Genomic DNA, 57093 nt, shown 5'->3' on the forward strand with positions numbered 1-57093 from the left:
AATCCTCACCCCTGCAACATTCTTAAATAAGTGGATAAGAAATCCTAAGAAATCAGGAGCATTTTAAAGATATACTGGCTTTACAGAGGGAGGAAATACACGTAGACTCCTGCGGGACAGCGAAGACGACTGAGACCCCGCAGGGAGCGTTCTTTGCGAGTGAGGAGGCTCAGCGCGAGCCCGCGGAAAGCGTAGTGTATTTCCGCAGCGGTCATCCATCCGTTATGTCGCAGTTCCTCTCAAATGTGAAGCTTATTAAGCCACAAAGTATGCGAAAAGAGCCTTTCTAAAACTATTATTTGGAGTGAGGGAAATGGAAACGAGTAATGTAGTTAAGGAAAGAGGGATGGAGGAGTCTTTAAAAAGGATATTAAAAGATTATGGCCACCTTTCAACCGAACCGTTTGTTCAAAAGTCGTTGACTAACTTTAAGGAAAACAATTCTTTAGACGATAGTAAGCTACAGGAAACGCTTATTTTGAATGCTCTGGAGAGAATATCTGCTGATGAGCCGGACTGGACATATGTCGCAGCGGCGCTTTATTTGGAGAAGCTTTACACCGAAGTTGGAATGTATCGAGGCTTTGATCCTGAAGAGCGGTACGGATCATTCGAATTTCTCTTGCAGGAATTAACTAAAAAAGGTATTTACAATAAAGCGTTACTTGAGCAATATTCTTCTGAAGAAATTATGATGCTAGGAAAAGAGATCAACCCTGATAAGGATCGGCTGTTTACATATATCGGAATACGTACCCTTGCTGACCGGTATCTTGCAAAGTTACACTCTGGTGCCATATGGGAGCTTCCACAGGAGAGATTTATGGTTATCGCTATGACGTTAATGATGGAAGAGCCAGTGGAAAAGCGGCTTCAACTCGTAAAAGAAGCTTACTGGGCAATGTCTTTACTTTACATGACTGTTGCAACGCCTACTCTTGCTAATGCCGGGAAATCCCACGGACAGTTAAGTTCATGCTTTATCGATACTGTTGACGACAGCCTGCGGAGTATTTATGACAGCAATACAGATGTAGCAACTGTTTCCAAGTCGGGCGGTGGCCTCGGAATATATTTAGGGAAAATCCGTTCAAGGGGGTCGGACATCAAGGGATTCAAAGGAAATTCCTCCGGTGTTCTTCCGTGGATGAAACAGCTCAACAATACAGCTGTAAGTGTTGATCAGCTCGGGCAAAGGCAGGGAGCGATCGCAGTATATCTGGATGTCTGGCATAAAGATATATATGAGTTTTTAGATTCAAAGCTCAATAACGGTGATGAGCGATTCAGAACACATGATTTATTTACCGGTGTTTGTATTCCAGACTTGTTCATGGAAGTGATGGAGCAAAGAGGTGAATGGTATTTATTTGACCCGCATGAAGTTCGAAAGGTGATGGGATATTCACTGGAAGATTTTTATGACGAACAAAAAGGTAGCGGCAGCTTTAGAAAAAGGTACTGGGAATGTGTCAATCATCCGGAATTGTCGATGAAGGAAGTCCCGGCGATCGAAATAATGAAGCGGATCATGAAATCACAGCTAGAAACTGGCACACCTTACATGTTTTACAGGGACACGGTCAACAGGTTGAACCCAAACCGGCATGAAGGAATGATCTATTGTTCTAACCTTTGTACAGAAATCTGCCAGAACATGAGTCCGACTATGGTAATAGAAGAAACAACTGCAGATGGAAAAATAATCATTACTAAAGATCCGGGAGATTTTGTTGTATGCAATCTTTCCAGTATTAATTTAGGACGAGCGATCACGGATAACGTATTGGAAAGGCTTATCCCAATTCAAGTAAGGATGCTTGATAATGTCATCGATATAAATACGATCGAGGTGTTGCAGGCAGGGTTGACGAATAAAAAGTATCGGGCGATAGGCCTGGGAACATTCGGCTGGCATCATCTCCTTGCCTTAAAACGAATTAACTGGGAAAGCGAAGAAGCCGTTACGTATGCCGATGAACTTTACGAGAAAATCAATTATTTAACGATAAAAGCGAGCAAAGATCTAGCCAGAGAAAAAGGCGAATATTCCAGGTGGAAAGGATCTGACTGGGAAAGCGGTGAGTACTTTAACTTAAGAGGATATGAAAGCGACAATTGGATTGAGCTCCAGAATGAGGTTCAAAGGTACGGAATCAGAAACGGATATTTACTTGCCGTTGCACCGAATAGTTCAACAAGTCTGATCGCAGGTTCCACAGCTTCCATCGACCCGATCTTCCGTAAGGAGTACTCAGAAGAAAAAAAGAACTATAAAATTCCCGTGACTGCCCCGGGGCTTTCACCGGAAACGACCTGGTTTTACAAATCAGCGTATCATGTTGACCAGATATGGAGCATAAAGCAAAACGCTGAACGGCAGCGCCATGTGGACCAATCGATCTCCTTTAATATGTATGTCAAAAACACAATAAAAGCTAAAGAACTGCTTCACATCCACCTTGTTGCCTGGAAAGAAGGCTTGAAAACAACATATTATACTCGCAGTACTTCTATTGAAATCGAGGAATGTGAAAGCTGTGCAAGCTAAGACAGGAGAGAGGGGAGAAATGAGAATGTCACAGTTAACGAAAAGAAAGATTTATGACTATAAAGCGCCTAACCTATCAACCGGCGTTATCAACGGGAAGAGTTCAAATGTTTTAAATTGGGATGATGTACGGTTTAACTGGGCCTACCCGATGTATAAAAATATGCTGGCAAACTTCTGGACTCCATTTGAAATAAATATGTCGAACGATATTAAACAGTGGGACACCCTGTCAAAGGAGGAGCAGGAAACGTTTAAAAAAATCATCGGATTGCTCGCTTTTTTGGATAGCATTCAAACGGATTATTCTGCAAGAGTTTCTGAATACTTGACTGATTCCAGCCTTAGTGCCTTGATGCAAGTGCTGTCCTTCCAGGAAGTGGTTCACAATCAGTCCTATAGTTATGTTTTATCTTCACTTGTAAATAAACAGGAACAGGACTCGATTTTTGAATACTGGAAAAACGATGAAATTCTTAAAGAGCGTAATGAGTTTATCGCCAAGGGATATGAGAGGTTTATTCAGGAGCAAACGCCACAGACATTCTTTGAATCAATCGTATTTGATATCATTTTAGAAGGTTTGTTCTTTTATGCCGGGTTTGCATTTTTTTATAACCTTGCCCGTAATCAGAAGATGGTTTCGACTTCGACAATGATTAATTATATTAACCGCGATGAGCAGCTGCACGTTAATTTGTTTACAAATATATTGAAAGAAGTTTTGAAAGAAAATCCTGAACTCGATACGACTGAAAACCGCCAGTTTATTACGAAGACATTCCGTAAAGCGGCAGAACTTGAGATCAAGTGGGGAAATAATATTATAGGCAGTAGATTTACTGGAATAACGATGGATGAATTAGAAGCGTATATAAAATTTATGGCGAACAAGCGTGTAAACGCCCTCGGAATCGAAAGGCCTTTTGAAGGTTACCGGGAGAATCCGATGAGATGGATAAAAGCCTATGCTGATGTTAACGCTGGAAAAAGCGATTTTTTTGAGCAAAAGTCAAGGCAGTACACAAAGGTATCAGACGAGAACGGGTTTGATGAACTGTAAAGTCTTATCGATTAGAGAGCCTTTTCCTCTGAAAGAAAAGATATAAATGAGAAAACGGCGGGACGATGCCCGCCGTTTTTCTATAAAGGTAAATCTCGCTTCTTAAATATGATGATCGCTGCTGTGAAGAGCAATACACCGGCTGCAACGAGTGCGAGTGATACCGGCAGTATGTCAACACCCCCCCTTGCGATTTCAACAGGTTCGAATACAGAGAACAGGGAAAGATTACGCATCCATTCAAAGTCTTCACTCAGTTTGCCGGCCATATCCAGTCCGAAAAACAACAGGGTGAGAATCGCAGAAAGTCCGAGTGCTCTTCTTTCATCATTAAATAGGGAAGAGAACAAGAATGAATAACCGCTAATGACAAAGAAAACCAGAATGCCAACGATGTTCATTTTAATAAACGCAGACTGTTCAAACATTTCTTCAATCATTAGATCTGCTCCGATAATACCTGTAAGGGTCGTGAACAACCCGATGATGAGTAATCCCGTGCACAGGACTAATGCCTGAGTCAGCGCTATTTTCGTCCTGGAATTCGGTGTAGATAGCAAGTATGCGAGGGAACCTCTGTCCACAAGCCTTGCGATCAGTTGAGTAGCTGTCATGATCGAAAAGATAGCCAGGATCACTATATACAACAGGCCGTAATATTCACCTGCGATAAAATCGCTTAACTCTTGAAAGCCCCCTTCCATACCGAAGGCAGCTAGAAACTCTTTCGGAAGAGATTCCATTAATTCGTTTAAGCCTGGCGCATTCGCGATAGAAGGGAAAATGCTGATGATCAGCACTAGATAAAACGCAGAACCTATCCCATAGCTAAAAAACGATTTTGCATGGACCTTAAACATTTGGCGATAGAGTGCCAGATTCATCTTCCTTACCTCCTCTATCATAAAAATTCAAGAATATTTCTTCAAGATTTTGTTCTCTTGCTGAAAGGTTGCGAACGTTGAACTCAGCAAGTGTTTTAATAAATTCATTGTAATCACCCTGTACAGCTATCTCTGCCTGGAGATCCGAATACCTTAAAACGTCCAGGCCGGAGTTTAATAGTTGTTTTAACTCTTCTTCATTGCTAAGTGTTATTTCAAACAGTCTTCTTTGCTTTTGCTGCAAATCATGGATATCTTCTACTGCGACAATCTTTCCGTTTTTTATTATAGCTGCCCTGTCGCAGGTTTTCTCGATCTCCGTAAAGCTATGGGAAGACATTAAAAAGGTTTTCCCTTTATTTTTTTCTTCGAGTACAAGGTCTACGAAGATTCGTTGCATTAACGGATCTAATCCTGAAGTTGGTTCATCTAAAATAACCACGTCCGGGTCATGCATAAAAGCGGCTACGATCCCGACCTTCTGTTTCATGCCTTTTGACATTTTCCGAATCGGAGTTTTTACGTCGAATTGAAAACGTTCGATAAGTTCATCGCGATAGGTGGTATCTTTCATTCCTCTCATTCCAGCCAGAAGCTGTAAAAACTCGAGGCCGGTCATGCCCTCCAGAAATGCGATTTCTCCTGGCAAATATCCAACTTTCTTTTGAATAGCGGCTGATTCCTTCCATGTATCAAGTCTGGAAATTTCACTTGAGCCTTTTGTAGGTTTCATGAATCCCATTAAATGCCGGATGGTAGTTGATTTTCCTGCACCGTTAGGTCCCAGGAAGCCAAAAACCTCGCCTTTTTGTACATCAAAGGTAATATCAAAGATTCCCTTTCCGTTTGAGAAGACCTTGGTAAGACCGTTAAGTTTGATCATGGTATCCCCCCTGACTCCTTTAGTCAAAAAGATGAAATATTTATTTGTTTATATTTCAATTTTAGTTTACAACAGTATTACCTGTAAATCAATATATTTTTGAACTATTTTATTTGATATATTTCATCAAATTGGATAAAATTAAGATGGGTGATGTTATGAACGGATTCGAACGATTAAAGCAAAAGAAAAAAATGAATATATTACAGGCTGCTTTCGATCTTTTTAATGAAAAAGGGATCAAGCAGGTTAAAATCAGCGATATTGCTAAGAAAGCGGATGTTTCCCAGGTAACCATATACAATCATTTTACAAATAAAGAAGAGTTGATCAGGGAAGTAATCAAAGACTATACGCATAAAAAGTTTGAAGAATATAGTTCACTTCTTGAAAGTGATGAGCCTTTTCATGAAGTGATTGAAAAATTTATTCTGGATAAGGTGGAAGCGTTAGATACCTTAAATAAAGATTTGCTTACAGAGGTCTTGGACCGAGATGAGGAGCTTAAGGTTTTTGTGGACCATTTCTATAAGCATTATTCCATGCCCCTGTTTGTTTCATTCATCCAAAAAGCACAGGAAAATGGAGATGTTGACCCGACACTTTCACTGGAAGCAATCATGCTTTACCTTGATATGGTAAAAAAGCAAATCGAGTCGCTTCCGGCAGATTATTTTACCGATTCCAGGCAGTCAAAGTTTAGAAATGATATCATGCAGTTATTTTTCTATGGTGTATCGGGCCGAAAGCAGCAATAATGATTGTTGCTTTTTTGTTTTTTTAAAAGGCTCTTTTCAAATAGATTGTTACTTTTGCGCAAAAGGGATAAACTGCGACGCAATTGCAGCATTGATTTTCGCTCCGGGCAGTTCGCTTTCCGCGGGAAACGCTTCAGCTTCCTCGTCAGCAAAAACCGCCTGTCTAGTTCCGGCTCACAAAGACTAGTGGATTTCCCTCACCTCCTTGCGATAAGGCAACATCGACTCTCTTTCGTTCGGCGTTGTTTCTTATCTCCATGCGGTTCAGTCCAATCCATACGTCTCTTGGCGTTCGCCTCTACCTTCCAACACTGCGGAATTTTCAGCTTTTGCTTTTCCCGCAAGGCAAGGAAGGCTACGGAAGCGTTACATCGCACGAAGGAAATGTGAATACATTTTCGAGGAGTCGTCTGCCCTCTGCTCCAATCAATTGGAATGAAAACTACAAAGCTCAATCCCAGCGAAGGAAATATACGTAGACTCCTGCGGGACAGCGAAGACGTTGAGACCCCACAGTGAGCGTTCTTTGTGAGCGAGGAGGCTCAGCGCGAGCCCGCGGAAAGCGTAGTGTATTTCCGTAGCGGTCATCCATACGTTATAGAACAGTTCATCACAAATGGAAGTTTATTATGCAACAAAGTATACGAAAAGAGCCTTGAAAAGTAACTCTTTTAGAGAATAGGTTAAGAAGGGTTTAAGGCTCCATCTTATGGGGAACAATCCAATTGTTAACAAAACTAATTGAAATATTCAAATAAATTTAACAATTTGTTCATTAAAAACATTGTCGAAAGAGGTATAATAAAGTAGAACATCAGTTAGAAAGTTGGTGAAACATATGAGGAAGAGAAAGTCACTTACATTTAAACAACTAGTAGATAAAAATAAAGCAGACCTATTGAAGGATAAGAAAGAGCTAGAGAAGATTGAAAAACGCATTGAAAGAAAGCATGCATAATAAATAGTGAGAAGCCTCTGGGATTTTTAGTTCCGGGGGCTTTTTATTTGGGATATTACTCATCAAGGCATTTTTGCTCTCCCCAGGCGGCATGTTGCAGGGAGCTGATAGGATTTTGGTCATTAGAAGGAAGGTAAGTATGCTATAATGATTGAAATTTATACGGTGATAGGGGAGATAGATGTTGGGAGAGTTGGTTTTTGTCAATGTAGGTAAGCCGCTTTTGACGGAGTATAAAGGTAAAGAGTTAAGAACAGGAATTTATAAACAGCCGGTTCATCATGAGGTGTTTGTTGGGGTAGACAATATTGATGAAGATATGCAGGCAGACCTTGTGAACCACGGAGGTGCTGATAAAGCAGTTTGTGTTTATCCATATGAGCATTATGAATATTGGGCTAAGATGTTACATAAGGATCTTAATCCCGGTGCATTTGGGGAGAACTTCACTGTTAAAGGCCTCCTTGAGGACGGGGTATGTATCGGGGACAGATTCGAAATAGGGGAAGCGCTATTTGAAGTTAGCCTGCCAAGACAGCCATGTTTTAAATTGGCTAAAAAGTTTGGAGTGGAGCATATGCCGCAACTGGTGACAAACACCGGATTCAGCGGTTACTATTTGAGAGTCTTGCAAGAGGGAAAGATAAAGGCAGGCACAGCGATTAAATTGGTTGAGCGCAAGCATAGCGATATTACTGTGTCTTTTGTGAATAATATAAAATATCATGATCGAAACAATATCGAGGGAATTAAAAAGATTTTAGCAGTAGACGAGTTATCAGAAGGATGGAGAAAATCTTTTGAAAAGAGGCTTTTAAAGAACTAGAACTGCAAGGGCTAATCCTTCTTCATTTTGTAGTAAATCGATCCGAGCAGAATAATCGTTAAAAAAGAAACGATATATTGAACGATTTTAAAGGGATCCATAGGAGCTCCTCCTTACATTAAAATAGAATGAGCAGTGCAGGGCGCACCGTTCATTCTATTTTTTGCGTTTTTATTAAGACACTTTTTCTTTAAAGCTTTTACCGGGCTTAAATGCTGGTGTTTTGGAAGCTGCAATTAAAATTTCTTCCCCTGTTTGTGGATTTCTGCCTTTTCTTGCAGAGCGTTCCCTAACTTCAAAGTTTCCAAATCCGATAAGTTGAACCTTTTCTCCTTCTGCGAGCGCTTCAGTAATAGTATCCATCAGGCAATCTATTACTTTAGAGGTATCCTTTTTAGAGAGTTCAGCTCTTTGTGCTACCTGTGTGATTAATTCCGTTTTATTCATTTGTTAAAACTCCTTTCCTATTATACAAGTAAAATTTCGTATTAAAGTTATTTCCAGTGTTTTTGGTTTTTATACATAAATTCTTTTAGAAGGTATGAAACAGTCATCACCAAAGAAAGTGATAGAGCGTTTCTGCTGCTACTAAACAGAGGGGGGATATCTGATTCAGGATGCTTGCTTTCCGCAGGACGGGCGTAGAGCATATTCGTCGTAAAGCATCCGGGAACTGGATTTCTTTCAATTGAGGTCACCAGTTCCGTTATTTGTGACAAAAGGTCATTTTTAAAAAATTAAAGGACACCTTTATGCTAGCACTAAGATGACCTCATTTTTTCCAAAAGCAGTGTTTTTTCACAAATAGAGGATTCAATGACCTATAAATCTAAATTCCGGACTTTCAGGCATGTGTATCATTTTTTTTATAAAAAAGGAGGCTTACTCAATTTTCATTGTTCCTCTTCCAAACTGCGGCTGGAGAAGAGAATGTTGAGTAGGCCTCTTTCTAATAATTTGACAGCTGTTGATACTCTTTTTCGAGATCGGTTAATGTACACTCATAAAGGTGGCTATCCGACTTTTTATAGACGCCTGCAGCGATCAGATGGTTAATATAAAATCGCCTTTTTTTCTCAAGCGCCTGCCTTAGTTGACCGGGTTGCATGAACTCACCTCCTCAGGAAAGTTAAGTTAATTTCCATTTTACCCAGCTAATGTATGATTTATATCCACTGATTCTAGAAAGTTATAGAGATTTTTTGAACCAAGTAGGAAAATTTTTGCTCAACAAGGAAATGGGCTTTGAACCGAGAATTTAATCTAAGAATACAAGGTTAAGGTATCCAGCTAATCATGCATTCCCTTTATGCATCCCAAAAAAACGGGAGGAGACATTTTATGAAAAAGAATTGCCTGTTTTGCAAGAAGGAATTTGAAGTAAAGCCTGGCGACCCTCAGTATCGTAAATTGCTGGCTAACAAAGCCAAAAGTTATGTTTGTAAAAGGTGTAACCAATCTTTGCAAACCGAAGCATCTGCTGCAACTGGTCTTCACCCGGATCAAATCGACGAACATGATAAATTCTTAAAGTAACGGAGCTGAACAAATTGGATACCTCATTGACAAAAGAAGAGATACTATCACATATTGAAGCCCACCACTGGGACCATGAAGCAGAGCTTATCCCTCCATATATTGATTTTGTAAACAATGAAAAAGTGATTATGATTAAAAATCCTTATTCTTCAAGCATTAATGCTAATAAAGTGGTAAAGTTCGATGCGGAACAAAGAACAGATCAAGAGATTGACCATGTTCTTGCTTTCTTTGGAGAATCGCCTTTCTCATGGTGGGTGGGTCCTTCTTCAAAACCAGCTGATCTTGTTGAAAGACTGGAAAAGAAAGGATTTAAAATGATAGACCGCTATATCGGGTTAGCTTATCCGATAGATCGATGGATAGAAAAGCATCGAGATTCTCCCTTTGAATTTAAAGAAGCGCTGAGTGAAAAAGATGTTCAACATCATGTAAACGTTAGTGCAGAGGTCTGGGGATATGACAGTGCTTCAGCTAAGACGGCATTTGAACAAAGATGTGAGTACATAGAGGCTCCATTCCGGAGAGGAGGGTTCATGGTCGCCCTTGATAATGGCAAAGGTATCGCCCACTCAAATTATCGATATAGTGAAGATGGAACCGTATTATACCTGAATGGTTCAGCTGTGCTGCCCTCGTATCGAAACAAAGGGATTTACTCACAGCTGGTCTTTCAAAGGCTGAACGAAGCGAAAGTAAGAGGGTGTAAGCTAGTGACCTGCCAGGCGAGAGAAGGCACATCAGAACCTATCTTGCGTAAGATCGGTTTTAATGAGTACGGCGTTTATATTCAAATGGCACGGGTATAAAGTGATACAAGAATAAGTTCAAAAGATCTTCATAGAATGGTGAGGGTCTTTTTTATATGCCAACACTAAATATTTTTAGAAAAACTCATGTGTTGACATATATGCCAGAACCTATATAATAGAACTATATTAAAAATACCTAATGGGGTATTTATTTTTATGTATAGCAATACCCTGTTATGTATAAGAAGATGAAGGGAGAGGTACTAGATGAGTGAAAAAAGAGTGGAAGATATCAATCCAGAAACAGTAGAGAAGCGTCTTCAGGATAACGAACAATTCCAGCTGATCGATGTCAGAGAAACAAATGAGTATGAAGAAGGGCATATCCCTGGAATAAAGCTGATTCCGTTGAGTGATTTTGAAAACCGTTATCAAGAAATCGATCCGGCAAAGGAAGTTGTGATGGTATGCCGCAGTGGCGGAAGAAGCGGTAAAGCCAGCGATTTTCTTGCTGCTAACGGCTATGAAAACGTAAAAAATATGGTCGGTGGCATGCTTGCATGGAACGGAGAAGTTGAAAGAGGATAATCAGTTTGATTTAAAATTATAAATTTAAACGGAGGTTTTTAACATGGCAAAAAAAGTAGCGATTATCGCAGCGAACGGCGGATTGTTTGATGCGTATAAAGTGTTTAATATAGCAACTGCAGCTGCAGCGACTGATGCAGAGGTAGGGATTTTCTTCACGTTTGAAGGCTTAAACTTAATTCATAAAGAAGGACATAAACAACTTCCTATGCCAGAAGGGAAAGAGCACTTTGGTGAAGGGTTTAAAAAAGCGAATGTGCCGGCTATCCCAGAACTGGTTGAGATGGCAAAAGAAATGGGAGTAAAGATAATTGCCTGCCAGATGACAATGGATGTTATGAGTCTTGAAAAAGAAGACTTTATTGATGGAATAGATGTTGGCGGAGCTGCAACTTTCCTTGACTTTGCTTATGATGCCGATGTATCACTTACTTTTTAATCAGCCAGAATAAAGGAGGACAACAAGAGATGAACGCAGATAAATTGTTAGACGCTAAAGGGCTTGCATGCCCAATGCCGATTGTTAAAACAAAAAAAGCGATCGATGAGCTTGAGCCCGGGCAAATTCTAGAGGTCCAGGCAACAGATAAGGGTGCGAAAAGTGATTTGTCAGCATGGGCGAATTCCTCCGGCCATGAATTGGTAGATCACCAGGAAGAAGATGGAGTATATAAATTTTTTATTAAAAAAGGATAACAGAGAAGGGCACTTGATATGGTGCCCTCTTCTTTACCATAGACCATGAAAGCAGGTGTAACGTTATGGATTTGTTTACAGGAATAATACTTGGTGTTCTTGTGTTGTTTATTGTTTTGCGTATGATGCCTGCTAAGGGCGTAAAGAATATTAGGGCTAATGAACTGAATAATAAAATGAACCAGGAAAAGGTCACGGTTATCGATGTCAGAGAACCGAATGAATACAAAAGCGGCCATATTCCCAATGCTGTGAACGTTCCGTTGTCTAAGCTGAAAAACCAGATGAACAAAGTTCCTAAGGACAAGCCTGTACATCTTATTTGCAGAAGCGGCGGAAGAAGTATGCAGGCTGCAAGGGTACTAAAACAGAACGGATATGATAACCTTATTAATGTACAGGGCGGTATGACTGCCTGGAACGGAAAAGTTACGAAACGATAAAATGAGGAGGAATTCTTTTGGCTGGACATCGATTTAACCCCGAAAAGGCGGAAAAACTGCACTCCCCAGAAAGAACAAAGCTGCTGCCACCTGACCAGATTTTGAGTATGTTAGAGCTTGGACCATCCGACCATGTTGCAGACCTGGGAGCTGGAAGCGGCTTTTTTACCCTTCCGATTGCAAAACAGGTAACGACAGTTTATGCAGTGGATATTGAACCTAAGATGCTTGATGTGCTAAAAGGCCGTGCGGAAGAAGCTGAAGTGGATAATGTTGAATTCGTTATAAGCGATCTGGAGAATGTCCAATTGGATGACAATTCGGTTGATAAGGCGATCAATGCCTTTGTTGCCCATGAAATTCCTGATTTGCCTAAAGCGCTTAATGAGCTGAAAAGAATCCTAAAGCCTACTGGCCAGGCACTTTTGTTGGATTGGGCACCTGTTGAACATCCCGAGGCTGGACCTCCTGCACATGAGCGGATCCCGGTTGAGAAACTGCAAAACATTGTTGAAGAAAACGGTTTTCAGACAGAGGAACGTTCTATAAACCCCAATTATTATATTCTGGTTCTTAAACCGATAAACAGCTGATCCTTGTTACAGGATTGGCTTTTTTTATTTTCATGCGCCCAACTTTAACCTTGTTAGACCGAAAACAAAAAGGAAGGAGTTTAAATATTTCGAGTAGGCAAAAAAGTTTGAACATGTTAAGGTATTAAACAAAAAGGTGGAGAAATCGCGATGAGGACGAAGCAAGCAGAACTATTAGAAATACTAGAAAAGAACGGCAGGATGGACATAAAGACGATTGCTAAAATGATAGATATGAATGAAAAAGAGGCACAGGAAGTGATTGAAAAGCTGGAAAAGGAAAAGGTGATCAAAGGCTACTCAGCGATCGTTGATTGGGCAAAGGTAACGGAAGACAGAGGGGTAACCGCTATGATCGATGTGAAAGTCACTCCAAAACGAGGGGTTGGCTTTGATAATGTTGCGGAGAGAATTTATCGTTTTCCTGAGGTTAAAACGGTTTACTTAATGTCTGGTACCTATGACTTATCGATATTGATCGAGGGAAAAACGATGTCTGAAGTAGGCACTTTTGTCTCTGAAAAACTTTCCACGATTGACTCTGTGCTCTCTACAACAACTCACTTTATCTTAAAGAAATACAAACATGATGGTGTGATTTTTGATGGGAAAGATGATGACAAAAGGGTAGTGATTTCACCTTGAGCAGACTAGAACGTAAAACGTATTTATCAGAAAAAGTTGAACAGCTGGAGCCTTCGGGTATAAGGCGCTTTTTTGATTTAGCTTCTTCCATGGAAAATGTTATTTCCCTCGGTGTCGGGGAACCTGATTTTGTCACTCCGTGGAGCTTTATTGAAGCGAGTTACCATTCACTTGAACAGGGATATACTGCATACACCGCCAATGCTGGAATGATAGAGCTGCGTCATTCGATCAGCCAGTATCTGGAAGAAAGCTATAATGTAACTTATGACCCGGAAAATGAGATCATAGTGACGGTTGGCGCCAGTCAGGCGATCGACCTGGCCCTTAGGGCAATCGTCAATCCAGGTGAAGAAGTTATTGTTGTAGATCCGAGTTTTGTTTCTTACGCACCAGCGGTTTCTTTAAACGGGGGTGTTCCAATAAAGATCCAAACGACTGCCGAGTTTGATTTCAAGCTGCAGCCAGAACAAATTGAACAAGCGATTACCCCCAGGACAAAGGCTATCATCCTTTGCTCCCCTAACAATCCTACAGGGACGGTTTTGGAAGGAGAGGAATTAAATCAGATCGCAAGTGTTATAGAGAAACATGACTTAATCGTTTTATCAGATGAAATCTATGCTGAGCTTACATATGAGGAGGAGTATACATCCTTTGCTTCCGTCGAGAAGATGGAGGAAAGAACCATTCTGATTTCTGGTTTTTCAAAAGCTTTTGCAATGACAGGCTGGCGTTTGGGATTCGCTGCAGGTCCACCTGGAATTATGGAAGCAATGCTTAAAATCCATCAGTATACAATGATGTGTGCACCGACGATGGCACAGTTTGCTGCTTTGGAAGCATTAAAAAACGGAAAAAAGAATGTAAACGACATGAAAAAAAGCTATGAACAGCGGCGGAATTATGTTGTGAACGCACTGAATGAAATGGGGCTTACCTGTTCCTTGCCGGGAGGGGCGTTTTATGTATTTCCATCAATAAAAAGAACTGGTTTATCTTCCGGAGCGTTTGCAGAACAGTTATTACAGCAAGAGCGGGTCGCAGTGGTTCCTGGCGATGTTTTTGGGGAGAGTGGAGAAGGCCATATTCGCTGCTCATATGCTACTTCCATTAAACAGCTTGAAGAGGCCATGTTGCGTATCAACCGTTTTGTCGAAAGTATTTAAGAATAGTATATAAATGTTAAAGTTGTTGATATTTTAACTAAAGGATGAATGAGATGATCGAGTTAAAATCTTTTACACGGAGTGATTACCCGAAATTGATAGACTGGGTCAATGAAGAGTCACCCAGGTTCATGTTGCAATGGGGAGGAGGGGCATTTGACTTTCCTCTTGATGAAAAACAGTTGGATGATTATATGAAGCCAGCTGAAACCGAAAATCCTGGAAGAATGATATTTAAAGCATATGATACTGACCGTGATGAAACAGTTGGCCATATAGAATTAAATCATATTGATAGAAAAAACCAATCGGCGGTTATTTCCAGGGTCCTGGTAGGACAGAGCCGGTCTAGAAATAAAGGGATAGGCTCCGCCATGATTTCTGAAATAGTAAAGATCGGCTTTGAAGAGTTGCAGCTGCATCGAATCGAACTTAGAGTTTATGACTTTAACGAAAGAGCGATCGCGTGTTATGAGAAGGCAGGCTTTAAAAAGGAAGGCTTGCTTAGTGAATCAAAAAGATTCAAAGATGAATACTGGAACACATATGTGATGGCCATTCTCCGTTCTGAATGGGTATCAAGCAAGCAGTAGGGAGGGGGGCAGCCTTTGCTGACTTATGAAACAATTAAGCTACCGCAGGATAATGAGGTAATTACCAGGTTTAGAAAGGATTCGTTTATCGTAAGCTTTGGAAATGCCGATGATCTAAAAATAGAAGAGTATATCCGCTGGGTAGAACAAAAAGCATCTGAATATCCTGATGGCTTTGTGTTAGTTAAAAAAAATGGCGAAACGGTCGGGCAGCTGGAGTTACAGGCGATCGAATACGAGGAAAAACGAATAGGTTATGTGAACTTATTTTACCTGAAACCAGAATACAGGGGGGCAGGTTTTGGTAGCTATTTGATGGAATATGCCAGAAGGTTCTTTCAAAGGGAGGGTGTTTCCGAGTTTCACCTTCGGGTTTCATCTACCAATGAACAGGCGGTACGGTATTATCAAAAACATGGAATGAAACAAATAAAGCAAGAATTTAATGGCAAAGTGATACGAATGGAAGGCACCGTATCTCCCAGATAAGGAGCGCCACAGTGATATATAGAAAGAAAACATACAAAATCAAGCCGGAAAAGCTTGAAACCTTTAATGGTTTTTTTCATGAATACTTGCTGCCTAACCAGTTGAAAAACGGTTCACGGTTAATCGGCCGCTGGGTAAATGAAAATCAAGATGAGATAACAGCGATATGGCAGTATGAAAGCTACGAAGCTTATAAAAAAATCGAAGAAAAAGTAAGACAAGATCCGATGAATGAGAAAGCCCAAAAGAGAAGAAAAGAAATTGGCGACCTGTACCTTGAGAGTAAACAGGATTTTCTGACAGAAACAGGAGAATACCGTGTGCCGAAGCATATCGTCACCGCTTTTGCATACATAACGAATGAAAAGGGGGAGACCCTTCTTGTGAAAACATTCTGGCGAGACGACACGTATGAGCTTCCAGGAGGCCAAGTGGAGGAAGGAGAGCCCCTTGATGTAGCTGTTGCACGGGAAGTAAAGGAAGAGACGGGGATAGAGGTGAAGATAGAGGGGGTTACAGGGGTATATTCTAACCTTTCAAGCCGCCTTGTCACCGTTGGATTTATCGGAAAAGCTGTAGGCGGAAAGGTTTGCACTTCTTCGGAGACAAAAGAAGTCATATTCATAAAGCTAAATGAGGAAAACATTGGTGACTATTTCACTCGCGAGCATTTTAAAGTACGTACAGTGGATGCTATGAATTGCAGGAAGGCCATTCCCTATGAATCTTATAAGAAAAACCCTTATCAACTCGTGACAAGGACAGAATAGAAAAAAGTGTGGTGGACTCGTTTTCCACCACACTTTTCTTTATTGATCCCGTACCATTTCCTGGTTTTGATTTTCACTTCTTTTTGATTTTATTTTCATTCTTCCTCCAGTAAGGACGCCTACTACAATAAAGGCCATGAAAATATACTCGATAAAGATATTATGATGGATAAAGTCTCCAACAAGCGGTTCATGCAGAATCATTTTTGAGGCAGTCCAGGCAAGAATTCCGGCACCGATATAAATGATGACCGGAAAGCGCTCCATCAGTTTAAGAATGATAGTACTTCCCCAGATCACGATCGGAACACTGATCAATAGCCCGATAACAACAAGCAAGAAGTGCCCTTCCGCTGCGCCGGCTACTGCGATCACATTATCAAGCCCCATCGCTGCGTCTGCAATAATAATCGTTTTGACCGCAGCCCACAGGTTTGGAGCAGATTCTACATCATGCTCTTCTTCCTCATTCTTTAACAGGCTGTATGCGATCCAAACAAGGACGATTCCCCCGATCAGTAACAATCCAGGGATTTTAAGGAGCCAGACGACAAGAAGTGTAGCAACAGAGCGGATAACAATCGCACCGAGTGCTCCAAGCCAGATTACTTTTTTCTGCTGTTCCTGCGGCAGATTCCTTGCGGCAAGGCCGATAAGTACGGCATTGTCACCTGCAAGGACTATATCGATCATTACAATGCTTAAGAGAGCAGTAAAAAACTCCATCGAAAATAAGTCCATTCTAAAAACACCCTTCCTCTTTTGAGTACACCATGTATGTCAGCCGGGTTACGTTTCAATAGCCAATAAAAAAAACCTGCCGAATGGCAAGGTCTATAGTCATGAGAGTATAGATAGGCCTTTACCATTTATAGGCAAAGGTCTTGCTAACAACTGAACAGTTGCCAATAAAGCCGGAGACGTTCATCTCGTAATGACGACTTTATTGTGACTAGCTACTCCCCTTTGGTATTCGATTCATTTTTTAGAACATCTATTATTATACAACTCTATAAAAAGCAATGCAAGGTTTATAGTTAGCGAGAAAAGCCTTGCTGAAAGTGTTTAAAGGCATTGTAAATTCTGTAAATTTTAAGTGAAGAGGAAGGGAATCAGACATCGTCCATGTAAGTTTAAAGTAAGATAGATGAGATTAAAAACCCTGAAAAGGAGCTGTTCTATTTTTGAAAACCTTTGTTTTAGACACAAACGTCCTATTGCATGATGCTCGCTCACTTTTTCAATTCGGCCAGAACCATATCATCATTCCAGCGATTGTATTAGAAGAAATCGATACAAAAAAGCGTTTAATGAATGAAACAGGACGAAATGCTCGCGAGTTCAGCAGGATATATAAAGAACTGAGAGAGAAAAACAAAGGGAAATTGGAAGAGCCGATCCCATTGGAAACAGGCGGGACATTTCGAGTTGAACTAAATCATCGATCATTTGAATTACTTCGAAATGAATTTAATGAAGAATCGAATGATAACCGTATTATCGCTGTATCGATCAACCTTAGCAGAGAGGTAGCCCATGAAGTAATTTTAGTTTCAAATGATATGCTGATGATCGCTAAAGCTGATGCGTTAAAAAAGTCGCTTCATTTAACAAACTTTAAGCCGGAATTGTATGAAAATGACCGACTGGTTGATAGTGTGGATGGTATTCATAAAGGTTATCATGAAGTTTTTACAGAACCCGAACTGATCGACCGGTTTTATCATGACAGGGAACTGCCGTTATTTAAGATAGAGTCCGGTTTGAAATCGGATTATTATTTACAGGATTTTATTGTAATGAAGGATAGTTTTGGAAGCAATCAGTCAGGCATAGGGAGGATATTGCGAAAGAACAATAAATTAATGTTAGTTGCATTGAAAAGTGAAAAGGTACATTGCTGGGGAATCATACCAAAGAATGTACAGCAAAAAATGCTTGCAGAGCTTTTGCTTGATGACTCCGTTCCGCTTGTTTGTGCCACAGGAAAAGCAGGTACTGGAAAGACGTTACTTGCCCTTGCCGCCGGATTGAGCAAGGCAGAAGATGAAAAGAAATACAGCAAACTCCTCGTGTCTAAACCGGTTGTTCCGTTTGGAAAAGACATCGGCTTCCTTCCCGGAGAAATGGAAGATAAGCTACGTCCATGGATGCAGCCGATCTATGATAATCTGGAATTTATCTTTGATGCCAGGACTGATGAAGAACTATACAATGTGGTAGCAGGGCTTCAGACGCTTAAAGTAGAGGCATTGACCTACATAAGAGGCAGGAGCATTCCAAATCAGTTCATGATTATTGATGAAGTGCAAAACCTGTCACCTCATGAAATCAAAACAATTCTGACAAGAGCAGGGGAAAAGACGAAGATTATCTTAATCGGAGATCCGGAACAGATCGACCATCCGTATCTGGATTCCGTTAATAACGGATTAACATATGCGGTTGAAAGACTGAAACAGGAGGAAGAAGTTGGAGTTATTCATTTAAACAGTACAGAACGTAGCGGTCTTGCAGAGAAAGCTGCACGCCTTTTATAGCAGAACATTTGGAGGGGGCTGACACTTAGCTTTTAAGTCAGCTCCTCTTTCTTATGTTCATACACTGTTCAAATTTGCTCACTATTTCACAAGCGTTTATAGCATATAATGAAGATGTAAACGAAATACCTTTAGGGGTATAAGAAAGCTGGAGGGATTGGAATGGCAAAGAAAGTTATTATCGTTGGCGGGGTTGCTGGCGGTGCTTCTGCAGCAGCAAGATTAAGAAGAGTAAATGAAGAAACTGAGATCATCATGTTTGAACGAGGGGAGTACATTTCTTTTGCAAACTGCGGATTGCCGTACTATATTGGCGGAGCGATCACGCAAAGAGAAAAATTACTTGTCCAATCTGTAAGCGGGATGAAAAATCGATTCAATATTGATATTCGCATTAAAACAGAAATCTTAGCGATAGACCCTGTCAAAAAGAAAATCACAGCAAGAAACTTAGTCACCGGTAAAACGTATGATGAATCTTATGATACCTTACTGTTAAGCCCTGGCGCTTCACCAATCAAGCCTCCGATCAAAGGTATTGAAGCAGCGGAGAATTTATATACATTAAGAAACATTCCTGACATGGATAAAATTAAAGCATTTGTCGACCAACGTTCTCCCAAACATGCTGTTGTTATTGGCGGGGGATTCATCGGACTGGAAATGGCGGAAAATTTAATTGATAGAGGCGTTGATGTGACCCTTGTAGAGATGAGCAATCAGGTTCTTGGACCTCTTGATTTTGAAATGGCAGCGGCCGTGCAAGAGCACCTTGTTCAAAAAGGCGTGAAGGTGATCCTGAATGATGGGGTGAGTTCTTTTGAAAATCAGGGTAAGACAGTAGTCTTAACAAGCGGGACAAAGATTGAAACAAACATGGTGCTGCTTGCGATTGGGGTAAAGCCGGAAAACAGGCTTGCAAAAGAAGCGGGATTGGAGATCGGACAAAGAGGCGGAATTGTTGTAAATGAATACCTGCAAACATCTGCTCCTGATGTTTACGCAATCGGTGATGCCGTTCAGGTTAGCCATTATATGAACGGAGAACCTGTCCAGATTCCACTTGCCTGGCCAGCCAACCGTCAGGGAAGAATCGTTGCCGATACAATCATGGGTAAAAAGACTGCTTATAAAGGCACTCTTGGAACAGCGATTGCAAAAATCTTTGATTTAACAGCAGCTTCTACCGGTTTGAATGAAAAGCAATTAATGCAAGCCGGAGTGGTCTATAAAACTGTCCATGTACATCCCTCTTCACATGCGGGGTATTACCCTGGAGCGAACGCAATCGCATTAAAGATGCTGTTTAGCCCGGATGACGGGAAGATTTACGGAGCACAGGCAGTTGGAAAAGATGGCGTAGATAAACGGATCGACGTCCTTGCCACTGCGATTAAAGGTAGCTTAACTATTTATGACCTGCCAGATCTCGAGCTTTCTTATGCTCCTCCGTATTCTTCTGCTAAAGATCCGGTGAACATGGCAGGTTATGCAGCGGTAAACATACTGGAGGGCAATGTAGAAACAATACAATGGCATGAAATGGAACAAATGATTACGAACAGAGAAGAAATAATTGATGTGAGGGAACCAGAAGAATATGAGATGGGGCATATTGAAACAGCAGTTAACATCCCGTTAAGCCAGCTTCGCGATAGAATGGGTGAAATAAAGAATAAAAAAGTCATCATTTATTGCCAGGCGGGACTCCGTGGATATATTGCGAGCAGAATTCTGGTTCAAAATGGATTTAAGCCAATCAACCTCGATGGAGGATATAAAACATATAGTACAGCTGTAATGCCCTTTAAAAGATGTACAAACGAAACGAGTGATAAGATCGTATTCGATGTGATCGTGGATGCCCGGGGATTAGCCTGCCCGCAGCCGCTCATCATGCTTCATAACGAAATCAAAAGTCTGGGTGAAGGGAAATCAATAAAAGTGCAGGTGACCGATAATGGCTTTCTGCGAGACATTGAAAAATGGTGTTCAAGCAAAGGGCATACGCTCCTTTCATACAAGGAAGAAAAAGAATGCATGGAAGCAGTGATCTGTAAAGGGAAAACGTTGACGCAGCCTGTATAGAAACATAAAAGCTTACTCAAAAAAGAGTGTGGTATCTCCAGCAAGGCATGGAGGAGAAGACATCCTACTAAGAGTAAGCTTTTTAGTGTTTTCGGGAATTTATTTTTGAATAAAATAAGCATCTTCTATCGTGAGGATGCATGCTACCGAGTGTTAAATGTAAACAAAGTGTTTCCGCTTTTAAGAAAGGCTCAACATACAGAAAATTTTTATAGGGGAAGTGGAACAGGAGAGTGGGTTATATGAGATCGGAGCGGTTTATTGGAACTTCAGAAAGAATTATTGGAGTTTCGTAAAAGCTTATTCTTGTTTCAAAATAGTTTATTCCTTTATCAGGAAAGATTTTTCTAGCTTCAATGAGGGTTATTCTGGTTTTAGAAAGATTTATTCTGCATTCAAAAAAATTTATTCTAGGTTCAAAAATTTTTATTCTATTTTCACAGAATTTTATTCTGGTTTCACGGCCGAGCAGTGGTTTTGGGAAAGTTGCTATGCCGACTGACAGATGAAATAACGTGAACAAAAGAAAAACGACTGATGCTTCCCGTCGTTCTTCTCCTTATATATGTATTATTCAACCGTTACAGCCGTGCCGTAAGCGACAATTTCTGAAGCGTTATTCATAACAGCTGATGTTTGGAGTCGAAAGGCGATGATTGCATTAGCCCCCTGTTGCTCAGCTTCTTTTACCATTCTCCCGATTGCAACCTGGCGAGCTTTGTCCATCATCTCGGTATACTCTCGGATCTCACCGCCGACAATGTTCTTCAATCCTGCAAGGATATCCTTTCCAATATTCTTTGCTTGGATGGTGTTTCCTTTAACAAGTCCTTTTAATTCCCTGATTTCTTTGCCTGGAACAAATTCAGTAGTTACGATAATCATTGTCATCTTCCTCCTTTTTCTCCTCTTTACGTTCTTTAACTAACAGTCCCAAAAGAATGACCAACCCGATTGCATAGCCGATAAACAGGACAACAGCAAGTGTTTTGTTGAAGAACAACAGCACGATGGCTAGCAGGTTGCAAACTACTGTAAGAGTAACAAGAATCGTTTTGATAAAACGGGCCTCCTTAATCAAGTTTAATGTACATTTTATTCTCTAAAAGGTCTGTTTTTCCTTTTTGAAAATAAGAAAAAACCCTTCCACTGAGGAAGGGGTGCAAAGCTTATTCTTTATAGCCTTTTCTGGAAAGATCTTCTCCGTCATGCGAGCGCAATTCTCCGTTTTCATTCACACTGTCGATCTGGCCGTCGATTGACCCTTCCGCCCAGGTATCAGAAACCTGCTCATGGGTGATAGCAAGACCCTGTGTCGTTTCATCTTTGCTCGTATAGTCTGCAGCATTATAATTATAGCTTTTGTCTGCGACCTTTTCTCCCTTGTTTTGGTTACGTTTATTCATGGTAACTTCCTCCTTTATATCAACCATATTTTTATCAATCTTATGGTTACCTTTCCTTGCTTTTAGCATACGAACAAACAAATAGGCTAAATTAAAAATAGAAACAAGAATATACGATGATAGGAAACTTTATAATATCAACCTTTTAAAATCCGGTAAGGTGGTATAGACAACTAGCTTGTAGGTTGGTAAGATAAAAGAAGAAGGTAAAACAAAGGATTATAAGGGTGTGAGAAGATGTCCTGTGTTATTTTAAAAGATATTCGTATGTATGTAGAAGACAGCTGGCAAACGACCAGCGCAAAGATAAAAGGTGGAAAAATTATTGCGATCGGTCCATTTGATGAGTTGGAAGAACCCGGGGCCAGCTCGATATCATTCGAGCAAAAGGTGAATGCTGTTCCCGGGATGATCGATGTACACATTCACGGGGCGTCAGGAGCAGATACGATGGACGCAACGACAAATGCTCTTGAAACGATTGCTCAAGCGCTTGCCGGGGAAGGAACAACAAGTTTCCTCGCAACAACCATCACGCAATCCAGGGAAAATATTGAGAAGGCGTTATCCAATGCCGCTGATTTTATAGAAAACCATAACAACAAAGGCGCAGAGGTGGTTGGCGTTCATTTGGAAGGGCCGTTTATTTCTGAAAAACGCGCTGGAGCCCAGCCTTTAAAAGATATTATCAATCCAGATATCGAGTTGTTCAAACAATGGCAACAGCTTGCAGGTGGTAACATCAGGCTTGTCACGATGGCGCCTGAAGAAACGAACGGATTGGAGCTTGCCGCTTATTTAAAAGAAACTGGAGTTGTCGCATCGATCGGCCATTCGGATGCAACCTTTGAGCAGGTTGAAGAAGCTGTTAAGGCCGGGGTGACCCATGCGACCCACCTGTTTAACGGCATGAAAGGGATGCACCACAGGGAGCCAGGAGTAGTCGGGGGCGTGATGCTCAATGATAAGGTTACCGCAGAAATCATTTCTGATGGAATCCATGTACGGCCTGAAATGATAAAGCTAACCTATCGCCAGAAAGGGAAAGACAGGCTGATTTTAATAACGGATGCAATGAGGGCAAAATGTCTTGGGCCGGGGAGCTACGACCTTGGAGGACAGGAAGTAACAGTTTCAGAGGATAAAGCAGTTTTAGAGGACGGAACACTGGCCGGCAGCATACTGAAAATGAAAGATGCCGCTAGCAATATGATGGAATTTACAGGTTGCGGCCTGGAGGATATTGTCCGAATGACAGCAGTGAACCCTGCGAAGCAACTGGGAATCTTTGACCGTAAAGGAAGCATAGCGGTTGGTAAAGATGCGGATATTGTTATTCTAAATGAAGACAATGATGTGCTGATGACGTTGTGTAAAGGAACGATTGCTTATGAGAAGGAGGAAGGCGAATGAGAGTTATTGAAGTCGACAATTATGATGAAATGAGCGAAAAGGCAGCGGAACTTATTTTAGAAAAGATAAAGGAAAATAAGCATGCCAATCTTGGACTTGCTACCGGCGGAACCCCTGTCGGCACGTATCGCTGCTTGATCAAGGATCATACTGAAAACAAAACTTCCTATAAAAATGTTCAAACCTTCAACCTTGATGAGTATATCGGAATCGATCCGGATAATCCGAACAGCTATCATTCTTACATGAAAGCAAACCTTTTTGACCATATCGATATTCCAGCTGCTCAAACGCATATTCCTAATGGCAATGCAGAGGACCTTGCGATCGAATGCCTTCGCTATGACAAAATGATAGAAGAAAAAGGCGGCATTGACCTTCAGTTGCTTGGAATCGGAACAAATGGACATATAGGCTTTAATGAACCGGGAACCCCTTTCGCATCGCATACGCATGTTGTAGAACTCGCGCAATCTACCCGGGAGGCCAATGCACGCTACTTTAACAGTTTAGATGAAGTACCCACACATGCGCTCACGATGGGCATTTCTTCGATTTTAGCCAGTAAGGGGATCGTGTTGCTTGCATCAGGTGAAATGAAGGCAGATGCAATATATGAGTTGTTATATGGTAAAATTGATGAAGAGATGCCGGCATCCGCGTTGCGCAAACATTCGAATGTAACATTGATCGCGGATAAAGATGCTCTGAAAAAAGTTAAAGGACAAAGGAGCGTAGCGTGTGGTCAATAAAAACTCTCCGTTACCGATTTATTATCAAATTGAAGAAGAAATCAAAAGGCAAATTGATAGTGGTGAACTCTCCCCTGGTGAGATGCTTCCCTCAGAGCGGGAGTTCGCTGAAAAATATGCGATAAGCAGAATGACCGTCAGGCAGGCGATCACAAACCTTGTAAATGAAGGATTGTTAGTTCGCCAAAAAGGAAGAGGAACATTTGTACAGCGGAAGAAAATTGAGCAGGAATTAAAAGGATTAACAAGTTTTTCAGAACAAATGAGATCAAGGGGAATGGAACCGAGCACAAAGCTAATCGAATTTAATGTTGTTCAAGCGAGTGAAAGGGTAGCCCGGGCTCTGCAGGTAAACATTGGTTCAGAAGTATATGAACTAAAGCGCCTTCGCCTCGCAGATCAAATGCCGATGGCCCTGGAGACTGCCTACCTTGTGCAGGAAAACTTTCCTTATTTAAATAAAGAAGTGGCAAAAGGATCCCTTTACGAATATGTCGAAAATACGATTGGCGTTTCGATCGATTACGCAACCCAAACAGTGGACGCTTCGATCGCTAATAAATTCGAAGCAGATGCACTGGAGATTTCTGAAGGCGATCCGGTCCTGGTGATCCACCGGCTCGCATATCTAAGCAATGAAAAACCGATGGAATTCGTAAAAACCATATACCGAGCCGACCGCTATACGTTTAGCGTCGATGTAAAAAGATAAGAAGAGGTTAACTCGATGGGGTTATCCTCTTTTTTAATGGGGTCTGACCCCGCAATTTTTGTGGATAACTTAGCAAGGCGGGGTCAGTTTTTAAAAATTTCTTTTGGCAGGGATGAAAGAATTGTGGAAAAGCCTCATATTCATGTAAGGAACGGGCTGTGCCCATTCAGACATCATGAATTATGGGGAGGTAGGTTGAAATGCTCGGATTTTTGCAACGGATTGGGCGCGCTTTGATGCTGCCGATTGCTGTGCTTCCTGCTGCTGCGTTATTGCTGCGTTTGGGTCAACCAGATTTACTTGATATACCTTTTGTGGCTGCTGCGGGGAACGCCATTTTCGCTAACCTGGCAATCTTATTTGCGATCGGTGTGGCGATCGGGCTTTCGAAAGATGGGAACGGGGCTGCGGGGCTAGCTGGAGCTGTGGGCTATTTTGTGTTAACGCAGGGTACACAGGCTGTTAATGAAGACATTAACATGGCGATCCTCGGAGGGATTTTATCTGGTATTGTCGGGGGATTGATGTATAACCGTTTTTCTGAAACAGAGCTTCCTGATTGGCTCGGCTTTTTCAGCGGGAAGCGGTTTGTGCCGATTGTAACAGCGGCGCTTATGGTAGTGCTTGCAGGTGTTTTCGGTTTTGTATGGCCGCCTATTCAGGATGGCATCAATTCGATCGGCCAATGGATCATCGATGCCGGAGCACTGGGTGTCGGGGTATTCGGCTTCCTTAACCGTTTGTTGATTCCAGTCGGGTTACATCATGTTTTAAATAGCTTAGTCTGGTTTGTTTTCGGAGAGTATAATGGGGCAACGGGTGACTTGAACCGTTTCTTTGCAGGCGATCCATCGGCTGGAATCTTTATGGCAGGATTTTTCCCGATCATGATGTTCGGACTCCCGGGCGCATGTCTCGCAATGATTGCTGCAGCGAAAAGAGTAAACAGAAAAGCGGTTACGGGAATGTTGATCGGTATTGCATTTACCTCTTTTTTAACAGGTATCACCGAGCCGGTTGAATTTGCCTTCATGTTCCTGTCCCCGCTTCTATACCTTGTGCATGCATTATTGACCGCTTCATCGATGATGGTTGCCTATGCTCTTGATATTCATCACGGATTTGGATTTTCAGCAGGAGCGATCGACTTTTTCCTCAACCTTGGACTATCGCAAAGACCGTGGCTCCTTTTTGCTGTGGGAATTGTATATGGCGCCACTTATTTTGTCGTCTTCTATTTCTTGATCAAGTTCTTTGACTTAAAAACACCTGGACGCGAAGACGATGACATGGTCGGAGAGGCTACTGTAGCAAATTATGATGAAACTGCCATGAGCTATATCGAAGCGCTCGGAGGAAAAGATAACATCGAAACGCTTGATAACTGTATAACCCGTTTAAGGCTGAAAGTAGCAGACATTTCGCACGTGGATGAAGACCGTTTAAAGAAAATCGGCGCAAGGGGTGTTATCAAGCTTAGTGACAGGGAACTTCAGGTAGTAGTAGGAACTAATGTGGAATTTATCGCGAACAAGATGAAAAAATATTTATAAAGAATACCTGAAGTTGAAAGTAAACCCATGAAAGTTAAAAGTAAAATACAGAATGTTATAGAAATTCTGCTAAAACACTTATAATAGGAATGAAGATGTTAAACTCCGGCATTTATCCGCCGGAGTTTACCTGCTCAAGTGGGATGGACAGGCTATTTAAAGGAACAATGAGGCAATAAACTAAAAAAAGAGGTGCTAAAGATGAAACGATTACTGGATTGCAATGCTTCAGATTTCAAGAAAATGAATGCTGCTCAGTTGAAACAGTCGATTGCTGCATCAGAAGGCCGTGTTATGCTATCAGAAGTCATCACCTCCGTTTCACCGCTTTACCCGCAAGTGACAAACGCTGAAATGGCAGGAGCGTTCGGGGCAGACCTTTTACTTTTTAATCTATTTGATGTGTTTCATCCAAAGGTGGAAGGGTTCAGTGACCAGGAAGATTATGAAGTGATACATAAGTTGAAAGAAATGACAGGAAGGCCGATAGGCTTAAACCTGGAACCTGTTGATCAAAGCGCCGATGCAATCGAAAGTTTGCTTGAATTGCCAGAGGGAAGAACAGCGTCCGAAGCTTCTTTTAAAAAGGTGAAGGAACTCGGGTTTGATTTTGTTTGCCTGACAGGGAATCCCAAGACGGGTGTTACAAATAAAGCGATCATTGAATCGATAAAACTTGCTTCGAACATACTGGGCGACGATGTGTTGATTATGGCAGGTAAGATGCATGGGGCAGGAGTAAGAGGCGATATCGGGGAAGGAATAATTTCAGATGATGTACTTACTGACTTTATAGACTCTGGCGCCGATGTAATTTTGCTTCCTTCTCCGGGAACGGTTCCGGGAATAACCGTCGACAGCATGGTTAAAAAGGTTCGTGTTGTAAGAGAAAAGGGCGCGCTTACGATGCTTACGATCGGCACGAGCCAGGAGGGAGCTGACGAAGATACCATTCGCCAGATTGCGCTTCAAAATAAAATGGTAGGAGCGGATATTCATCATATCGGTGATGCGGGATACAGCGGAATCGCCGCTCCTGAAAACATTCTGGCATACTCGATCGCGATACGCGGAAAACGCCACACGTATATACGGATGGCATCATCTTCACAACGGTAATAGGGTTGAAAGGCTCGGCTATTAGCCGGGCTTTCTTTTTTTATGCAGGTATTCTTCTCGTTTTAATGAATGTATGTGTTGGAAAAACATTTAGGAGGGAGATAATGAAAGAAAAAAATAAGTTTTCTAAGCTTTTGTATTTTATTGGTTTTGGAATATTGTTATGTGGATTTATCATTGGTTTAATGCAGGCCGAAGATGGTTTTATTGCTTTTTTTACACCTGTGGTTGCCGCAGCTTTTCTTGGAGTCATTTATATAGCGTTGGGTGAAATCATTGATCGGTTAAACAGGCTGGAACAAAACCCGGCGGTCAATACTTTATCTCAGAGAGAGCCAGATTGTTCTATAAGTTCTGAAATAGACATTCAAGATAACACAGAATGGACTTTTGAACGAATAAACCAGTATTTTAAACAAAATGACAGAGAGGTAACGGATGTACAGGCAACCCCTGAACCTGACCTCTTCCTTATAAAATGGGGTTCATCTTACCGTTTAGTTTCTGTAAAAAGAGGTATCCCGGTTGTCGTTCCGAAAGAGAAGCTGTCAAAGCACCCTGAACTTGTCAGGTGGCTGGCAGATAATCCGGAGATATCAAAACAATTTTAAGCTTAACATCCACATCAAATAGTAAAGACTCTTTCTGGATTTTCGCCATAAGTGTGTACATGCATGTGTCAAAAATTGTTATCCTTGTCCAGTTTACAGGTTGTCTCCGAGTGGAATAGGTATACCACCAGAATACATAAATGAGTGGAGGACGAAGGGATGAAAAAGCCTATTCATATTACATCTGAGATTGGAACATTGAAAAAGGTATTGCTGCACCGGCCAGGTAAAGAGATTGATAACTTAACACCTGAATACCTTGAACGGCTTCTTTTTGATGACATTCCTTTTTTGCCAAAGATGCAGGAAGAGCATGACCAGTTTGCAGAAACATTGCGAAACAGAGGGATAGAGGTTGTCTACCTTGAAAATTTAACAGCAGAAGCTTTAAGAACGGAAGAACTGCGCCGACAATTTGTAGAGAAAGTTTTGTATAACAGCAAGTATAAGGAAAACGGGGCTTACGAGCATCTTAAAAACTATTTGCTTGATTTGCCAAACGACGAACTTGTTCAAAAGGTAATGTCAGGTGTGTTGAAAAAAGAGATTCAGAAGAATAAACGGAAACACCTTTATGAAATAATGGAGGCACATGATCCATTTTATTTGGATCCGATGCCGAACCTGGTGTTTACAAGAGATCCTGCTGCAGGAATAGGGAACGGTGTATCTATCAGCAGGATGTATAGTGAAGCAAGAAGAAGAGAAAGCCAGTTTGTTAGAACGATTATCAACCACCACCCGGACTTCACTGACGACGAAATACCAGAGTGGTTTTCAGAGGAGAGCCTTGTTCCAATGGAAGGAGGGGACCAGCTCGTTTTAAGCGACCGGGTTGTAGCGGTTGGGGTAAGTGCCAGAACGTCGCCTCTTGCCATTGAAAAGCTAGCTGAAAATTTGCTGAACAGCAGTGGATACGAGAAAGTAGTTGCGATCGAGATACCGAAGTCGAGAGCTTTCATGCATCTTGATACGGTATTTACAATGGTTGATCATGATAAATTTGCGATACACCATGCCATCCAGGGTCCAGCAGGTAAAATGAATATTTATATCCTTGAAAAAGGTGCCGATGGAGAGATGCAGATCGAGCACCGTGAAAACCTTTCGGACGTCTTAAAAGAAGTTCTCTCCCTTAAAAGTATTGTTTTAATACCATGCGGAGGCGGTGACCGGATTGATGCCGCAAGAGAACAATGGAACGACGGCTCGAATACACTTGCGATTGCGCCGGGAGTTGTCGTAACCTACGATCGAAATGTGGTAACAAACCGTGTTCTAAGAGAGCATGGCATCGAAGTGCTGGAAGTGCCGAGCTCCGAACTGGCACGAGGTAGAGGTGGCCCTCGCTGCATGAGTATGCCGCTTGTACGGGCTTCATTAAGTGATTAGCAAAAACAGCAAACTAATGATTTACAGGGAATCCAACCATTTACCCTCCCAGATTAAGAACTAACCTTGCGAATAGATGTTGGGAGGGGGGAAATTATGCTTGAAATCAGAGAGATAGGAACAAAACAGAACGGATTGAATTTGAACTGCTACGAGCTTGTTAAACTTATGGAAGAGCATCCGCTGGACCCAATGTTTGAAGACTGCGGAAATTTTATAATGCCATACAAGCCGTTACAGTGGACTGCAGAAACAAAGCGGTATATCGGCTGTAAAACGTTCTTTGGCGATTTTGCGACGATCAATTGCCGATTTTATATATTAACAGATGAAAAAACAGTTATTGATAAACTGGTGAGTGCTATTCGACTGAATCAAGAGCGCGAGGATTACAGGCGATTAAAAAAGCTGATGTATCGCTAAAGAACGCCTTCTATTATTGCCTTTCTATCATATGTTTTATTGTGTGAAGAGTTGAAATGAGTGCGTAACTAGCTTATGATACAAAAAACTGATAGAAAAAAGGAGGACCTCGAGAATGGATTTAGAGAAATTGCAGGAACAAATGGATGGCTTACTTGAAAAGTATACGGAAAACCTTTTAGGAGAAACAAATTCTGATTTAAAGGAAAAGGTTAAAATCTGGGCATTGTATATGCATATCTCAAAGTCGATGGGTCCGCTCGCCAGGCACTGGAATGAAGAGTATCCAGATGCAAAGGAATCTATGAAGGAACTTGTCGGGGAGATTAAAGCCCTCAATGAAAAACACCGGGAAAATCAACGAATAAAAAAGTAATCGCAAACAGGCATACTCATATGCTTGTTTATTTTTTTGGGGTAACAGGAATAGATAATCATGATGGTAATAAAGCAGGTGATAGTAATTGTTCGAAACAGAATTTATCAATGAATTTTTTAAGGACTTGTCACCAAGGGAAGTAGGCCTTTTTTTTGTTTTTCTCGCTCTCTTAGTTGGCGGTAAATGGGTGGTTATGCTTGTACTAAGGATAGCAGCAAAAAAACGCCCTTCTTTAAAAGATAGAGTGATTCCGGCTGCAAACTCTATATTGAATTGGTTAACATTTTACGGATCGATTTTATTGTTTCTATTATATTTTTCAAAACAAAAATGGCTGTTTTACACATTGTATACATCCGGTGACCTGGATGTAACGATGTTCCTAATAATTGTGGCATTCATGATCGTTTCACTTGGATACCAGATTGCCAGAATGATAATAAAATTTATCATGCCTTCTGTCTATGACTTCTATGATGTGGACCGAGGATTGAGCTATACATTAAACAGAATCATTTATTATTTAATTTTGTTTGCCGCCCTTGCTTTTAGCTTTTCTACAGTCGGGCTTGACCTAACGGCAATTGGAGCTATATTCGGCGTGTTAGGGATCGGTATCGGGTTCGGTATGCGGAACATCGCTGCAAACTTTGTTTCGGGTATTATTATTTTATTTGAACGCCCGATCGAGATCGGTGAGATGATTCAGCTGGACGGCAAGATTGGCAAAGTAGAGAGGATAAGGCTGAGATCCACTATCGTCAGGACCGCAAAGGAAGGAACGCTAATTGTCCCGAACCAGCATTTTATTGAGCAGGTTATAAAAAACCGGACTGGTTCAGAGATGATGGCCTCTGTTACGGTCAGCATCACGTATGGAACTGATACGGAAGAAGTGGAGAGGCTGTTGAAGATTGCAGTAGAACAACAAAAGGGGCATTTCGAGGGTATTCTTGATTTTCCGGAGCCAGATATTCGATTTGTTAATTTTCGCGATAAGGCACTCGATTTTTTGGTAGAAGTCCCAGTGGTGAATTTTGATACAAAGGAAAAGGTGGAGAGCAGGCTTCGACATTCGATCGCAGAGCTGTTCTGGAAACACGGGATCGAGCTTGCTTCAGCGTATATAGAGCGCGGGGAGTATTGAGTGAAAGTAGATTGGACATTTTTGCTCTCCCGGGCGCTTCGCTCTTACAAAAAGGTGTGTTCATCTTTTTAGGGAGAGCAAAGATGTGACGCTTCGTGGTCCTATTTTTGAAGTCCAATTTTAAAACAGGTCTTCTACCATAACGAAAGGCAGCCCGGTGGCTGCCTTTCGTTATGCTCGGTATTTGTTAAACCATCCTGTGATTTCTTCGAGTCTTTTTATTCTGTTTTTTGGTTTTCCGGAGCGGGAGAGGTTGTGGTTTTCTCCTTTGAAGCGGATGAGTCTTGTGTCTACGCCTAGCCTCTTTAATGCGATATACCATTGTTCAGCCTGTTCCATCGGACATCTCAGGTCTTCTTCACTGTGAATGATATTTGTCGGTGTTTTAACGTTTTTTGCATAACGGATCGGCGAGAATTTCATGATTGTTTCTTCATCTTCCCAAAGGTCAACGTCGCCAAGCTGAGCTGATCCAAAGTAAAAACCGATATCGCTAGTTCCGAAAAAGCTGTACATATTGCTGATACAACGCTGTGTTACAGCTGCTTTAAAACGGTCGGTTTGGGAAATGACCATGTTTGTCATAAATCCGCCATAACTGCCGCCTGTTATAAACTGCTGCTCTTTATCAAGATAGTCATAATTTTCAAGAGCATAGTCCAGGCCTTTTATAATGTCCTCTCTATCCTTGATGCCCCAGTCCCCTACACAGGCTTTAACAAAAAGGTCGCCATAACCGTGGCTTCCCCGAGGGTTCGTATACACAACCGCATATCCTTCTGCTGCCAGAAGCTGAAACTCATGGTGAAGAGCGTTTCCATAAGCAGTATGTGGGCCGCCGTGTATTTGAAGGACAACAGGAACTTTCTCATTTTCCTTCCTGTTCACCGGCGGCAATATCCAGCCCTCGATATCCCAACCATCTGCCCCTTTATAAATAAAGGATTCTGGTTTACTCAATGAAATTCCAGCGAAAAGTTCTTCGTTGTGAGATGATATTTGCCTCGTTTCTCCATTTTCTGAAACCCAGACATCACCAGGAGAAAGAGGTGTTGCTTTTACGAATGCCAATTTTGTACTTACTCGGTCAAAAGAGCTTATAACAACATTCTCATCAGGCAGTATTCTACGGATTTCTCCGTTTAACGAAACTTCATAAATCCAGCAGTTACCGCCTACTGTTGCAGTAAAGGTCACATTTTTGCTGTCTTCCGTCCATTTCACCTGATATAACGGAGTATCATAGCTGGCATCAACACCGACATAGTTTCCGACAGGATTGTCTAATTCTTTCGTAAGTTTTGTTGTTTCTCCTGATGAAAGATTGTGAATCCAGACACCTGTCGTTGCAGAGCTTATTTCCCCTTCTTCGTGTGCAACAAAAGCAAGATAGCTGCCATCAGGTGAAAGGTCAGGCGACAGAAGGAATCCTTTTCCTTCGACGATCTGTTTCGTTTCTTTTGTTCCCAGGTCAAAGCGGTAAATATCATTTAGATCAACAAGCTCCCGGTCGTCATCTTTATTAGCGAGATAATAGATACTATCTCCTGTTGGGGAAAACAGCGGTCCGGAATGGTTAAAGTCGCCTTCTGTGATCCTGGTAACAGCTTTAGATGATAATTCAATGATAAAAAGATGGGAAAACCCGTCATAGAATCCGACGCCATCCCCTTTATAGCGGAGTCTTGTCACAACCGTATAACCTTTTTCCTCGTCTTCTTTTTCGTCTTTGTCATCTGAGTTGGCTGATCTGTCTTCCGTAACTTTGCCAACAAACGTTAGCCTGGTGCCATCAGGAGACCAGTTGAAATCGCTGACTCCATCTTCCAGGTCCGTAAGCTGGAAGGCCTCCCCTCCCGAAAATGGCAGGATCCAGATCTGGCTTTTTCCTGTACGATTAGAAAGAAACGCAAGGTATGTACCATCAGGTGACCATTTCGGATTATGATCCTTTACAAGCTTTTTCTCAGCAGAGTAAGGGTATGTAAGCTGCCTGGTTTGTTCCCCGTTATGCAAATAAAGAGAGGAAGAATAGCCGTTCTCTTCTTTGCTAACTTCTGTTAAAACATAAACAATATTCTTTCCATCCGGTGAAATAGTAGGGCTGCCGGAAAATTTCATTTGGTAAAGATCTTCTTTTTGTATTGTTCTCATAGGTGTCTCCTTTCAATGATAAAAAATAAAATGCTTCCCTAATCTATTTCGTTAGACGAAGTTTTTTTCCTTCCTGTTTATGCAACCCTGTTATTTATGAATATATTATGAGAAGAGCTGTCTTTTTAAAAGGCTCTTTTCCCAGACTTTTTTGCTTAATAAGTGACACATTAGAGAGGAACTGCGACATAACGGATGGATGGCCGCTGCGGAAATACACTACGCTTTCCGCGGGCTCGCGCTGAGCCTCCTCACTCGCACAAAACGCTCCTTGCGGGGTCTCAGCGTCATCGCTGTCCCGCAGGAGTCTATGTGTATTTCCTTCGCTGAGCTGTGCTTTGACGCTCTACATCTTTGAAAAACGTCAATTGATTGGAGCGGAAGGCAGTCGACTCGTCGACTCCTCGAAAATGTCCATCGTGGGATGTAACGCTGCCGAAGCTTCCCTGGTCCTACGGGAAAAACAACAGCTAAAGCGTTGCCCGCGGAAAGCGAACTGCCCGAGTGGAAATCAAGGCTGCAATTGCGTCACAGTTTATCGCTATAATGAACAACAAAGCTTGCGAAAACGGTCCAAAAGAAAAATCCGAACTGATTCGAAATCTGAATCAGTCGGATTTGTTTTACTTTTATCCCAGCATAAAAGTATTTACATCATTGTTTTGCCGTCATAAGGAAATTGTGTGGTCGTATAATTTGTGAATTGCTGATGTGATTGCTGAATCTGCTGCTCTGTAGCTGGTTCGAGCTTGTACCAGCCTTTTTGGAACATTAAGTTAAAGAAGTCACGCTGGCACTGTTGCGTTTCGTTGAAGATCGTGATCAAGTCATCATAGAGTGCTTCATGGCTTGCTTCATTTAATGCTGTACAATATGAATCGGTCATGTACTTTTCTGTCGCAAGCATATCATTCGAAAAATCGCGGTCATTCATTAAAGGTGTTTTTGGAACACTTGTTTTTGGGTTTTTAATTTTGCTTTGATTCTGGTTCATCGAAATCCTCCTCTTATTGTTGTGGCATATTTTGCTGCATGCCCTGCTGAATTCCAGCTGATGGCTGTGTTTTTTCCTGAAGATGCATCTCCATATGATTTAAGATTTTCTGGTAATGCTGCTGATGCATTTGTCCTGCTTTATCCAGTGCAGCTTTTACATCCTGGTCCTGGCAAAGATCCGCATAAAAATGGGCCTTTTTCATCGCCATTAAATTCCATGACATCATATCAGTTAGATAAAGATGGTCTTTCGTTGAAAGTACCTTAGGGGGGTGTTGCATAACACCCTGCTGTTGCTGGTTCTGCGGTTGCTGTTGTTGCATTTGGAATACCTCCTTTTTTTACCATTTACAAGAATTGTTTATCGACTTTAGGATTCCACAGGACTGTAGTTCTATTCAGTGTTTCTAAGCCTTTTATAACGGGTAATCCCTAAATACCTGACAAGTTTTAAACGTACCCCTGAGGAAAACGGTAAAATCCCGTGAAAAGATAGTCCCAATTTATAAATTTCATGATAAAATACAGTTAGAGGCGAAATATGGCGATTTTTGGGGCGATTCGATAGAGCTTGCAGGTATTTCTGTCTAGATAATTAGTAAGACCTTTTAAACTGTATGCGTTTGCACGGAGGGGTTTTTATGGAACAAGTAATGCGTAACTTTTTTTTGTTCATGGGCAAAAATAAATTGGCTACAAAGATGGCCAAAAAATACGGAATGCGATTTGGAGCAGGACGTTTTGTAGCGGGTGCATCCCTGGAAGCATCCTTAAATGCAATTAAAGAATTAAATAAAAAAGGCCTATGTGTTACGATCGATCATCTCGGCGAATTTGTGGATGATGCAAATGAAGCGCAGGAAATGGCAGATCACTGTATAAAAGCAATCGAATCCATTGCAAAAGAAGGCCTTGATTCCCAGTTATCCTTAAAACTTACATCGATGGGATTGGATATTGATGAAAAGTTAGCTCTGGATAACATGCGCCAGATCATGGAAGCGGCTGACAAGAATGATGTGTTTGTAACGATCGATATGGAAGACTTTGAAAGATGCCAGAAAACGATAGATATCTTTAAGGAACTGAAAAAGGATTACGAAAACATCGGGACAGTTATCCAGGCCTATTTATATCGGACAAGCGACGATATTGAAGACTTGAATCAGTATTCGCCAAATTTGCGATTGGTTAAAGGCGCATATAAAGAGTCTCCGAAAGTAGCTTTTCCGGAGAAAAAAGATGTGGATGAGAACTTTAAAAAAATCATCAAGATGCACTTGCTGAATGGAAATTATACAGCGGTTGCAACACACGATGATAACATTATTGAATATACGAAAAAGCTGGTGGAAGAGCATAACATCCCGCGCGAGCAGTTTGAATTCCAGATGCTGTACGGAATTCGCGTCGAAAGGCAGGAAGAGCTTTTAAAAGAAGGGTACAAGATGCGGGTATATGTGCCATACGGGAAAGATTGGTATGGATATTTTATGCGCAGGCTTGCTGAAAGACCAGCGAACGTAGCATTTGTGTTAAAAGGAATCCTAAAGGGATAAACAGGCCTTAAACGGTCTGTTTTTTTTAATTGATCCGAAAAATATATAAAAGAAAATAACTTCTTCATATTGCTAAGTTTCAGAAAATATCGTATAGTTGAGGTAGAAATTGGTTTGCACTATTTTTTTTGAGCAAAAAATGAATGAGTATTCATTCAAGGTCAAGGAGGTCCGTTATGACACGCAGTATTCGTAAAGTAGCAGTACTCGGGTCAGGTGTAATGGGGTCAGGCATCGCAGCACATTTAGCGAATGTTGGAATTCCGAGTCTTTTATTAGACATCGTTCCCAAACAGCTGACTGATCAAGAAGAAGCAAAAGGGCTAACTCTGGAATCTCCCTATGTGAGGAATCGAATTGCGCAGGATGCGCTGGCAAAATTGAAAAAACAAAAACCGGCACCGCTTTCTAAAAAGGATCATCTCGCCCTTATCGAACCGGGGAACCTGGAAGATGATCTTGAAAAACTAAGCGAAGTAGACTGGATTATAGAAGTGGTTGTTGAAAATCTAGATGTTAAAAAGCAGGTCTTCGAGAAGGTTGAAAAATATCGTAAACCTGGTTCGATAGTAAGTTCCAACACTTCCGGGATATCAGTGGAAGCAATGTCGGAAGGACGATCAGACGAATTTAAATCCCACTTTCTGGGGACACACTTCTTTAACCCGCCTAGATACTTAAAATTGTTAGAAATTATACCTACAGAAGCAACAGACCCTGAAATCGTTTTGTTTATGAAGCGATTTGGCGAGGATGTGCTTGGAAAAGGTGTAGTAGAAGCCAAAGATACACCGAACTTCATCGCGAACAGAATTGGCACCTATGGGCTTCTCGTTACTGCAAGAGAAATGCTCGAACGCGGCTTTACAGTCGGGGAAGTGGATTCAGTAACAGGTCCGTTGATCGGAAGGCCTAAGAGCGCAACGTTCCGAACACTTGATGTAGTCGGCTTAGATACATTTATTCATGTGGCACGAAATGTATTCGACCAGGTGGAAGGAAAAGAGAAGGATGTCTTTGATGTACCGGAGTTCATGCTTCAAATGCAGGAAAAAGGATGGATCGGTGCTAAGGCTGGCCAGGGCTTCTTCTTAAAGAAGAAAGGGGCTAAAGGCAGCGAAATCCTTGAGTTGAATCCGCAAACGATGGAATATGAAGAGCGCAAGAAATTGAAAACGCCTTCAGTGGAAGCGACGAAACAGGCAAAATCGAAAGCGGAAAAGATTAAGACACTTGCATACGCAAAAGATCGTGCTGGTGAGTTGATCTGGAATATCTTAAAACCTGTGCTCCTTTATTCAGCAGAAAAAGCTTATGAAATCGCTGATGATATCTATTCGATTGACCAGGCGATGAAATGGGGCTTCGGCTGGGAGCAAGGACCGTTCGAAACATGGGATGCGTTAGGCCTGGAAAAGTCTGTTGAAAGAATGAAAGAAGAAGGCGAAGAAATTCCTGATTGGATCACTGAAATGCTTGATAAAGGTTTTAGTTCTTTTTATAAAAAAGAAGATGGAAAGCTGTTTTTCTATCAAACCGGTGATTACATGCAGGTTGAAGTGAATCCAAAAGAAATCCATTTAAAAGGATTAAAGGCACAAAACAAGATTATTAAGAAAAACACCGGTGCAACGATGATCGATCTTGGGGACGACGTAGCTGGCCTTGAGTTCCATTCGCAAAACAATGCGATCGGCCTTGATATTTTGCAGGCGATCAACGATGCGATCGATGAGGTTGAAAAGAATTACAAAGGGCTTGTGATCGGCAATCAGGGCAAAAACTTCTGCGTTGGCGCAAACCTTGCGCTTATCTTAATGGAAGCCCAGGATGATAACTATTTTGAAATCGAAATGGTGGCGAAGAAGTTCCAGCAAACGATGAGCAGAATCCGTTATTCGGCAAGGCCTGTCGTTGCAGCGCCATTCCAGATGACCCTTGGAGGCGGAACTGAAGTATGTTTGCCGGCAGCATCCATGCAGGCATCTTTAGAAACGTATATGGGCCTTGTTGAAGTTGGTGTAGGGTTAATCCCTGGCGGTGGCGGAAACAAAGAGCTATACATGCGTCAGCTGGAACGGGTTCCAAACGGTGTAGAAGTAGACCTGCAAAAGATCGCCATCAGTGTATTTGAGACGATTGCGATGGCAAAGGTTTCAAAATCTGCTCATGAAGCGGAAGAGCTTGGCTTTATCCGTAAGCAGGATGGCATCAGTGTGAACGCGGATCACCTTTTATATGATGCAAAGCAGCGAGCGATATTCCTTGCAGATCAAGGATACCAGCCTCCTGGCAGGAAGAAGATTCCAGTGGCCGGAGAAGCGGGATACGCGGCGATGGTCATGGGAGCAGAGACGATGAAGTGGAGCGGCTATTTAAGTGATCATGATTTAAAGATTGCGAAAAAGCTCGCCAATGTTATCGCAGGAGGAAAAGTGCCTGAGGGAACACTTGTTGATGAACAGTATTTGCTTGACCTTGAAAGAGAGGCATTCCTTAGCCTTGTAGCAGAGCCAAAGACTCAACAGAGAATGCAGCACATGCTACTAAAAGGAAAGCCATTACGCAATTAACAGTGGTACTAAGGAGGGGAGTCTTATGAAAGAAGCGGTAATTGTATCCGGTGCAAGAACGCCGGTTGGAAAAGCCAAGAAAGGAACATTAGCCAATTACAGGCCGGACGATCTTGGCGCTATAACTGTGAAAGAAACGTTAAAAAGAGCAGGTGGATACGAAGGAGACATCGATGACCTGATCTTCGGGTGTGCGATCCCGGAAGCGGAACAGGGATTGAACGTAGCGAGGATGATCGGAGCCAGGGCAGGAGTAAAGGAAACTGTACCTGCCATTACGGTCAACCGATATTGTTCTTCCGGTCTTCAAAGTATTGCCTATGCTGCAGAGCGAATTATGCTTGGCCATGCATCCACGATTATTGCCGGCGGAACAGAGTCGATGAGTTTGATACCGATGGGCGGCCATGTCGTGAAGCCGAATCCGACTCTAGTAGAGGAGCAACCGGAATACATCATGGGAATGGGCCACACAGCAGAAGAAGTAGCAAGAAGATTCAATATTAGCAGGGAAGACCAGGATGCGTTTGCATTACGAAGTCACCAGAGAGCTGCAGATGCGATAAAGAATGGACGCTTCCAGGATGAAATCGTACCGGTAGAATTCACTAAACGCTGGGTTGATGACAACAATAAGCTGCAGGAAAAACAGATCGTCTTTAGCCAGGATGAAGGAGTCCGTGCTGAAACGTCCATGCAGGCGCTTGCTAAATTGAGACCGGCATTTAACGTAAGAGGTTCCGTAACTGCAGGTAACTCCTCACAAATGAGCGACGGAGCAGCTTCCGTTCTTGTGATGGATAAAGAAAAGGCTGAAAGCGAAGGCTTGAAGCCGTTAGCAAGGTTCAGAGGATTTGCTGTTGCCGGAGTAGCACCTGAAATAATGGGTGTTGGTCCAATAGAAGCAGTTCCAAGAGCACTTAAAATTGCAGGATTAGAACTATCTGATATCGGCTTGATCGAGCTAAACGAAGCATTTGCTTCCCAGTCCTTGCAGGTCATCCGCGAACTGGGACTCAATGAAGATAAAGTTAACGTAAATGGCGGTGCGATCGCGCTTGGCCATCCGATGGGATGCACAGGAACAAAATTGACACTCAGCTTAATCCATGAAATGAAACGCCGAAACGAGCAATTTGGAATTGTAACCATGTGTATCGGCGGAGGTATGGGTGCAGCAGGAGTATTTGAATTATTATAAAACAAGTTAACCTGAGGGAGGGTTATTCATGTCTAACACTGCAGACAAAGTAGTAAAAGGGGCAAGCTTTTTAGTAGAAGACCACGGTACGGATGTTGTTTTTACACCGGAGGATCTAACAGACGAACATATCATGATGGCAAGAACAACAGAGGAGTTTGTGTTAAAAGAAGTTGTTCCTCATCATGAAGAAATTGAAAACCACCAGTTTGATATATCAAGAAACCTTTTGACCAAAGCAGGTGAGCTTGGCTTGCTTGGAGCGGATGTACCTGAAGCGTACGGCGGTCTTGGACTTGATAAAATCAGTTCTTCTGTTATCACGGAAAAGTTTGCACGCGCGGGAGCATTTTCTTTAAGCTACGGAGCCCACGTAGGGATCGGATCATTGCCGATTGTATTCTTTGGAAACGAAGAGCAAAAGAAAAAATATTTGCCTCCTCTTGCATCAGGAGAGAAAATCGCGGCTTACGCATTGACTGAGCCAGGTTCTGGTTCTGACGCGCTTGGAGCAAAAACAACGGCGAAATTAAACGAAGAGGGCACACACTATATTTTAAACGGCGAAAAGCAATGGATCACAAACTCTGCTTTTGCCGATATTTTCATCGTGTATGCAAAAATTGACGGAGAACAATTTACTGCATTTATTGTGGAAAGAGACTATGACGGAGTGTCTACTGGTCCTGAGGAAAAGAAAATGGGAATCAAAGGTTCTTCCACACGTACATTGATTCTTGAGGATGTGGCGGTTCCTAAAGAAAACCTTCTTGGCGAGCCTGGAAAAGGGCATGTGATCGCCTTTAATATCCTTAACGTTGGCCGCTACAAGCTTGCTGTTGGTACAATCGGCGGAATGAAGCGCGGGATCGAACTTTCTGCTAAATATGCGAACGAACGGAAGCAATTTAAAACTCCGATCGCGAAGTTCTCATTGATTCAAGAAAAGCTTGCAAACATGGCGCTTAAAACTTACGCATCTGAAAGCTCGGTTTACCGTACTGTTGGATTGTATGAAGACAGTTTCTCTAAGTTGTCTGAAGAAGCGCAAAACGATGGACGCCAGGTTGCCGCAGCGATCGCTGAATATGCGATTGAATGTTCATTAAATAAGTTCTTTGCTTCTGAAGCGCTCGATTACGTTGTAGATGAAGCAGTGCAAATTCACGGCGGATACGGCTTCATGTCCGAATATGAAGTAGAAACAATGTATAGAGACTCACGTATCAACCGTATCTTTGAAGGTACAAACGAAATCAACCGCCTTCTTGTTCCTGGAACGCTGGTACGTAAAACAATGAAGGGCGAGCTTCCGTTAATGGAAAAAGCAACAGCTTTACAAGAAGAGCTGATGGTGCTGATGCCGCAGGAAGTCGGCGACGAGCCTCTAGAGCAGGAAAAGTACCTTGTGCAAATGGCGAAGAAAGTCTTCTTGATGACTGCAGGCCTTGCTGTACAAAAGTACGGCCAGAAGCTTGAGCGCGAACAAGAGGTGCTTGCGAACATCGCTGATATCGTTAGTGAGGTCTATGCGATGGAAAGCTGTGTGCTTCGTACTGAAAAAGCAATCAACAAGTCAAACGCTGAAAAAGAACAACAAAAGCTATTGTTAACGCAGGTATTCTGTCAGGAATCTATCAACAGAATCGAAGCACACGCGAAGGAAACATTGATTGCGGTTGAAGAAGGAGACACACTTCGAATGATGCTGTCTGCTTTACGTAAATTGACACGCCATACTCCGGTCAATGTTATTAAGAAAAAACGTGAAATCGCTGCTAAAGTCCTTGAAAACGAACGTTACACTGTCTAATAAAAATTAAGTTTCCAAACTTATTTCTCTCACACTCTTAAAGAGGGTTGGCTAAAATCAAGGTTCTGTCCAATTCCAAAAGCCTGTTTGCAACCTGGTGTTGAATCCGGCTATTTGGAACAGTCAGCCCTGATAAGCCAGCCTTCTTTTTATTAAACTCTTTTCTAGAAGATTGTTGTTTTTGTAAAAAAGCGATAAACTTCGACATAACGGATGGAAGACCGATACGGAAATACATTACGCTTTCGGCTGGCTCGCGCTGAGCCTCCTCATTCGCGCAGCGGAGGGCAGTCGACTCCTGCGGGAAAAGCAACAGCTGAAGATCCCGCAGGAAGCGGTTTTTGCTGACGAGGAGCTGAAGTGTTGCCCGCGGAAAGCGAACTGCCCGGAGTGGAAGTCAATGCTGCAATTGCGTCGCAGTTCCTCTAATATGGAGCTTATTGCAACAAAGTATGTGAAAAGAGCCAATCATTAAGCATTTTTTTGATGTGTAAAATACTTTCTGGAAAAAGGATTTTGTCCTTTTTGCACGAACTATCCAAAAGAAGAGTATGCTTGATATTTGTTGGTAATAATTTATATGATAAACTGAATAATGAAAAGACTTTTATGGTGGAAAGGGGGATGGGAATGGCCCTGGATTTTTACCAGTATCCGAAGTGCGGCACATGCCAGAAAGCGAAAAAGTGGTTTGAGAACAACGGCGTTGAGGTTAATGAGATACATATCGTTGAAAATCCTCCTTCAAGAGCTAAGCTGGAGGAGCTATACGAAAAAAGCGGACTACCGTTAAAAAAGTTTTTTAACACTAGCGGTAAAAAGTACCGAGAGCTGGGTTTGAAGGACAAAGTGAATTCAGCCTCAGAAGATGAGCTTTTAGACCTCCTTTCATCAGACGGCATGCTGATCAAGCGTCCGATTGTAACAGATGGCGAGAAGGTAACAGTAGGATTTAAAGAAGAAACATTTGATGAAACATGGAAACGTTAATCTGTTGCTAATTTATAATAAGTATAATACGATACTAATTGTAAATAGGGCTTAGATTTCATAACAAACTAAATGGAGGAATCGAAATGAACTTACCAAAAGAACTGCGTTATTCTGAAGAACATGAATGGGTGAAATCTGAAGACGGAACGGTAGTAATCGGAATTACTGACTTTGCACAATCTGAACTTGGCGATATCGTTTTTGTTGAGCTTCCCGAGGTTGGCGACAAAGTTGAATCGGACGAGCCATTTGGAAGCGTAGAATCAGTAAAAACAGTATCTGAATTGTATGCTCCGATTTCCGGTAAAGTTGTTGCGATTAACGAAGATCTTGATGACAGTCCTGAATTCGTAAATGAATCTCCATATGAGAAAGCATGGATGATTAAAGTGGAGCCATCTAACACTTCAGAAATTGACGATTTAATGAGCGCTGAAGAATACGAAAAAATGATAAGCGAAGAATAAGGAATAGCACATAGCTACCTGGTGGATTCATTGTTGGCCGTTCTATAAAGAACAGCTCGTTTTTGCGCATCAGCCCTGAAGCACTTTGTAATCCTGTAATAACACTTTTTACGTGGAGACAATATAAAGAAGGGGATGAGTTGTATGGAAATGGATCAAGATAGGCCGCTTGAAAAAATCGATGTCACGAACAGTGTTCATGGCAAGTTTGACCAGGGATGCATGGCACTCTATTTAAACGAGGATAAAATTGGGCGTATTGTTTTTACCAACCAGGGAAACCAGTATGAATTTGCCGAAGGATTTGAGTTTGATCAAGACAAGATCTATCAATACCAGCGGCAAATGGAAACAAACGGGAAATATGTAGAAGACTGTGACCTTGGATGGTGTTAACGCCAGAAGAAAGGCCGGCATTTATTGCCGGTTTTTTATTTTGGTCCGAGAGGTTTATCGGAGGTTCAGAGAATTTTAATCCTATTTCATAGCACTTATTCTATTTTCGCAGCAACTTATGCTGGCTTCAGAAAAATTTATTCTTGCTTCAACAGATTTTATTCTTTTTCCATGACTTGGCCGCATCCAGACCCTGATTCTGTAAAAAACAATAAAAAAAGCTCTCCTCACTAACAAAGCGATGGGAGAGCGAATATGCATATCAATTTCTGACAGAAACTTTATTTTTCCTAATGTATTTGATTGTCTTCCGCAAGCCGTCGATATCAGGTCTTCCGAACGGGCTTGTCTGAATAAATTCCGCCATCACCGTTCCTGCTTCATCTAGAATGAAAACAGCAGGTTCTCCATGTGAACCATGGTCGTCGTACAAGGCTTTTTCTTCTCTTTGGTAAAAGACTCCAAAGGAATCGATTGCGACAAGGTCAGGATCACTTAAAACAGGAAACTCTAAATTGTGTTCTTGTTTCATCCCTCTCAAATGGTCTATACCATCAGAGGAAATAGTTAAGACATGAGTATCAAGTTCTTCAAATGTACCCAGGTTTTCCTGGAGCTCTTTTAACTGTGCATTACAGACAGGACACCAAGAACCACGGAAAAAAACAATTAGATGCCAGCGGTTTTCGCTCTCAATATGTTCATGGAACTGAAACAAATTGCCCCCGGTATCAACAAGAGAGAAATCCGGAGCCTTATCACCTGGAACCAATTTTGGCATGATCATCCCTCCTTGCATTAATTACTACTTTAATTCCTCACTCTAAGGAATAGTAAACATTGACCAGTTGGTTTTATTCACTGTAAAAAGGGAATGGACAAGAAAGTACCCTATGTAAGATGAAAGCTTTTATAAAAATAGGGAAAAAAACCTGAAACGGAGGGAAGGAATATGCCGTTATCTCAGGAAGAACTAAAGCACTATAAAAAGAAACTTCTTGATTTGAAAAAGGATATTCTTGAACGAAATTCGAATGAACAAAAACAAGAGGATTCCCTTAGTGAAGATAATGAATTAAACAGTGTTGATAACCATTTTGCAGATCTTGCGACACAGCTTTACCTGAGGGAGAGAGAAATGACGATCGACGATGTCGAGCAAAATAGACTCGACAATATCAATGCAGCACTTGATCGAATCCGGGAAGGAAACTATGGTATTTGTATTGATACTGGCAAAGAAATTTCCAAAGAAAGACTCGATGCAATGCCATATGCCAGTCGGACTATCCAAGCTCAAAGAGAGTTTGACCAAAAAAGAAATGCGAGGATTGAAAGCCAAACCGATGAAAAATCCTATGCGACACCACTCGGTGAACTGAGAGAAGACTCTAGGATCAGGACTGCAGATAATATCCAGAGCCAGCACGGGAACTCTTCAGTGGAAAATTACGATCATGCGGGTTATCCGTCCGATGAAAAAGGAGATGGAGATTAAAAAAGGGAATGCAAATAGCATTTCCTTTTTGTCTTAAGAGGAGTACTACAAAGCTTTGCGCTACCCAAAAAAGGATTTAAGAACGCGTGAAGGCCAGAGAATAAATCTTTCTTTACATAATAGGAAAACTTTCAAATAATTGTGTGTTTTTTCCTGGTTTTATAAATTCTTTTTTGATATGGTAAAGAAAAGTTCCCATACTAAGCATAAAACCATATCATTAAAGTAAGACAAATAGCAAAATTGGAGTAACGGCAACAATTATCTTGGTCGAAATGGAGAGTTGAGACATGAGCGATAAAGTAATTATCGTTGAAGGGAAAACGGACAGAGACCAGCTCTTACGAATCTTAGATGAACCAGTCGATATTATTTGTACGTATGGAACCATAAGTTTTGACCGTTTAGAGGAACTGAGCGAAGAGCTTTTTGATAAAGATGTATTTGTGCTTGTTGATGCGGATGATGCAGGAGAAAAGCTTCGAAAACAACTTAAGCAGGAAATCCCGCATGCAGAACATTTATATATTACAGTGATACACAAACAAGTAGCTGAAACTCCCCTTAATTACCTTGAAAGAATTTTACGCGCGGCCAGGTTTAGAGTCGCTCCGACTCATTAATATAATAGGAGTGGAATTTCCTGTATTTGGAGTCGAACAAGGGGACAGCAGAATTACTGAATAGGTGAAGCTATGATTGAAGTAAATGAATCAGAATTAGAAAACATAATGAAAACAAAAGACGGACCCGTTCTTATATTTTTTCATACGCCTTTTTGCCAGACGTGTAAAATTGCAAGGCGAATGACGGAGATTGCGCTGGAAAGCTTGAACTTTCGTAGCGATGCATTTTTTGCAGCGAACCTTAATATTATGCCTGCTAAAGCCGAATCATTTGAGATCCAGAGTGTTCCTTGCCTGGTCCTTTTGAAAGATAAGACCATACAGGAGAAGGTTTTTGCCTTTCGATCTGTGGATTATTTGTACAGGTTGTTAGCCCCTTATAAATGAATTTAAACAGCCGAATAAGCATACAAAAAAGCCTCTTTTTGAAAAGAGGCTTTTTTCCTACGGTATAAATTAAGCCAAACGACTTATTTTTTATGTATAAATATCCAATAATACCACATTAATGAAAAGAAGGAAATCAAGAGAATCAAAGTTTTTTAACCTATTTTGATATTTCGTGTAATAAAAGAAAAATTTGGGGAGAAGTGACTGTAGCCCTTGATATTAGGATTTATGGACTATTTGAAAATAGTGCGAATTTAGTGATTATATAGTTACGTCATAAATAGTAAAGAAAAAGTAATATTGTCATAAAAATGTATTCTTTTTGGGGTGGAATGAATGGTATAAATGTATGCAGGAGCAAGTTTTTGAAAGATATTGTCGAAAATAAATTCAATTGAAACAGAAAAAAACAAAAAAGCGATAAATAACGATAAATAGAATGAAGAGCATCAAGAAACGACATCATCACCGACTGGTGTTCAAAAAAAATGAGCGCATGATGAGAGGTGTTAAGAATATGGCAACTATGCAGGTAAATACTCGTTTTATCAGTAAACTTAAGAGGGAGAAAGAAACGAATACCATTGAAGAAAAAATCAACAAAATCCAAAATGGGGATACTTTTTTAAGAAATCAGTTATTGGAAGATTACCAGCCGTTTGTAAAGAAGATTACCTCCAAAGTCTGCAATCGTTATATCAATCAAAATATGGATGAATTCAGCATTGGACTTTATGCTTTTAATGAAGCGATCGATCAATATAAGGAAGGCCAGGGAAGCAGGTTCTTAACGTTTGCTGATATGGTTATCAGGCGACGTGTGATCGATTATATAAGAAAAGAAGCAAGGCAAAACAAACATGTTTTTCTTGAGCCTGAAGAATTGGATGAGGAAGGACGAGTGGAAGACAGTTACGCGGAACAAAGAGCTTCTATCGACCATTACGAGATGGACCGCCAGCGTGAAATAAGAGTATATGAAATCGAAGAATATCGTGAATTGATCTCCAAATATGGCATTACGTTTAAAGTCCTTAGCAAACAATGCCCCAAACATATTGATGCACGGGAAAATGCAAAAAGTATTGCAAAGATGATTGCAGAAGACGAATACCTGTCCGGGTTTTTATTGGAAAAAAAGCAATTGCCGATAAAAGATTTGTTGACAAAGGTTTCCTGCAGTCGTAAAACAATAGAGAGGAATCGAAAGTATATAATAGCAGTTGCACTTATTTATCTGGGTGGATTCAATTCACTCAAACCGTACATCCAATAACATTGTAAAGGGGGTTAAGGGATGAAGCGTGGGGTTGTAATGGAGGTTAACCGCCGCAAGGCAATCATTTTAACACCGGAAGGCTCTTTTCGTGAAATAAAGATGAAGCGGAAGGAACAGCTTGCGGTGGGGGATGAATTAGAGCATTCTTATATCGCAGAATCGCCGAAACCACGGCGCCGCTCCTTTATGCCAACAGTTGCAGGGCTCGCTGCTGCACTGCTGTTTTTCGTAGTAGTATCTGGACTTTTACCATTCTCAAGCAATGAAGCAGTCGCAGCGTACGTTAATTTTGATATTAATCCCAGCATCGAAGTTGGCGTGAATTCTGAACTCGAAGTCGTACAGTTACATACGTGGAACACCGATGCCGAAAGATTGAAGCTCGATCTGGAGGCTGTTAAAGAAATGCCGTTAAGTAACTTTACAAAAGTTTTTATTCAAAGATTGGATGAAAACGGCTACTTAAGCGACGGGAGAAATTTATTAATCGTAACAACAGCAGAAGATGTAGATAAGTATAAAGATATCCAGGACGAGTTGCAGAAGTCAGTTGCATCTAAAGAAGCTGTTGAACAGTTGAAAACCCGAGGAGTAGCTACAACAATCGTGGATTCGGATGCTAAAATAAGGGAAAAAGCGATTAAAAAAGGAATCTCACCAGGAAAGTATACGGTTTATTTGGATGCCGTTGACAAAGGATATGCGTTTACTGAAGACGCTCCAAAAGAAATGAGTTACGGTGAAATGAAGAGCTCTATGGTAGATCAGGATAAACAAAAGGCAGTAGCGGAAGAAGAAACAGAAAAAGAGAAAAAAGCTGACGTGCCTGAGAAAGAAAATACGCTTGTTGAGGAACAAGTGAAGCCTGCTGCTGCTTCAGAAGAGTTAGAAGATAACCTTAAGCATTTGAATAACCATACGAATAATGGAAAAGCTGCACCGTTTATAGAGAACAAATCTAAAGAAAACAAGCCGGCTGCTAATGAAAAAAAAGATCCACCGGGTCAACTGAAGCAAAAAGAGAACAACAAAGATAAAAAAAAAGATAAACTAAAACACAAAGAACATGGTAAACAAAAAGGCAAAGACAAAGGCAACAAAGGGCAAAATAAAGAAAAACATCAAGGCAACGGAAAAGGAAATAAGAAAGACTAAGGGGTCTGACCCCTATAAATCTGTGGATAACTTTCCGCAGCATTTTGGTGTGTAAAATGTGGAAACCCTGCCGGGAAACGGCAGGGTTTTTGTGGTTTGTTATTTTCAGCAGTTTACAAAAGGTTGCTTAGCTCTTTCATGATGTCTATAAAAGTAGCTTTATCCTCAAACTTTGCAGCGATTTCATGTTTCTTGTTAAGGATCACTGTCGTAGGAACCGTTCGGCAATCATAGGCATCATATGTTTGCCTTCCTTTATCAAGCAGGATAGGAAAAGGCAACTGATGTTTCTCGATAAATTCAGGACCGGCATTTTCATCCTTTTCTCTGCCAGTTACATTGATACTAAGAAAAGCGAGGTCTTCCGAGTCCATGGAACGGTAGAACTGTTCTTTTAGGGGTAAGTCCTGCATGCAATCAGGACACCAGGAAACCCAGAAGGTGATCATGACCACCCTGCCTTTATAGTCTTCAAGAGAAACCATTTTTTTCGATCGGTAATCCTCCAATGTGAAATCAGGAGCTTTCATAGAATCTCTCCTTTAAAAAATCTTCTTAGACACTTCCCCATTAGTGTAGCACTTTTTAGCATCTACAAAAAACTTGCAGCATAATATTGTTTTAACCGTTGACAGATAATTCTTTATCGTGCTAAACTGCTTATTAAACAATCGAAAATTTAAATAAGTGTGAATACTTACTCTTATCCAGAGAGGCGGAGGGACTGGCCCGATGAAGCCCGGCAACCGTCAAACATTCGTGTTTGAAATGGTGCCAAATCCTGCAAAGCATTGATAGCTTTGAAAGATGAGAGAGACAAAAACGCATTCTTTTTGCCTCTCTGTTTTTCAGAGGGGCTTTTTGGTTTTTAAAAGGCCTTAAGCAAAATAAGAGAAAAACTTTTCTGGAAAGGGGGAGTGCCTTTCATGAATATAAAGGAAAAATCTGAAGTGGAGCATGGAAAGGTATTAATCGGAGATCTGCTGCTTGAGTCAGGCAAAAGTTTATCGAATGTCGAACTGGCTTATGAAAGAACCGGTGTTGAAAATGCACCTGCTATCCTTGTCTGCCATGCTTTGACGGGAAATCAAGTAACAGTTGGAGATAAGCAAGAGAACGGTTGGTGGTCAGAGTTTATTGGTCCTGGCAAATATGTAGACACAAACAATTATAAGGTCATTACTTTCAATGTGCTGGGTGGCTGCAACGGATCAACTGGCCCGCTCTCGGTCAACCCTGAAACCGGAAAGCCGTACCAGGCTGCATTCCCGTTTCTTACGGTCCGGGATATGGTGAAGGCGCAATACCTGGCATTGAGAGAGCTTGGAATCGAACACTTGGCCGGTGTGATAGGCGGATCGCTTGGGGGAATGCAGGTTCTCGAATGGGGAGTGCTTTATCCCGATTTTATGGATGTTCTTTTTCCGCTGGCGTCTACGCCTGCTTTTAGTGACTATGCGATCGCATACAATGCAATCGCCAGACAGGCGATCATCAGTGATCCCAAATGGAACAACGGTAATTACTCGGCTGATTTCCAACCAGAGGCGGGCTTGAGCATCGCAAGGATGATCGGAATGATTTCTTATCGTTCGGATGACCTGTTCAACCAACGGTTTTCAAGAAAACAACAATCACCGGTAGGTCTTGCCCATAACGAAACTGCATTTGAAATCGAATCTTACTTACATTATCAGGGGAAAAAGCTTACAAAGCGATTTGATGCCAACAGTTATTTATATCTTTTAAAAGCAATGGATAGCCATGACATAGGAAGAGACAGGGGTGGCTGGGAAGCGGCGCTATATGCTATCAGAGCTCCGATCGTGGCGATTGGCTACAAAGGAGATTTGCTTTACCCGCCACATCAGCTTCGTAAGATGATCGATGAGTATCGCCGGATTGGAAAAGAAGGTGATTTTTATGAAGTGGATACCCGTTTTGGCCATGATGGATTTTTGGTGGAATTTGAGAAGTGGGGATTTATTGTCCGAAACAAGCTGAAGCAAGTTTCGCCATTATAAGTTTAATAAGGAGTGGAGAAAAATGAGTGAAAAGAAAAGATACCGTTTGGAAACAGTAGGCGTTCACGGAGGGCTGGAAGCAGACCCTTCAACAGGTGCAAGGGCAGTTCCGATCTATCAATCGAATGCCTATCGCTTTGAAACTACCGATCATGCAGCAGATTTATTTGCTCTTAAAGAACAGGGTTATATCTACTCAAGAATCGGCAATCCGACTGTAAATGTGTTTGAGGAAAGAATCGCCCAGCTAGAAGGCGGCGTTGGCGCGCTTGGTGTTGCGAGCGGCATGGCTGCGATTACAACTTCCATTCTAAATCTGGCAAACAGCGGTGATGAAATCGTTGCAGCCTCCACGCTTTACGGAGGAACGTACAATCTCTTTTCAACAACATTGCCTAAATACGGAATCAAGACAAACTTTGTGGATCCAAAAGATCCTGAAAATTTCCGGAAAGCGATCACTCCTCAGACAAAAGCTGTCTTTGCGGAAACGATCGGTAACCCAGGACTGCATGTATTAGATATAGAAAAAGTGGCAGGCATTGCCCATGAAGCAGGTATACCTCTAATCGTAGATAACACGTTTGCTACACCGTATCTTTGCCGGCCGATCGATTTTGGGGCCGATATCGTCGTCCATTCTGCTACCAAGTGGCTTGGAGGAAACGGAACTACACTTGGCGGCGTTATCGTTGATGGCGGGCAATTCGACTGGAATTCCCCTAAGTTTCCAGGTTTTACAGAACCGGATGAAAGCTATAATGGGCTGGTGTATGCCGAAGCACTTCCAGAAGCAGCTTTTATTGTAAAAGCGCGTGTGCAGCTCCTTCGGGATACAGGACCAGCGTTAAGCCCGTTCAATGCTTTCCAAATTGCCCTTGGGCTTGAGACGCTTCATGTACGCATGAAAGAACATGTGGCTAACACGAAAAAGGTTGTCGATTATCTAGAGAAACATCCTGGTGTTGATTGGGTGTTGTATCCTGGCCAAGAGAGCCACCCTTCCTATTCGCTTGCCGAGCGCTATTTGCCAAAAGGAGCCGGTTCTGTTGTTGTGTTCGGCATTAAAGGCGGTAGAGAGGCAGGGGCAAAAGTGATCAATAAAGTTGAACTGTGGTCCCATGTAGCGAATGTAGGAGATGCCAAGAGCCTGATTATCCATCCGGCAAGCACCACTCATCAGCAGCTAAACCCAGAAGATCTCGTTTCTTCGGGAGTTACAGAAGACTTGATCCGTTTATCTGTAGGGATTGAGAACGTAGAGGACCTGATCGAGGACCTGGAACAGGCGATCGAGATTGCCAACGGAACATCGTTGCAAACAGAAACAGTGTAATTTAGTGCAAGCTTCCTCGAGTCACTAATTAATTTTTATGAATTTTAAAAATATATTGACATCAATTTGTCCGAAGTGTATAGTTTTTACTAATTAATAAGTTAAAGCGTTAATTAAATAAAATGTTTTCTTATCCAGAGCGGTGGAGGGACTGGCCCGATGAAACCCGGCAACCATTAAGTCATTGACTTAATAAGGTGCTAATTCCTGCAGGATGTTCGATCATCCTGGTAGATAAGAGGAGAAATGAAGCTCTCTTCTTATGAAGAGGGCTTTTTTTCCGTATAAGAAAGTTTAATTTATCTAGCGTGTATACCACACACATTTTTAGGAGGAATAATTTATGTCAAACGAATTCAACACTTATGATCTTGAAACACTTTCATTGCATGGGGGGCAATCACCTGACCCTACAACAGGCTCAAGAGCAGTACCGATCTATCAGACCAGCTCTTATGTCTTTCATGATACCGAACACGCGGAACGCCTTTTTGCTTTAGATGAGCCTGGAAACATTTATTCCAGAATAGGAAATCCGACAGTCGATGTTTTTGAAAAAAGAATGGCCCTTCTCGAAGATGGTGTAGCGGCGGTTGCTACTGCTTCCGGAATGTCTGCTATTACACTATCGATCTTGAACGTAGCGAGTGCCGGTGACGAAATCGTTGCAGCGGCAAATCTCTACGGCGGTACATATAACCTGTTTACCACAACGCTTCCGCGATACGGAATCACAGTGAAACTCGTTGATCCTACTGATGCTGAAAACTTTAAAAAAGCGATTACCGATAAAACAAAAGCGGTTTTTGCTGAAATAATCGGAAACCCCAGCCTGCATGTCCTTGATGTAGAAGGAGTAGCAGATGTGGCACACGAGGCAGGCATTCCATTGATAGTCGATAACACTTTTGCAACACCATACGTTTGCAAGCCGATTACGCTTGGTGCTGATATTGTCGTTCACTCTGCGACAAAATGGATCGGTGGCCACGGAACTTCAATAGGCGGAATCATCGTTGACGGTGGCAGATTCAATTGGAACTCAGAAAAGTTCCCGACCTTTACAGAGCCTGATAAAAGTTATAACGGTGTGCGCTATGCACTTGATTTTGGAACACTAGCATTTAGCACCAAAGTACGTGTTCAACTTCTCAGGGATTTTGGGGCATGTTTAAGCCCGTTTAACGCGTTCCTTCTTTTACAGGGACTTGAAACGCTTCACTTGAGAGTGGAGAAGCACAATCAAAACGCACGGGAAATCGCGGATTATCTTTCAGGGCATCCTGCGGTAGAATGGGTTTCCTATCCTGGCCTTGAAAACCATTCTTCCCATAAACTTGCCAAAAAAGTGTTGAACAACGGTTTTGGTGCTGTGGTTAACTTCGGTATCAAGGGAGGAAGAGAGGCTGGTAGACAGCTGATCGATAACGTTTCTCTATGGTCCCACCTTGCAAACGTAGGTGATGCAAAATCATTGATTATCCATCCAGCCTCCACTACACATCAGCAATTATCAGAAGAGGAGCTTGAAGAAACAGGTGTTAAGGCAGAGCTTGTCCGTTTGTCCGTAGGGGTAGAGTCAGTTCGTGATCTCACAAACGACCTTGACCAGGCACTCCTTAAAGCAACAGGGAAGAGCAGGAATGGAACAAAGCAGGTGGTTATTAACGATGAAGGTGTTATTCGCTGGGCGCTTCAATCACCGATCGTCCGTGAACAGGGCGAAAATGGAGAATCACACCGCCAGAAGACAGTTGCCATTGTTGGCCTGAGCAGTAACGAAGCAAGGCCAAGTAACAGACTTGCCAGAAAAATGCAGCGTCTTGGCTATAAGATTATCCCGGTAAATCCGAGAGAGTCAGAGGTCCTTGGGGAAAAAGCATACCCGGATCTTAAAAGCATCCCGGGGCCGATCGATATCGTTCAAGTGTTCAGGAGTCCGGAAGCTGCAGTTGGTATCGCACATGAAGCCGCACAGGTAAAGCCGGGAATCTTCTGGCTGCAGGAAGGGGTTGTGTCAGAAGAAGCTGCCTTGATTGCAAAAAACGCGGGACTGGAGGTTGTCCATAACAGATGCACATATAAAGAAGCACAGAGACTAAGAGGAACCATTACTACTTATGCATGTGAAATCTAAATGAATGAGGAAGGCTCCGAGAGGAAAGGCCCCCTGGAGCGCAACAATTAAGAGATAAAACAGAGAAACAGGAGTGGATAGAAATGAAAATAAAAAGAATACCATTTATCGATATAAGAAGTTTTCTTGCGATCGTCCTGCTGGTTGCCTTCGCAGTCCTCTCTGCAGGATGTTCTTCAGAAGCAAGTTCTGAAACAGGACCGGAAAAAATCCGCCTCGACTATGCTTATTACTCTCCAACCAGCCTTGTTGTGAAAAAGTTTGGTTGGGCAGAAGAAGAATTTGAAAAAGAAGGCATCGAAGTTTCTTATACCCTCAGCCAGGGGAGCAACAAAGCGCTCGAGTTCCTTAACAGCGACAGTGTTGATTTTGGTTCAACAGCCGGTGCCGCTGCATTGATGGCAAAGGCGAAAGGGTCACCGATCGAAAATGTCTATGTTTATTCCAAACCGGAATGGACAGCATTGGTGACAAACAAAGAATCAAAGATTGAAAAAGTAGAAGATTTGAAAGGGAAAAAAGTAGCCGCCACGTTAGGCACGGATCCATATATTTTCCTTCTTCGTGCACTAAATGAAAAAGGATTAAAGGCAGAGGACATTCAACTCGTTAATCTTCAGCACGGCGATGGAGCTAATGCATTGGCTTCAGGTGACGTTGATGCATGGGCAGGGCTAGATCCCCACATGGCAAGAGCAGAACTTGAAACAGGGGCAAAACTTTTCTACCGCAATCCGGACTTTAACACCTATGGATTTTTAAATGTCCGTTCAGATTTTGCTGAAAAATATCCAAATTATGTTGAGCGAGTGATCAAGGTATATGAAAAGGCCCGCAAATGGGTGCTTGAAAACCCTGGCGAAGCTGCAGAAATATTAGCGGAAGAAGCGAACATCGACGTAGAAGTAGCGAAAAAGGAACTGGAAAGAAACGATTTTTCAAATCCTGTGCCAGGCACCGAACATAAAGATGCGCTGAAGGCAGCCGGTAAAGTGCTGAAAAAAGGGGAAGCGATCGACAAAGGTGCTGATATTGAAAAGCTTGTTAACGATTTGATCAATCCTTCTTATGTTAAAAAAGAGGATCAGTAACCAGAGGAGGTAGAAGCATTGGCGAATCATCAAAATGGAAATACCGCGAGCCTTCCTTTCCCAAAAGTGAAAAAGGCTTCACCGTTTAAAAAAGCTATGTTTCATCCATTTATCGTTGGAAGTATTTTGCCGGTTATTCTCATCATCGTATGGGAAGCGTTGAGCCGGGCGGGGGTGATTCCTGCCTACCAGCTCCCTTCCCCTACAGCGATCGTAGATAAAATTATCGAACTTGCAGAAAAGGGGACACTCTGGGGCCACGTTGGCATCACAACCTACCGAATTTTCCTTGGTTTTTTACTTGGAACCGCAGCAGCAGTGATAATCGGATCTTTTGTAGGTTTTTACAATAGGGTGGAACAGCTTCTGGATCCAATGATTCAGGCGTTCCGTTCCATTCCCTCTCTAGCGTGGGTCCCCTTGTTCATTCTCTGGATGAGTATTGGGGAAGCTTCCAAAGTGGCCCTGATCGCGGTCGGTGTATTTTTTCCGGTGTATCTCAATATTGTGAGCGGGATATCTGGAGTTGACCGAAAACTGATAGAAGTAGGGAAAATGTATGGCTTCACTAATTTTCAGCTCGTAAAAAGAATCATTTTGCCTGCATCGCTTCCTTCCTTTCTCGTCGGTATGCGAAGCGGGCTCGGACTTGGATGGATGTTTGTCGTCGCTGCAGAATTAATGGGGGCAAGCCAGGGTCTCGGTTATTTGTTAGTCGTCGGACAAAACACGTACTCTCCCGATTTGATTATCGCAAGTATCGTGCTATTTGCGATTCTCGGAAAAGTGACTGACGCACTTTTAAAGAGGCTCGAGTACAAAGCATTGCACTGGCAGGATCGCCTGGAGCGTTCATAAAACGGAGGTGAATGAAAGTGAGTTTAATGGTTAAAAACGTGACACGCCGTTTTAACGGAAACACAGCCGTCAAAAACATCAGCTTTCAAACATATAAGGGAGAGATCGTCGGTTTATTAGGTACGAGTGGCTGTGGGAAAAGTACATTGCTACGGGCGATTTCCGGATTGGATGAAGGTTATGAAGGAGAAGTGTCCCTGAACGGAAACGCTGTTCGAAATGTTAACACGAATGCGAGCTTTATTTTTCAAGAACCGCGGTTGATGCCATGGCTGACTGTAAAAGATAATGTTTCTTTCGGACTTTCCGAAAAGAAACAAGAAAAAGGGTTGAAAGCAGAAAGGTATATTGAACTTGTTGGTTTAAAAGGCTACGAAAACTATTATCCGCTCGAGTTATCTGGAGGAATGGCCCAGCGTGTTGCGATCGCAAGAGCACTCGTTACTTCGCCTGAGCTTCTGTTGCTCGATGAACCCTTCAGTGCGCTCGATGCATTTACAAAAATGCAGCTTCAAGACCTTTTGCTAAAAATCTGGAGTGAGTATCGTTCCACGATGGTGCTGGTTACCCATGATATTGATGAAGCGCTTTATCTATGCGACAGAATCATTATTTTAACAGGACAGCCAGGTGTCTTCAAGCAGGAATTCGTAATCGAAGAGCCAAAGCCAAGGCGAAGAGGAAGCCAGCAGGTTGCAGCCTATAAAGAGAGAATTTTAAAATGCCTTGAACTTTAAAAATAGATATAGACAACTAACGGGATAAGAAGGAGGCTGGATGATGCAAACCATTACACGAAAAGAGATACCAGC

At 41.9% G+C, this 57093-nt stretch carries 62 protein-coding genes and 2 riboswitches (1 of these 64 only partly in view); of the genes, 48 read left to right on the plus strand and 14 right to left on the minus strand.

What is annotated here, in order from left to right; genetic code table 11:
• The first annotated feature begins 313 nt into the window (after positions 1–313).
• Both FCL54_RS00005 and FCL54_RS00010 read left to right on the plus strand, forming a co-directional pair.
• A complete protein-coding gene (locus tag FCL54_RS00005; protein ID WP_138121887.1) occupies positions 314–2551 on the plus strand; it encodes a ribonucleoside-diphosphate reductase subunit alpha in 2238 nt (745 codons plus the stop codon).
• A gap of 25 nt (positions 2552–2576) precedes the next feature.
• On the plus strand, positions 2577–3614 hold the full coding sequence (locus tag FCL54_RS00010; protein WP_138121889.1) for a ribonucleotide-diphosphate reductase subunit beta: 1038 nt from the start codon (positions 2577–2579) through the stop codon (positions 3612–3614).
• An 80-nt stretch (positions 3615–3694) separates the two neighbouring features.
• On the opposite strand, the gene FCL54_RS00015 is transcribed toward FCL54_RS00010, so the two are convergent.
• Both FCL54_RS00015 and FCL54_RS00020 read right to left on the minus strand, forming a co-directional pair.
• Positions 3695–4498, minus strand: coding sequence for an ABC transporter permease subunit (locus FCL54_RS00015; protein WP_138121891.1), 804 nt, complete (start codon positions 4496–4498; stop codon positions 3695–3697).
• On the minus strand, positions 4467–5381 hold the full coding sequence (locus FCL54_RS00020) for an ABC transporter ATP-binding protein (protein WP_138121893.1): 915 nt from the start codon (positions 5379–5381) through the stop codon (positions 4467–4469). The genes FCL54_RS00015 and FCL54_RS00020 overlap by 32 nt, the downstream gene beginning before the upstream one ends.
• Before the next feature lie 146 nt (positions 5382–5527).
• Between FCL54_RS00020 and FCL54_RS00025 the strand changes: the two genes are divergently transcribed.
• The 3 genes from FCL54_RS00025 (at position 5528) to FCL54_RS00035 (ending at position 7923) form a co-directional block, all read left to right on the plus strand.
• Positions 5528–6139 (plus strand): TetR/AcrR family transcriptional regulator, encoded by a 612-nt coding sequence (locus FCL54_RS00025; protein WP_138121895.1) that lies wholly within the window; start codon positions 5528–5530, stop codon positions 6137–6139.
• Between the two features lie 838 nt (positions 6140–6977).
• Positions 6978–7097 (plus strand): FbpB family small basic protein, encoded by a 120-nt coding sequence (locus FCL54_RS00030; protein ID WP_138121897.1) that lies wholly within the window; start codon positions 6978–6980, stop codon positions 7095–7097.
• Positions 7098–7278: 181 nt separating this feature from the next.
• Positions 7279–7923, plus strand: a complete 645-nt coding sequence (locus FCL54_RS00035) for an MOSC domain-containing protein (RefSeq protein WP_138121899.1) — start codon at positions 7279–7281, stop codon at positions 7921–7923.
• Between the two features lie 174 nt (positions 7924–8097).
• Here FCL54_RS00035 and FCL54_RS00040 read toward each other — a convergent pair whose 3' ends face one another.
• Both FCL54_RS00040 and FCL54_RS00045 read right to left on the minus strand, forming a co-directional pair.
• Complete coding sequence (locus FCL54_RS00040) at positions 8098–8370, minus strand: HU family DNA-binding protein (protein WP_138121901.1); 273 nt, start codon at positions 8368–8370, stop codon at positions 8098–8100.
• A 502-nt stretch (positions 8371–8872) separates the two neighbouring features.
• Positions 8873–9031 carry a Fur-regulated basic protein FbpA gene (locus tag FCL54_RS00045; RefSeq protein WP_138121903.1) on the minus strand — a complete coding sequence of 53 codons (159 nt, stop codon included), beginning with the start codon at positions 9029–9031 and terminating at the stop codon, positions 8873–8875.
• 233 nt (positions 9032–9264) lie between these two features.
• On the opposite strand from FCL54_RS00045, the gene FCL54_RS00050 reads away from it, so the two are divergent.
• The 12 genes from FCL54_RS00050 to FCL54_RS00105 all read left to right on the plus strand — a co-directional run bounded on the left by FCL54_RS00050 (position 9265) and on the right by FCL54_RS00105 (position 16200).
• Positions 9265–9459 (plus strand): DUF2197 domain-containing protein, encoded by a 195-nt coding sequence (locus FCL54_RS00050; RefSeq protein WP_138121905.1) that lies wholly within the window; start codon positions 9265–9267, stop codon positions 9457–9459.
• 14 nt (positions 9460–9473) lie between these two features.
• Entirely contained in the window at positions 9474–10271 is a 798-nt protein-coding gene (locus tag FCL54_RS00055; RefSeq protein WP_138121908.1) for a GNAT family N-acetyltransferase, read from the plus strand.
• 210 nt (positions 10272–10481) lie between these two features.
• Complete coding sequence (locus FCL54_RS00060; protein ID WP_138121910.1) at positions 10482–10802, plus strand: rhodanese-like domain-containing protein; 321 nt, start codon at positions 10482–10484, stop codon at positions 10800–10802.
• Between the two features lie 43 nt (positions 10803–10845).
• The gene (locus FCL54_RS00065; protein ID WP_138121912.1) at positions 10846–11241 is read left to right on the plus strand and encodes a DsrE/DsrF/DrsH-like family protein; all 396 of its coding nucleotides are present in this window, start codon (positions 10846–10848) and stop codon (positions 11239–11241) included.
• A 29-nt stretch (positions 11242–11270) separates the two neighbouring features.
• The gene (locus tag FCL54_RS00070; protein ID WP_138121914.1) at positions 11271–11498 is read left to right on the plus strand and encodes a sulfurtransferase TusA family protein; all 228 of its coding nucleotides are present in this window, start codon (positions 11271–11273) and stop codon (positions 11496–11498) included.
• Positions 11499–11563: 65 nt separating this feature from the next.
• Positions 11564–11941: a rhodanese-like domain-containing protein gene (locus FCL54_RS00075; protein ID WP_138121916.1), complete on the plus strand. Its 378-nt coding sequence runs from the start codon at positions 11564–11566 to the stop codon at positions 11939–11941.
• A gap of 17 nt (positions 11942–11958) precedes the next feature.
• On the plus strand, positions 11959–12534 hold the full coding sequence (locus FCL54_RS00080) for a class I SAM-dependent methyltransferase (RefSeq protein ID WP_138121918.1): 576 nt from the start codon (positions 11959–11961) through the stop codon (positions 12532–12534).
• 150 nt (positions 12535–12684) lie between these two features.
• Positions 12685–13179 carry an Lrp/AsnC family transcriptional regulator gene (locus FCL54_RS00085; protein ID WP_138121919.1) on the plus strand — a complete coding sequence of 165 codons (495 nt, stop codon included), beginning with the start codon at positions 12685–12687 and terminating at the stop codon, positions 13177–13179.
• Positions 13176–14348 carry an aminotransferase gene (locus FCL54_RS00090; RefSeq protein WP_138121921.1) on the plus strand — a complete coding sequence of 391 codons (1173 nt, stop codon included), beginning with the start codon at positions 13176–13178 and terminating at the stop codon, positions 14346–14348. Before FCL54_RS00085 ends, FCL54_RS00090 begins: the two co-directional genes overlap by 4 nt.
• Positions 14349–14401: 53 nt before the next feature.
• Entirely contained in the window at positions 14402–14941 is a 540-nt protein-coding gene (locus FCL54_RS00095; protein ID WP_138121923.1) for a GNAT family N-acetyltransferase, read from the plus strand.
• Between the two features lie 15 nt (positions 14942–14956).
• On the plus strand, positions 14957–15430 hold the full coding sequence (locus tag FCL54_RS00100) for a GNAT family N-acetyltransferase (protein WP_138121925.1): 474 nt from the start codon (positions 14957–14959) through the stop codon (positions 15428–15430).
• 11 nt (positions 15431–15441) lie between these two features.
• Positions 15442–16200, plus strand: a complete 759-nt coding sequence (locus tag FCL54_RS00105; RefSeq protein ID WP_138121927.1) for an NUDIX domain-containing protein — start codon at positions 15442–15444, stop codon at positions 16198–16200.
• 39 nt (positions 16201–16239) lie between these two features.
• Here FCL54_RS00105 and FCL54_RS00110 read toward each other — a convergent pair whose 3' ends face one another.
• Positions 16240–16941, minus strand: a complete 702-nt coding sequence (locus tag FCL54_RS00110; protein ID WP_138121929.1) for a TerC family protein — start codon at positions 16939–16941, stop codon at positions 16240–16242.
• A gap of 443 nt (positions 16942–17384) precedes the next feature.
• On the opposite strand from FCL54_RS00110, the gene FCL54_RS00115 reads away from it, so the two are divergent.
• Complete coding sequence (locus tag FCL54_RS00115; protein ID WP_138121931.1) at positions 17385–18740, plus strand: PhoH family protein; 1356 nt, start codon at positions 17385–17387, stop codon at positions 18738–18740.
• 162 nt (positions 18741–18902) lie between these two features.
• Positions 18903–20828, plus strand: coding sequence for a CoA-disulfide reductase (locus FCL54_RS00120; RefSeq protein WP_138121933.1), 1926 nt, complete (start codon positions 18903–18905; stop codon positions 20826–20828).
• Positions 20829–21398: 570 nt separating this feature from the next.
• On the opposite strand, the gene FCL54_RS00125 is transcribed toward FCL54_RS00120, so the two are convergent.
• From FCL54_RS00125 to FCL54_RS00135, 3 genes are all read right to left on the minus strand, one after another.
• Positions 21399–21713, minus strand: coding sequence for a YbjQ family protein (locus tag FCL54_RS00125; protein ID WP_138121935.1), 315 nt, complete (start codon positions 21711–21713; stop codon positions 21399–21401).
• Positions 21694–21909: a hypothetical protein gene (locus FCL54_RS00130; protein ID WP_138121937.1), complete on the minus strand. Its 216-nt coding sequence runs from the start codon at positions 21907–21909 to the stop codon at positions 21694–21696. Before FCL54_RS00130 ends, FCL54_RS00125 begins: the two co-directional genes overlap by 20 nt.
• A gap of 88 nt (positions 21910–21997) precedes the next feature.
• Positions 21998–22234, minus strand: a complete 237-nt coding sequence (locus tag FCL54_RS00135; RefSeq protein WP_138121939.1) for a YozQ family protein — start codon at positions 22232–22234, stop codon at positions 21998–22000.
• Between the two features lie 237 nt (positions 22235–22471).
• Here FCL54_RS00135 and nagA point away from each other — a divergent pair, with 237 nt between their 5' ends.
• The 10 genes from nagA to FCL54_RS00185 all read left to right on the plus strand — a co-directional run bounded on the left by nagA (position 22472) and on the right by FCL54_RS00185 (position 31735).
• Positions 22472–23647, plus strand: coding sequence for an N-acetylglucosamine-6-phosphate deacetylase (nagA, locus tag FCL54_RS00140; protein WP_138121941.1), 1176 nt, complete (start codon positions 22472–22474; stop codon positions 23645–23647).
• Positions 23644–24399 carry a glucosamine-6-phosphate deaminase gene (gene nagB / locus FCL54_RS00145; protein WP_138121943.1) on the plus strand — a complete coding sequence of 252 codons (756 nt, stop codon included), beginning with the start codon at positions 23644–23646 and terminating at the stop codon, positions 24397–24399. Before nagA ends, nagB begins: the two co-directional genes overlap by 4 nt.
• Positions 24389–25111 carry a phosphonate metabolism transcriptional regulator PhnF gene (gene phnF, locus FCL54_RS00150; RefSeq protein ID WP_138121945.1) on the plus strand — a complete coding sequence of 241 codons (723 nt, stop codon included), beginning with the start codon at positions 24389–24391 and terminating at the stop codon, positions 25109–25111. Before nagB ends, phnF begins: the two co-directional genes overlap by 11 nt.
• Positions 25112–25311: 200 nt before the next feature.
• Entirely contained in the window at positions 25312–26664 is a 1353-nt protein-coding gene (gene nagE / locus FCL54_RS00155; RefSeq protein WP_138121947.1) for an N-acetylglucosamine-specific PTS transporter subunit IIBC, read from the plus strand.
• Between the two features lie 201 nt (positions 26665–26865).
• Positions 26866–27783 (plus strand): DUF7916 family protein, encoded by a 918-nt coding sequence (locus FCL54_RS00160; RefSeq protein ID WP_138121949.1) that lies wholly within the window; start codon positions 26866–26868, stop codon positions 27781–27783.
• 104 nt (positions 27784–27887) lie between these two features.
• Positions 27888–28394, plus strand: coding sequence for a hypothetical protein (locus tag FCL54_RS00165; RefSeq protein ID WP_138121951.1), 507 nt, complete (start codon positions 27888–27890; stop codon positions 28392–28394).
• Positions 28395–28553: 159 nt separating this feature from the next.
• A complete protein-coding gene (gene arcA, locus FCL54_RS00170) occupies positions 28554–29786 on the plus strand; it encodes an arginine deiminase (protein WP_138121953.1) in 1233 nt (410 codons plus the stop codon).
• A 96-nt stretch (positions 29787–29882) separates the two neighbouring features.
• Complete coding sequence (locus tag FCL54_RS00175; protein WP_138121955.1) at positions 29883–30209, plus strand: hypothetical protein; 327 nt, start codon at positions 29883–29885, stop codon at positions 30207–30209.
• A gap of 115 nt (positions 30210–30324) precedes the next feature.
• Positions 30325–30585 (plus strand): DUF2573 family protein, encoded by a 261-nt coding sequence (locus FCL54_RS00180; protein ID WP_138121957.1) that lies wholly within the window; start codon positions 30325–30327, stop codon positions 30583–30585.
• Between the two features lie 88 nt (positions 30586–30673).
• Positions 30674–31735, plus strand: coding sequence for a mechanosensitive ion channel family protein (locus FCL54_RS00185; RefSeq protein WP_246055091.1), 1062 nt, complete (start codon positions 30674–30676; stop codon positions 31733–31735).
• Between the two features lie 171 nt (positions 31736–31906).
• Here FCL54_RS00185 and FCL54_RS00190 read toward each other — a convergent pair whose 3' ends face one another.
• The 3 genes from FCL54_RS00190 to FCL54_RS00200 form a co-directional block, all read right to left on the minus strand.
• Entirely contained in the window at positions 31907–33889 is a 1983-nt protein-coding gene (locus tag FCL54_RS00190) for a S9 family peptidase (protein WP_138121959.1), read from the minus strand.
• Positions 33890–34538: 649 nt separating this feature from the next.
• Complete coding sequence (locus FCL54_RS00195) at positions 34539–34883, minus strand: spore coat protein (RefSeq protein WP_138121961.1); 345 nt, start codon at positions 34881–34883, stop codon at positions 34539–34541.
• A gap of 13 nt (positions 34884–34896) precedes the next feature.
• Positions 34897–35208, minus strand: a complete 312-nt coding sequence (locus tag FCL54_RS00200; protein WP_138121963.1) for a hypothetical protein — start codon at positions 35206–35208, stop codon at positions 34897–34899.
• Between the two features lie 318 nt (positions 35209–35526).
• On the opposite strand from FCL54_RS00200, the gene FCL54_RS00205 reads away from it, so the two are divergent.
• The 4 genes from FCL54_RS00205 to FCL54_RS00220 all read left to right on the plus strand — a co-directional run bounded on the left by FCL54_RS00205 (position 35527) and on the right by FCL54_RS00220 (position 42031).
• The gene (locus FCL54_RS00205) at positions 35527–36444 is read left to right on the plus strand and encodes a proline dehydrogenase family protein (RefSeq protein WP_138121965.1); all 918 of its coding nucleotides are present in this window, start codon (positions 35527–35529) and stop codon (positions 36442–36444) included.
• 176 nt (positions 36445–36620) lie between these two features.
• Positions 36621–39017 (plus strand): 3-hydroxyacyl-CoA dehydrogenase/enoyl-CoA hydratase family protein, encoded by a 2397-nt coding sequence (locus FCL54_RS00210; RefSeq protein ID WP_138121967.1) that lies wholly within the window; start codon positions 36621–36623, stop codon positions 39015–39017.
• A gap of 25 nt (positions 39018–39042) precedes the next feature.
• Entirely contained in the window at positions 39043–40218 is a 1176-nt protein-coding gene (locus FCL54_RS00215; RefSeq protein WP_138121969.1) for an acetyl-CoA C-acetyltransferase, read from the plus strand.
• A 28-nt stretch (positions 40219–40246) separates the two neighbouring features.
• Positions 40247–42031 carry an acyl-CoA dehydrogenase family protein gene (locus tag FCL54_RS00220; protein WP_138121971.1) on the plus strand — a complete coding sequence of 595 codons (1785 nt, stop codon included), beginning with the start codon at positions 40247–40249 and terminating at the stop codon, positions 42029–42031.
• Positions 42032–42068: 37 nt separating this feature from the next.
• Here the strand turns inward: FCL54_RS00220 and FCL54_RS00225 are convergent, their stop codons facing one another.
• Positions 42069–42344: a hypothetical protein gene (locus tag FCL54_RS00225; protein WP_171016607.1), complete on the minus strand. Its 276-nt coding sequence runs from the start codon at positions 42342–42344 to the stop codon at positions 42069–42071.
• A gap of 317 nt (positions 42345–42661) precedes the next feature.
• On the opposite strand from FCL54_RS00225, the gene FCL54_RS00235 reads away from it, so the two are divergent.
• From FCL54_RS00235 to FCL54_RS00245, 3 genes are all read left to right on the plus strand, one after another.
• Positions 42662–43021 carry an arsenate reductase family protein gene (locus FCL54_RS00235; RefSeq protein ID WP_138121975.1) on the plus strand — a complete coding sequence of 120 codons (360 nt, stop codon included), beginning with the start codon at positions 42662–42664 and terminating at the stop codon, positions 43019–43021.
• 86 nt (positions 43022–43107) lie between these two features.
• Entirely contained in the window at positions 43108–43491 is a 384-nt protein-coding gene (gene gcvH / locus FCL54_RS00240) for a glycine cleavage system protein GcvH (RefSeq protein ID WP_138121977.1), read from the plus strand.
• A 144-nt stretch (positions 43492–43635) separates the two neighbouring features.
• Positions 43636–43887 (plus strand): YusG family protein, encoded by a 252-nt coding sequence (locus FCL54_RS00245; protein ID WP_246055092.1) that lies wholly within the window; start codon positions 43636–43638, stop codon positions 43885–43887.
• A gap of 262 nt (positions 43888–44149) precedes the next feature.
• Here the strand turns inward: FCL54_RS00245 and FCL54_RS00250 are convergent, their stop codons facing one another.
• Positions 44150–44668, minus strand: a complete 519-nt coding sequence (locus FCL54_RS00250; protein WP_138121979.1) for a peroxiredoxin family protein — start codon at positions 44666–44668, stop codon at positions 44150–44152.
• A gap of 171 nt (positions 44669–44839) precedes the next feature.
• On the opposite strand from FCL54_RS00250, the gene FCL54_RS00255 reads away from it, so the two are divergent.
• The 5 genes from FCL54_RS00255 (at position 44840) to FCL54_RS00275 (ending at position 48835) form a co-directional block, all read left to right on the plus strand.
• On the plus strand, positions 44840–45385 hold the full coding sequence (locus tag FCL54_RS00255) for a TraR/DksA C4-type zinc finger protein (RefSeq protein ID WP_138121981.1): 546 nt from the start codon (positions 44840–44842) through the stop codon (positions 45383–45385).
• A 290-nt stretch (positions 45386–45675) separates the two neighbouring features.
• Complete coding sequence (locus tag FCL54_RS00260; RefSeq protein ID WP_138121983.1) at positions 45676–46008, plus strand: toprim domain-containing protein; 333 nt, start codon at positions 45676–45678, stop codon at positions 46006–46008.
• Between the two features lie 72 nt (positions 46009–46080).
• Positions 46081–46398 (plus strand): thioredoxin family protein, encoded by a 318-nt coding sequence (locus FCL54_RS00265; RefSeq protein WP_138121985.1) that lies wholly within the window; start codon positions 46081–46083, stop codon positions 46396–46398.
• Positions 46399–46918: 520 nt separating this feature from the next.
• A complete protein-coding gene (gene sigI, locus FCL54_RS00270) occupies positions 46919–47677 on the plus strand; it encodes an RNA polymerase sigma-I factor (protein ID WP_138121987.1) in 759 nt (252 codons plus the stop codon).
• A gap of 21 nt (positions 47678–47698) precedes the next feature.
• On the plus strand, positions 47699–48835 hold the full coding sequence (locus tag FCL54_RS00275) for an anti-sigma factor domain-containing protein (protein WP_138121989.1): 1137 nt from the start codon (positions 47699–47701) through the stop codon (positions 48833–48835).
• Between the two features lie 113 nt (positions 48836–48948).
• On the opposite strand, the gene FCL54_RS00280 is transcribed toward FCL54_RS00275, so the two are convergent.
• Positions 48949–49365, minus strand: coding sequence for a TlpA disulfide reductase family protein (locus FCL54_RS00280; RefSeq protein WP_138121991.1), 417 nt, complete (start codon positions 49363–49365; stop codon positions 48949–48951).
• A gap of 170 nt (positions 49366–49535) precedes the next feature.
• A riboswitch (SAM riboswitch) is annotated at positions 49536–49649 on the plus strand.
• Between the two features lie 112 nt (positions 49650–49761).
• Here FCL54_RS00280 and metX point away from each other — a divergent pair.
• From metX to acsA, 7 genes are all read left to right on the plus strand, one after another.
• Positions 49762–50859 (plus strand): homoserine O-acetyltransferase MetX, encoded by a 1098-nt coding sequence (gene metX, locus FCL54_RS00285; RefSeq protein ID WP_138121993.1) that lies wholly within the window; start codon positions 49762–49764, stop codon positions 50857–50859.
• A gap of 22 nt (positions 50860–50881) precedes the next feature.
• Positions 50882–52195: an O-acetylhomoserine aminocarboxypropyltransferase/cysteine synthase family protein gene (locus FCL54_RS00290; RefSeq protein ID WP_138121995.1), complete on the plus strand. Its 1314-nt coding sequence runs from the start codon at positions 50882–50884 to the stop codon at positions 52193–52195.
• A gap of 127 nt (positions 52196–52322) precedes the next feature.
• A riboswitch (SAM riboswitch) is annotated at positions 52323–52436 on the plus strand.
• A gap of 102 nt (positions 52437–52538) precedes the next feature.
• Positions 52539–54332, plus strand: coding sequence for a PLP-dependent aspartate aminotransferase family protein (locus FCL54_RS00295; protein ID WP_138121997.1), 1794 nt, complete (start codon positions 52539–52541; stop codon positions 54330–54332).
• Between the two features lie 83 nt (positions 54333–54415).
• Positions 54416–55423, plus strand: coding sequence for an aliphatic sulfonate ABC transporter substrate-binding protein (locus tag FCL54_RS00300; protein WP_138121999.1), 1008 nt, complete (start codon positions 54416–54418; stop codon positions 55421–55423).
• A gap of 18 nt (positions 55424–55441) precedes the next feature.
• Positions 55442–56281, plus strand: a complete 840-nt coding sequence (locus tag FCL54_RS00305; RefSeq protein ID WP_425467079.1) for an ABC transporter permease — start codon at positions 55442–55444, stop codon at positions 56279–56281.
• 17 nt (positions 56282–56298) lie between these two features.
• Entirely contained in the window at positions 56299–57018 is a 720-nt protein-coding gene (locus FCL54_RS00310) for an ABC transporter ATP-binding protein (RefSeq protein ID WP_138122001.1), read from the plus strand.
• A 43-nt stretch (positions 57019–57061) separates the two neighbouring features.
• Positions 57062–57093: the 5' portion of an acetate--CoA ligase gene (gene acsA / locus FCL54_RS00315; RefSeq protein ID WP_138122003.1), read on the plus strand. 1675 nt of this gene lie beyond the right edge of the window; only the first 32 of its 1707 coding nucleotides appear in the window; it begins with the start codon at positions 57062–57064; its stop codon lies beyond the right edge, outside the window.

The organism is Exobacillus caeni (assembly GCF_005747095.1).
GTDB classification, from domain to species: Bacteria; Bacillota; Bacilli; order Bacillales; family Guptibacillaceae; genus Exobacillus; species Exobacillus caeni.

Coding starts and splice junctions, on each gene's coding strand:
- FCL54_RS00210 (WP_138121967.1), top strand. CDS start 36,621: ATGACACGCAGTATTCGTAAAGTAGCAGTACTCGGGTCAGGTGTAATG.
- nagA (WP_138121941.1), top strand. CDS start 22,472: ATGTCCTGTGTTATTTTAAAAGATATTCGTATGTATGTAGAAGACAGC.
- FCL54_RS00075 (WP_138121916.1), top strand. CDS start 11,564: ATGGATTTGTTTACAGGAATAATACTTGGTGTTCTTGTGTTGTTTATT.
- FCL54_RS00045 (WP_138121903.1), bottom strand. CDS start 9,031: ATGCAACCCGGTCAACTAAGGCAGGCGCTTGAGAAAAAAAGGCGATTT.
- FCL54_RS00035 (WP_138121899.1), top strand. CDS start 7,279: ATGTTGGGAGAGTTGGTTTTTGTCAATGTAGGTAAGCCGCTTTTGACG.
- nagB (WP_138121943.1), top strand. CDS start 23,644: ATGAGAGTTATTGAAGTCGACAATTATGATGAAATGAGCGAAAAGGCA.
- FCL54_RS00005 (WP_138121887.1), top strand. CDS start 314: ATGGAAACGAGTAATGTAGTTAAGGAAAGAGGGATGGAGGAGTCTTTA.
- FCL54_RS00195 (WP_138121961.1), bottom strand. CDS start 34,883: ATGAACCAGAATCAAAGCAAAATTAAAAACCCAAAAACAAGTGTTCCA.
- FCL54_RS00060 (WP_138121910.1), top strand. CDS start 10,482: ATGAGTGAAAAAAGAGTGGAAGATATCAATCCAGAAACAGTAGAGAAG.
- FCL54_RS00135 (WP_138121939.1), bottom strand. CDS start 22,234: ATGAATAAACGTAACCAAAACAAGGGAGAAAAGGTCGCAGACAAAAGC.
- nagE (WP_138121947.1), top strand. CDS start 25,312: ATGCTCGGATTTTTGCAACGGATTGGGCGCGCTTTGATGCTGCCGATT.
- gcvH (WP_138121977.1), top strand. CDS start 43,108: ATGAACTTACCAAAAGAACTGCGTTATTCTGAAGAACATGAATGGGTG.
- FCL54_RS00290 (WP_138121995.1), top strand. CDS start 50,882: ATGAGTGAAAAGAAAAGATACCGTTTGGAAACAGTAGGCGTTCACGGA.
- FCL54_RS00125 (WP_138121935.1), bottom strand. CDS start 21,713: ATGATTATCGTAACTACTGAATTTGTTCCAGGCAAAGAAATCAGGGAA.
- FCL54_RS00280 (WP_138121991.1), bottom strand. CDS start 49,365: ATGAAAGCTCCTGATTTCACATTGGAGGATTACCGATCGAAAAAAATG.
- FCL54_RS00175 (WP_138121955.1), top strand. CDS start 29,883: ATGCTTGAAATCAGAGAGATAGGAACAAAACAGAACGGATTGAATTTG.
- FCL54_RS00255 (WP_138121981.1), top strand. CDS start 44,840: ATGCCGTTATCTCAGGAAGAACTAAAGCACTATAAAAAGAAACTTCTT.
- metX (WP_138121993.1), top strand. CDS start 49,762: ATGAATATAAAGGAAAAATCTGAAGTGGAGCATGGAAAGGTATTAATC.
- FCL54_RS00040 (WP_138121901.1), bottom strand. CDS start 8,370: ATGAATAAAACGGAATTAATCACACAGGTAGCACAAAGAGCTGAACTC.
- FCL54_RS00085 (WP_138121919.1), top strand. CDS start 12,685: ATGAGGACGAAGCAAGCAGAACTATTAGAAATACTAGAAAAGAACGGC.
- FCL54_RS00120 (WP_138121933.1), top strand. CDS start 18,903: ATGGCAAAGAAAGTTATTATCGTTGGCGGGGTTGCTGGCGGTGCTTCT.
- FCL54_RS00275 (WP_138121989.1), top strand. CDS start 47,699: ATGAAGCGTGGGGTTGTAATGGAGGTTAACCGCCGCAAGGCAATCATT.
- FCL54_RS00180 (WP_138121957.1), top strand. CDS start 30,325: ATGGATTTAGAGAAATTGCAGGAACAAATGGATGGCTTACTTGAAAAG.
- FCL54_RS00025 (WP_138121895.1), top strand. CDS start 5,528: ATGGGTGATGTTATGAACGGATTCGAACGATTAAAGCAAAAGAAAAAA.
- FCL54_RS00265 (WP_138121985.1), top strand. CDS start 46,081: ATGATTGAAGTAAATGAATCAGAATTAGAAAACATAATGAAAACAAAA.
- FCL54_RS00020 (WP_138121893.1), bottom strand. CDS start 5,381: ATGATCAAACTTAACGGTCTTACCAAGGTCTTCTCAAACGGAAAGGGA.
- FCL54_RS00110 (WP_138121929.1), bottom strand. CDS start 16,941: ATGGACTTATTTTCGATGGAGTTTTTTACTGCTCTCTTAAGCATTGTA.
- FCL54_RS00260 (WP_138121983.1), top strand. CDS start 45,676: ATGAGCGATAAAGTAATTATCGTTGAAGGGAAAACGGACAGAGACCAG.
- FCL54_RS00200 (WP_138121963.1), bottom strand. CDS start 35,208: ATGCAACAACAGCAACCGCAGAACCAGCAACAGCAGGGTGTTATGCAA.
- FCL54_RS00095 (WP_138121923.1), top strand. CDS start 14,402: ATGATCGAGTTAAAATCTTTTACACGGAGTGATTACCCGAAATTGATA.
- FCL54_RS00215 (WP_138121969.1), top strand. CDS start 39,043: ATGAAAGAAGCGGTAATTGTATCCGGTGCAAGAACGCCGGTTGGAAAA.
- FCL54_RS00165 (WP_138121951.1), top strand. CDS start 27,888: ATGAAAGAAAAAAATAAGTTTTCTAAGCTTTTGTATTTTATTGGTTTT.
- FCL54_RS00160 (WP_138121949.1), top strand. CDS start 26,866: ATGAAACGATTACTGGATTGCAATGCTTCAGATTTCAAGAAAATGAAT.
- FCL54_RS00010 (WP_138121889.1), top strand. CDS start 2,577: ATGTCACAGTTAACGAAAAGAAAGATTTATGACTATAAAGCGCCTAAC.
- sigI (WP_138121987.1), top strand. CDS start 46,919: ATGGCAACTATGCAGGTAAATACTCGTTTTATCAGTAAACTTAAGAGG.
- FCL54_RS00070 (WP_138121914.1), top strand. CDS start 11,271: ATGAACGCAGATAAATTGTTAGACGCTAAAGGGCTTGCATGCCCAATG.
- FCL54_RS00190 (WP_138121959.1), bottom strand. CDS start 33,889: ATGAGAACAATACAAAAAGAAGATCTTTACCAAATGAAATTTTCCGGC.
- FCL54_RS00220 (WP_138121971.1), top strand. CDS start 40,247: ATGTCTAACACTGCAGACAAAGTAGTAAAAGGGGCAAGCTTTTTAGTA.
- FCL54_RS00250 (WP_138121979.1), bottom strand. CDS start 44,668: ATGCCAAAATTGGTTCCAGGTGATAAGGCTCCGGATTTCTCTCTTGTT.
- FCL54_RS00065 (WP_138121912.1), top strand. CDS start 10,846: ATGGCAAAAAAAGTAGCGATTATCGCAGCGAACGGCGGATTGTTTGAT.
- arcA (WP_138121953.1), top strand. CDS start 28,554: ATGAAAAAGCCTATTCATATTACATCTGAGATTGGAACATTGAAAAAG.
- FCL54_RS00235 (WP_138121975.1), top strand. CDS start 42,662: ATGGCCCTGGATTTTTACCAGTATCCGAAGTGCGGCACATGCCAGAAA.
- FCL54_RS00300 (WP_138121999.1), top strand. CDS start 54,416: ATGAAAATAAAAAGAATACCATTTATCGATATAAGAAGTTTTCTTGCG.
- FCL54_RS00050 (WP_138121905.1), top strand. CDS start 9,265: ATGAAAAAGAATTGCCTGTTTTGCAAGAAGGAATTTGAAGTAAAGCCT.
- FCL54_RS00295 (WP_138121997.1), top strand. CDS start 52,539: ATGTCAAACGAATTCAACACTTATGATCTTGAAACACTTTCATTGCAT.
- FCL54_RS00245 (WP_246055092.1), top strand. CDS start 43,636: ATGGAAATGGATCAAGATAGGCCGCTTGAAAAAATCGATGTCACGAAC.
- FCL54_RS00030 (WP_138121897.1), top strand. CDS start 6,978: ATGAGGAAGAGAAAGTCACTTACATTTAAACAACTAGTAGATAAAAAT.
- FCL54_RS00015 (WP_138121891.1), bottom strand. CDS start 4,498: ATGAATCTGGCACTCTATCGCCAAATGTTTAAGGTCCATGCAAAATCG.
- FCL54_RS00205 (WP_138121965.1), top strand. CDS start 35,527: ATGGAACAAGTAATGCGTAACTTTTTTTTGTTCATGGGCAAAAATAAA.